This window comes from Acidovorax sp. MR-S7, assembly GCF_000400995.2.
Lineage (GTDB): Bacteria > Pseudomonadota > Gammaproteobacteria > Burkholderiales > Burkholderiaceae_C > MR-S7.
On the sequence record NZ_DF238901.1, the window covers coordinates 1 to 43,380 of the forward strand.

Sequence of the window (43,380 nt, forward strand, 5' to 3'; positions counted from 1 at the left end):
CATTGTGCTTACGGACAGGCCGGCTCGCGCCGGCGGTGGATTGTCCGTTTACACAAAATTCTGCACACCCTCCACTGACACGACGCCGAAGTCCCCGACGGCGTGGCGCGCCACCATGTCCAGCGGCGTGCGCTGCAGGGCTCTGCGCACGGCGTTGTCGACGGTCAGGCGCCCGAGCAAAAAGCGGTTGAACATGGGGTCCTCTATCTTTGGTCACAGCCGGTGGACACACTCGGCAGAAAGTCGTGCGTTGGTGCACGGTTATACTGAGGGTCTGGCGCCTTCACACGGCAGGGGTCACATGTTCGATCCATGTATCACCCACCACATCGAAGACCAAGGGCCTGGAAGCGATTCCAGGCCCTTTGTTCTTTTCCGGCCTTCCAGTGCTACGCGGCAGGCGCGATGCGTGCCTGGCGCCGGGCCTGCCACAGCAGCAGCGCCAGCACGGCGCCCACCAGCGGCAGCATGCCCGCGTTGATGCCCTCCCAGCCCACCGTGTGCAGGAGCTGGCCCGAGCCGAACGAGGCCACGGCCACGGTGCCGAAGACGAGGAAGTCGTTCAGCGCCTGCACCTTGGCGCGCTCGCTGGGGCGGTAGCACTCGGTGAGCATCGCCGTGGCGCCGATGAAGCCGAAGTTCCACCCCAGCCCCAGCAGCACCAGCGCGCCCCAGAAGTGCGTCAGCGCCAGTCCCATCAGCGCCATCAGGCCGGAGGCGGCGATCAGCGCCAGCCCCAGCCCGGTGATGGCCCGCTTGCCGTAGCGCGCGATCAGCCGGCCCGTGAAGAAGCTGGGCCCGAACATGGCCAGCACGTGCCACTGGATGCCCAGCGCCGCCTCGCCCACGCTGTGGCCGCAGCCCACCATGGCCATGGGCGCGGCCGTCATCAGGAACGACATCAGCCCGTAGCTCACCACGCCGGCGATGGCCGCCACGGCGAACTGCGGCGTGCGCGCGATCTCGCCCAGCGGCCGCGCGTCCCCGGCCACGGCCCGCGGCGGCGCGGGCGGCAGGCGCAGCGCCAGCAGCAGCGGCAGCGCCAGCAGCGCCAGGGCCGCCTGGCTGTAGAAGCTGCCCGCGAAGGGCGTGGCGGGTAGCGCGTCGCGCGTCCAGATGACCACCTGGGGCCCGATGACGGCGGCGACCAGCCCGCCCACCATGACGCGCGAGATGGCGCTGGCGTGGCGCGAGGGCTCGCCCACCGCGTCGGTGGCGGCGAAGCGATAGCTTTGCACGCAGGCGCCGTAGAAGCCCGCCAGCGCGGTGCCCAGGCAGAACAGCGCGAAGTCCGACTGCGCGATGCCCCAGGCGGCCACCAGCCCCGAGAGCATGCCCATCGCCGCCCCCAGCGCATAGGCCGTGCGCCGCCCCGCGCGGTGCATCAGCCAGGCCGCGGGCAGCGTGGACAGGGCCAGGCCCAGCTGGTAGAGGCTCACGGGCAGCGTGGACGCGGTGGGCGTGCTCGACAGCATCTGCCCCACCAGCCCGCCCAGCGAGATGATGATGGGCGGGGATGCGCCGCCCAGCGACTGGGCCGCGACGAGCAGGCCCAGGTTGCGGCGTTCGAGGGAGGAGGTCATGGCTGCGGCAGGAAGAATGGTTTGGCGGCAGTCTACCGGCGGCGCAGCACCAGCAGGTCGATGCGCGGCGGCACGCCCAGGCGCACCGCGAAGCCGGCCCACAGGCCCGCGCCGCTGCTGACGAACAGGCGCATGCCGTCCACCGCGTACTCGCCGCGCACGAAGCCGTTGTTGGCGGGTGCGACCAGCCAGCGGTCCATGCCCAGGATGTGGCCGCCGTGTGTGTGGCCCGAGAGCTGCAGCCCCACGCCATGGGCCGCGTTGTCGCGCGCGAAGCGGGGCTGGTGGGCCAGCAGCAGGTGGAAGTCGGCCCCGGCCTCCCGCGCCAGGCGGGCTACGGCGGCCACGTCGGGCGGCACGCCCTCGGGCACGCGCGGGTCGGCGTTGTTGTGCGAGGTGCGGCCGTAGACCGGGTCGCCGATGCCCGACAGCGCCAGCCGGGCGCCGCGCACCTCCAGCACCTGGGTCTGGTTGGCGAGCAGGCCCAGGCCCAGGCGGCGGAACTCGGCCATCCATGCGTCGTAGCCGCTGTAGTACTCGTGGTTGCCCGGCGCGGCCCAGACGCCCAGGGGCGCGCGCAGGCGCGCCAGCGGCGCCACGTGGGCCGCGCTGCTGCGCACGTCGCCATCGACCAGGTCGCCGGGCAGCACGACCAGGTCGGGCCGCGCGGCCAGGGTGCGCTCCACCACGGCCTGCACATAGCGTGTGTCGTTGATGGGGCTGGCATGGATGTCGGCCACCACCGCCACGCGCAGGCCGTCCAGTGCCGCAGGCAGCCCGGGCAGGGCGAGCGTGCGCTCCTGCACCTCGGGCGGCTGCAGCGCGGTCCACACGCCGCCGGCGCCCACGCCCAGGGCGAGCACCAGGGCGCCTGCGGTGAGCGCCGGCGCATGCAGACGCCGCGCCCACGCGCCGGCGCGGGCCGCGCGCGCGGCCAGCCAGGCCGCGTCGCGCACCAGGACGAACAGGGCCATCAGCAGCAGCGTGGCCAGCACCCAGCCGCCGGGCACCTGCAGGTAGGCCACCACGGGGTAGGGCAGCGCGCCGCTTTGCAGCACGCGCAGCAGCAGGGCGGGCGCGCAGCCCAGCAGGGCGGTGGCGGCGACGGCCAGCACGCGCGTGCGCCGAGGCAGCGGGCCGACGGGCCACCAGAGCCAGGCGGCGAACAGGGGAATGACCAGGGTGACGAGCGTGACCATGCGGGGCGCGGGAGCGAGGGCAAACGGGCGAGCATATCGCGCACACATCGCGCGCATATCGGGCGCACGTGGCCTCAGGTCTTGTCCCGAGAGACGCACGGCGCTGCTTGCGCTAGGGTGCCCGTGGCTATCTTCTCAACCCCTTTCCCCGCACCCATGAACCTTCACCACCAATTGCAGCAGCGCGCCCAGGAAGGGCGTCCCATCCGCATCGGCCTGATCGGCGCGGGCAAGTTCGGCGCCATGTACCTCGCGCAGGTGCCGCGCATGCCGGGCGTGCACCTCGTGGGCATTGCCGACCTGTCGCCCGACAACGCCCGCGCCAGCCTGGCGCGCGTGGGCTGGCAGCCCGGGCAGTCCGCGGCCCGCTCCGCGCAGGAGGCGCTGCAGGACGGCACCACCTGGATCACCGACGACTGGCAGGCCCTGGTGAGCCACCCGCAGATCGAGCTGATCGTGGAGTGCACGGGCAACCCCATGGCGGCCGTGGACCACATCCTGGGCGCTTTCGCGCACGGCAAGCACGTGGTCAACGTGACGGTGGAGGCCGACGCCTTCTGCGGCCCGCTGCTGGCGCGCAAGGCCGCGCAGGCGGGCGTGGTGTATTCGCTGGCCTACGGCGACCAGCCCGCCATGATCTGCGAGCTGGTGGACTGGGCGCGCACCTGCGGCTTTCCGGTGGTGGCGGCAGGGCGCGGGCACAAGTGGCTGCCGCACTTCTGCGAGTCCACGCCCGAAACCGTCTGGGGCCACTACGGATTGAGCCCCGAGCAGGCCGCGCGCGGCGGGCTCAACCCCAAGATGTTCAACAGCTTCCTCGACGGCTCCAAGCCCAGCATCGAGAGCACGGCCGTCTCCAACGCCACGGGCCTGGCCGTGCCCAGCGACGGCCTGCTGTACCCGCCTGCCAGCGTGGAGGACATTCCCTACGTCACCCGCCCCGTTTCCGAGGGCGGCGTGCTGGAGAAGAAGGGCATGGTGGAGGTCATCTCCTCGCTGGAGAAGGACGGCCGCAAGATCCCCTACGACATCCGCATGGGCGTGTGGGTGACGGTGGAGGCCGAGACCGACTACATCAAGCACTGCTTCGAGGAATACAACGCCCACACCGACCCCACGGGCCGCTATTTCACGCTGTACAAGCGCTGGCACCTGATCGGGCTGGAGGTGGGCATGTCGGTGGCCAGCGTGGCGCTGCGCGGCGAGCCCACGGGCGTGCCGCGCGCCTGGAACGCCGACGTGGTGGCCACCGCCAAGCGCGACCTGCGCCCCGGCGACCTGCTGGACGGCGAGGGCGGCTACACCGTCTGGGGCAAGCTGCTGCCGGCGGCCACTTCGCGGCGCATCCGCGGCCTGCCGCTGGGCATGGCGCACAACGTCAAGGTACTGCGCCCCGTGGCCAAGGGCCAGCCGCTGTCCTGGGACGACGTGGACAGCGACACCACCACCCACGCCTGGAAGGTGCGCCGCGAGATGGAGACGATGTTCGCCGGCTGACCCTGGAGCGCGCGGGCGCCATGAAAAGGCCTTGAACGCGCTCTTGGCGCGGGGCAGGGCGGGCCTGGGATAATTCCCGCCCCTATGCCCCTCACGATCTCCTTTCCCGAGTCCCTTCCCGTATCCGCCCGCCGCGACGAGATCATGGCGGCGATGCAAAAGCACCAGGTCATCATCGTGTGCGGCGAAACGGGCTCGGGCAAGACCACGCAGCTGCCAAAAATCGCCCTCGCGCTGGGGCGCGGCCGCTGCAACGCGCCGGAGGGCACGCGCGGGCGCCTGATAGGCCACACGCAGCCGCGCCGCATCGCCGCCAGCAGCGTCGCCAAGCGCATCGCCGAGGAGCTGAAGACGCCCCTGGGCGAGGTGGTGGGCTACAAGGTGCGCTTCCAGGACACGCTGCAAAAGGGCGCCTCGGTCAAGCTGATGACCGACGGCATCCTGCTGGCCGAGACGCAGACCGATCCGCTCCTGAAGGCCTACGACACGCTCATCATCGACGAGGCGCACGAGCGCAGCCTGAACATCGACTTCCTGCTGGGCTACCTCAAGCAGATCCTGCCCCAGCGGCCCGACCTGAAGGTGGTGGTGACCTCGGCCACCATCGACGCGGAGCGCTTCGCCAAGCACTTCGAGGGCAAGCAAGGGCCCGCGCCGGTCATCATGGTCTCGGGCCGCACCTACCCGGTGGAGATGCGCTACCACCCGTTCGAGGAAAAGAAGGACTACGACCTCAACGACGCCATCGCCGATGGTGTGGATGAACTCTGGCAGGGCGGGCGGGGCGGCGACATCCTGGTCTTCCTCCCCGGCGAACGCGAGATCCGCGAGGCGGCGGACCACCTGCGCAAGCACCTGCAGCATTCGCCCGTGTTGCGGAGCAGCGAGGTGCTGCCGCTGTTCTCGCGCCTGTCGCAGGCCGAGCAGGACCGCATCTTCGACGGCCACACCGGCCGGCGCATCGTGCTGGCCACCAACGTGGCCGAGACCTCGCTCACCGTGCCCGGCATCCGCTACGTGATCGACGCGGGCACGGCGCGCGTCAAGCGCTATTCCTTCCGCAGCAAGGTGGAGCAGCTGCTGGTCGAGCCCATCAGCCAGGCGGCCGCCAACCAGCGCGCCGGGCGCTGCGGGCGCGTGGCCAACGGCATCTGCATCCGTCTCTACGGCGAGGACGACTTCAACCAGCGCGACCGCTTCACCGACCCCGAGATCCTGCGCTCGTCGCTGGCTGGTGTCATCCTGCGCATGAAAGCGCTGGGCCTGGGCGACGTGGTGAACTTCCCCTTCCTGGAGGCGCCCTCGGGCCGCGCCATCGCCGACGGCTACCAGCTCCTGGCCGAGCTGGGCGCGGTGGACGAGCGTGGACGCCTGGAGCCCATGGGCCAGGAGCTGGCGCGCCTGCCGCTGGACCCGCGCGTGGGCCGCATGATCCTGGAAGCGCGCGCGCGCGGCGCGGTGGCCGAGGTGCTGGTCATCGCCTCGGCCCTGTCGGTGCAGGACGTGCGCGACCGGCCGCTGGAGGCCCAGCAGCAGGCCGACCAGCAGCACGCCAAGTTCGACGACGAGAAGAGCGAGTTCACCGGCTACCTGCGCCTGTGGAACTGGCTGCACGACGCGCGCGGCGGCAAGGCCGTGGCCATGAGCCGCAAGGAAATGGCGGCGCAGGGCGCCGCCCCGGCCCCGGCGCGCAACCAGGCCTTCCTGCCCGTGGCGCAGCGGCAGGCGCAGGCGCCCGCCGCTGATCTTGCGGAGACGCCGGCCCACAAGCTCAGCAACCGCCAGTGGGAGCAGCTGCTGCGCCAGAACTTCATCAACATCCGCCGCGTGCGCGAGTGGCGCGACATCCATTCGCAGCTGCTCACCGTGGTCAAGGAGCACCGCTGGCAGGTGAATGACAAGCCCGCGGGCTACGAAGCGGTGCACCTGTCCATGCTCTCGGGCCTGCTAGGCAACATCGGGTTCAAGGGCGAGGAGAGCGAGTCCTACCTGGGCGCGCACGGCATCCGCTTCCACCCGCACCCCGGCGCGCACCTGGGCAAGAAGCCCGGGCGCTGGATCGTCGCGGCCGAGCAGGTCGAGACCTCGCGCCTCTACGGCCGGGGCATCGCCGCCATCGAGCCGCAATGGCTGGAGGAAGTGGGCGGCCATCTGCTGAAGAAGCAGCTGCTCGACCCGCACTGGTCCAAGAAGCAGGCCGACGTGGTGGCCTACGAGCGCGCCACGCTCTACGGCCTGGTGGTCTACAACGGGCGCGGCGTGAGCTACGGCCGCATCGACCCGCACGAGGCGCGCCAGCTCTTCATCCGCCGCGCGCTGGTCGATGGCGAGTGGGACACGCACTGGCCCTTCCTCGCGGCCAACCACAAGCTGGTGCGCAAGGTGGAGGAGCTGGAGCACAAGAGCCGCCGCCAGGACGTGCTGGTGGACGATGAACTCATCTACGCCTTCTACGACCAGCACATCCCCGAGGGCATCTACAGCGGCACCACCTTCGACAAGTGGTTCCGCACCGCATCCAAGGCCGCGCCCAGCCTGCTGCAGCTGCAGGAGGGCGAGCTGATGCGCCACGAGGCGGCGGGCATCACCACCGAGAAATTCCCCAAGACCGTCAAGCTCGGCGGCGTGGACTGCTCGGCCGCCTACCTGCACAGCCCTGGCGACGCGCGCGACGGCATCACCGTCACGGTGCCGCTGTTCGTGCTCAACCAGGTGAGCGAGGAGCGCGCCGAATGGCTCGTGCCCGGCATGCTCAAGGACAAGATCCAGGCGCTCCTGAAAAGCCTGCCGCAGCGCCCGCGCAGCCGCTTCGTGCCGCTGCCCGAAAGCGCCGCGCGGCTGGCGGCGCTGTTCACCGAGGAAGGGCGCTGGGCGCAGGGCGGCCTGATCGACGCGCTGCTCAAGCAGGTGCGCGATGAAACCTCGCTCGACGTGAAGCGCGCTGACTTCAAGCTGGACATGCTCAGCCCGCACCTGTTCATGAACTTCCGCGTGACCGACGAGCACGGCCGCCAGCTTGGCCAGGGGCGCAACCTCGCCGCGCTCAAGGCGGAATGGGGCAGCAAGGCGCGCGGGGCGTTCCAGGCGCTTGCTTCGTTAAAGATAGCTGGTGGCGCTAACCAGAAGCCGGTTTCCGATGAAAAACCATCGAAAAACAAGGCAGGACAAGCGCAAGCAGCTATCAAAAATGAAAACGCTGCCCCGGCCGAGCCGCCGCGCAAGGCCGACGCCCGCTACACGCAATGGAGCTTCGGCGAGCTGCCCGAGCTGATGGAAATCAAGAAGGGCGGCCAGACGCTGGTCGGCTTTCCCGCGCTCATCGACCAGGGCGATGCCGTTGCCATCGAGGTGTTCGACGAGCCCGAGGTGGCGGCGGCCCGGCACCGCGCGGGCCTGCGCCGCCTGTTCGCGCTCACGATCCGGGACGCGCTCAAGTACCTCGAAAAGAACATCCCCGACCTGCAGAAGATGGCCGTGGCCTACATGCCGCTGGGCACGCAGGAGGAGCTGAGGCAGCAGATCATCGACGTCGCCATCGACCGCGCCTTCCTGCAGGAGCCGCTGCCCGCCGATGAGGCGCAGTTCAAGCAGCGCGTGCAGGACGGGCGCGGGCGCCTCACGCTCATCGCCAACGAGGTGGCGCGCATGGCGGCCGGCATCCTCGCCGAATACGCCGTGGCCGCCCGCAAGATCAAGGACACCAAAAACGCTCCGGAGGCGACGAAGGACGCGGGCGAGCAGCTGCAAAGGCTGGTGCCCAAGCATTTCATCGCCGTGGCCCCGTGGGCGCAGCTGCAGCACTACGCGCGCTACCTCAAGGCCATCACCACGCGCCTGGACAAGTACCGCGCAGACCCGGCGCGCGACGCCGCCAAATCGAAGGAGCTGCAGCCGCTGGAGCAGCGCTACTGGCGCCTGGTGGCGGAGCGCAAGGGCCAGGTGGACGCGCGCATGCAGGAATACCGCTGGATGCTGGAGGAGCTGCGCGTGAGCTTCTTCGCGCAGGAGCTGCGCACGCCGTATCCGGTGAGCAGCAAGCGGCTGGAGAAAGTCTGGCAGCAGTTGATGCTGTGACCTTTCTCAGGCACCCATCAGGGCCAGCAGCTCCTGCCGCGACACGTCGCGTGCCGCGCCGAACCCGGCGATGTGGCGCCCCGCCAGCGGGTCGATGGCGACGAAGCGGAAGTCGCCCAGTGTGGTCATGAACTCCGCCTCGGGAAAGCGCGCCAGGTAGGCGTCGCGTGCCGACGCCCAGGCCGGGCTGCCGGGTTCCAGCAGCCGCGCCTCGCCCTCGATGCCGACGCGCTCCAGCGCGTGCACCGGCTGGCCCGCCTCCTCGGGCGCGGCGATGAGCAGGGCCACCGCGGCGTGGGCCTGCATCTGCCGGGTGTGCGCCGCCCGGGCGCTCACGTGCAGCACGAAGCAGCCCTGCGCCGCGTCCATGGCGAAGGGCACGAAGGACGCTTGCGGCGCCGCCGTGCGCGCCGCATCCTGCAGCAGCGTGGCCAGCGCCGCCGTGCGGCGGCTGTGCACCAGGTGGCGCAGCGCCGCGGCCAGGCAAGGTTCGTGGGGCATGGCGATGGCTCCGTCAGGGCGCCGGCGCGGCCGCAGGGTCGAGGGAGGGCACCAGCCGCTCCAGCTCCGCGCAGACGTCGGCCATGCGGCCGGAGATCACGATGCGCGGGCTGCCGTCCTCCAACGTGCGGAGCATCACCCGCACGGGCCGGGCCGGGGGCGGTGCCTGGTGCAGCGCTTGGATGGCGGCGGGCGCGGGCCCTTCGCCCGGGCAGGGCTGCGGAACGAGGATGCGCGCCACGGCGGGCGCGGGCCGCGCCGATGGGGCGGGGCTGGCGGCTGCGGGGCGCGGAAAGATCCAGCGCGCGACAGCGCCCAGCGGGTGGGCGAGGGTGGCGAGTGCGGGGAGAGCGAATCCCATGTGAAGACTCCATCATGCGCATGGCATGCAAGGTGGAACACAGGCAGGATTGCCAACGGGAAACCACGCTCGCGCAGGGTTGGCATGTGGCAGCCCCGTGGGGCCTTCCACCTGCCAGACGCCCGCCACCTGCGCCAGCGCACGAAAGGGGTGGCGCTGCTACATCAGCATGGTGTTGCGGATCAGGCCCACGGCCAGGCCCTCGATCTCGAAGGGCTCGCCCGGATCGACCTGGATCACGGGGTAGTCGGGGTTCTCGGGCAGCAGCTCGATGTGTGTGCCGGTGCGGCGCAGGCGCTTGACGGTGACCTCGTCGCCCAGGCGCGCGACGATGATCTGCCCGTTGCGCGCCTCGCGCGTGGCCTGCACGGCGAGCAGGTCGCCGTCCATGATGCCCGCGTCGCGCATGGACATGCCGCGCACCTTGAGCAGGTAGTCGGGTTTGTGCTGGAACAGGCTGCCTTCCAGGGTGTAGGACTGGTCCACGTGCTCCTGCGCGAGAATCGGAGAGCCGGCGGCCACGCGCCCGATGAGCGGCAGCGTGAGCTGCGACAGGCCGGGAATGGGCAGGCTGAACTGGGCGCCGCGCGCCGCGTTGATGTGGCGCACGGTCTCGCCGCGCAGCCGGATGCCGCGCGAGGTGCCGCTGACCAGCTCGATCACGCCCTTGCGCGCGAGGGCCTGCAGGTGTTCCTCGGCCGCATTGGCGGACTTGAAGCCCAGCTCGGCCGCGATCTCGGCGCGCGTGGGCGGCGCGCCGGTGCGCGCGATGGCGGTCTGGATCAGGTCCAGGATCTGCTGTTGGCGGGCGGTGAGCTTGGGACTGTCGAGCATGGCGGGCTCCAGAGGTGGATAACTGTTTTTCGATCCAGTAACTGTATTTTTGAACAGTTTTTGAAAGGGTGCAAGTGGGTCAGGCAAGAAAAATCGTGGTGCTGGGCACCGGGGGCACGATAGCGGGCACGTCCGAGGTGGCCGGCGCTAACGTGGGCTACACGGCGGCGCAGATCGGCGTGGCCCAGCTTCTGGCCGCCTTGCCGGGACTGGAGCGCGCGGCGGGCGGCGCGGAGCTGGCGGCGGAACAGGTCGCGCAGATCGACAGCAAGGACATGACGCACGCCGTCTGGGCGCGCCTGGCGGCGCGCTGCGCCGCGCTGCTGGCGGATGCGTCGGTGGCGGGCATCGTCGTCACCCACGGGACGGACACGCTGGAGGAGACGGCTTGGCTGCTGCACAGCGTACTGCCCGCGGACAAGCCCGTGGTGCTGACCTGCGCCATGCGGCCCGCCACGGCTCTGGCGCCCGACGGGCCGCAGAACCTGCTGGATGCGGTGGCGCTGGCGGCCGAGCCGTCCGCGCGCGGCGTGCTGGTGGCGGCGGCGGGCGTGGTGCACGGCGCGCGCGAGGTGAGCAAGGTGCACCCGCTGCGGCTGGACGCGTTCGACTCCGGCGACACGGGGCCGCTGGGCTGGGTGGAAGCGGGGCGCGTGCGCTGGGCGCATGGCCGCGCGCCCGCGGCGCAGGCGCCTGCCCACGGCGCGCTGGCGCAGGCCCTGGAGGCACGGCCCTGGCCGCGCGTGGAGATCGTCCTGAGCCATGCGGGCGCCGACGGCGCGCTGGTGGACTGGCTGGTGCAGGGCGGCGCGGCGGGCATCGTGGTGGCCGCCACGGGCAACGGCACGCTGCACGCGGCGCTGGAGCAGGCGCTGGCGCGCGCCGCTGCGGCGGGCGTGCGGGTGCGTGTGGCCTCGCGCTGCCCGCAGGGGCGCATGCTGGCGCTGCAGGACGCCCGCTGGCAGGACGCGGACGGCCTGAGCCCCGTCAAGGCGCGCGTGTCCCTGCTGCTGGAACTGCTGGCTGCGACAATGCCCGGATGATCTCTTTCAGGACATTGCCCCGCCATGCTGCTTGACGCCTCCGAATCCCAACTCGTGCTCGTGGACTACCAGGAGCGCCTGATGCCCGCCATCTTCGAAGGCGCGGCCGTGCTGGACAACGCCCGCCGCCTGGCCCAGGTCGCCCGGCTGGTGGACGTGCCCGTCTGGGGCACGGAGCAAAACCCCTCGCGCCTGGGCCCGAACGACGCCGCGCTGCGCGCCCTGTGCGGCAAGACCCTGGCCAAGATGCATTTCAGCGCCACCGAGGAAGGGCTGGGCGAGTGGCTGCGCCCGCCGGCCAAGCCGCAAGGCGGCAATGCGCGCAGCCTGCCCAAGCACCTGCAGAAACCCGCGCAGCAGGCGCCCGAGCGCGCCAGCATCGTCATCGCGGGCTGCGAGGCGCACGTGTGCCTGCTGCAGACGGCGCTGCAGCTCATCGAGGACGAGTTCGACGTCTGGGTGGTCACCGACGCCTGCAGCTCCCGCACCGAACGCAACCGCGATGCCGCCTTCGACCGCCTGGCCGGCGCGGGCGCCGAGCTGGTCACCACCGAGATGGTGGCGTTCGAGTGGCTGCGCAGCTGCGAGCACCCGGCGTTCAAGGACATGCTGGGGCTGGTCAAGTAGGAGGGGGGCGCCATGGCGCGGCGCTCCCGGCTGTTTTCCCTGTCCGCGCTCACGCGGGCGTACCAGCGCAACCTCAAGGCGCTGGCGCGTGCCGCGCGGCCGGCCCGCCCGGCGGCACGGCGCAAGGCCGCCGTGGCGCCGCTGGCCGTGCCCGCCAAGCGCCCGGCGCGCGCCCCCGGCGACTGGCTGCCCGGCGTGGCGCCGGGGCCTGCCGGCGCGCGGCGCTACCACCTGCACATCCCGCCCGGCCTGGCGCTGCGGCCAGGCGAAAAGCTGCCGCTGCTGGTCATGCTGCACGGCTGCGGCCAGACGGGGCGCGACCTGGCGGCCGCCTCGCGCATGCACCGGCTGGCCGCGCGCGGGCGCTTCCTGGTGCTCTACCCGGAGCAGGAGCGGGTAGCCAACGCCCACGGCTGCTGGAACTGGTTCGAGCGCCGCAGCGGCAAGGCCGCGGCCGAGGCCGCCACGCTGCTGGCGGCCATCGACAAGGTGGCCCGCCGGCACCCCGTCGATCCGGCGCGCGTGGCCGTGGCGGGCCTGTCGGCCGGGGCCGGCATGGCCGCGCTCATGGCCGCGCTGTACCCGCAGCGCTTCTGCGCCGTGGCCGTGCATTCGGGCGCCGCGCCGGGCACGGCCGAGTCGGCGGCCACCGCACTTGCCGCCATGCAGGGGCGGCGCGCGGCGCGCCTGCCCGCGCCGCTCGTGCCGGGATGCCCCGCGCCGGCTTCCCCTGCACTGCCGCCGCTGCTTGTGCTGCATGGCGATGCGGACGGCGTGGTGTCGGTGCGCAACGCCGCCGCCACGGCGCAGCTCTGGGCCGAGGCGCTGGGCGCCCGCCCGGGGCCCGAGCGCGTGCAGCAGCGCGGCCAGCGCTACGCCATGCGGGTGACGGAATTCAAGGTCCGTGGCCGCGCCGTGGTGGTGCTGCGCGAGGTGCTGGGCCTGGGGCACGCCTGGAGCGGCGGGGCCGCGCACCGGCCCTACAGCGACCCGGCCGGGCCGGATGCCTCGGCGCTGATCTGGGCCTTCGCCGCGCGCCAGTTCGGCCGCAGCGAGGCATGAGTGAAATAGGGCTCCAGCGCTTGCCAGACAAGCGCGGGCAGCTATTGAAAATGTAGTCGAGCGGCGCGCAGGCAGGCCAGGGCCGGGGCCTGCCCTGTTTCACATATGTGAAAAAGCGGCCGGGTGCTGGACGCTGGCCGGGCGGGTGCAAAGAATACGCGCCCATCGACTGCCCGCCGCATCCCGCCCATGTCTCCTGCCCAGCGCCTGCACGAACTCATCGTGCGTCCCCCGCTTCTCGTCATGCCCGCCGCGTACGACGCGCTCTCCGCCCGGCTGGCGCAGGAGGCGGGCTTCGAGGCCCTGCAGGTGTCGGGCCTGTCGCTGTCGGCAGCGGACGGGCTGCCCGATTTCAGCATCCTGTCGATGCGCGAGATGGCCGGCCGCACGCGCCGCATCGCCGCCGCCGTGGACATTCCCGTGATGGGCGATGGCGACACGGGCTATGGCGGCGTGGTGAACGTGTGGCACACCGTGCGCGAATTCGAGGCGGCGGGCGCCGCCGGCATGAATCTGGAAGACCAGAGCTTTCCCAAGCGCTGCGGCCGCGTCGAGGGCAAGGAGCTCATCCCCTTGCGCGAGATGTGCGCCAAGCTCGACGCGGCGGCTTCGGCGCGGCGCGACCCGTATTTCGTGCTCAACGCGCGCACCGACGCGCTGGGTATCGAGGGCATCGATGCGGCCGTCGAGCGCGCCAACGCCTACCTGCGCGCGGGCGCCACCATGGTGTTCATCCAGGGCGTCTCGCGCGTGGACGAGGCCGAGCTGCTGGCGGCCGCGATCGACGGGCCGGTGGGCATGAACCTCATCGAGCAGCACCCGGGCTGCGCCGGGCTGACCTTCGAGCGCCTGCAGGCGGCGGGCGTGGCGCGCGTGAGCCTGTCGGCCTCGCTGATGCTGTCGGCCATCCACGGCATGCGCGAGGGGCTGCGGCGCATCCGCGAGTGGGGCGGCACGCGCGTGGACGCGCAGGTGTTCGCCCCGTTCGACGACCTGCACGCCCTCTGCGGCACGCCGCAGGCCCTGGCCATCGAGCGGCGCGCGCGCGCCTTCATGGATGCGGGCGGCTGAATTTCCCTGCCGGCCGCGCCGCGGCCACACCCATAGACCCGAAGGAGATTGGACCCATGCGCAACTTCCCGCGCCGCATCTTGCTACTGGCAGCCCTGGCATGGGCGCTGCCCGCCGCTGCCAGCGGCTTCCCGAGCAAGCCGCTCAAGATCATCGTGCCCTTCGCCGCGGGCGGCCCCACGGATTCCGTGGCGCGCGACGTGGCGGTGCGGCTCGGCGAGCACCTGGGCCAGAGCGTGGTGGTGGACAACATCGGCGGCGGCGCCGGCCTGCCGGCCATGCAGGCGCTGAGCCGCTCGGCGCCCGACGGGCACACCATGATCCTCGCCGGCGCGAGCCACGTGACGATCCAGACCCTGCTGACCAAGGCTGGCGCCGATGCCGCCGCCAGGCTCGCGCCGGTGTCGCTCGTGTCCACCAGCCCGCACGTGCTGTTCGTCAGCAGCCAGCTGCCGGTGAAGACCTTCCAGGAGTTCCTCGACTACGCCCGGGCGCGGCCGGGCCGGCTCAACTATGCGTCCGCGGGCGCGGGCGGCGTGTCGCACCTGGGCATGGAGGTGATCCTGGCGCAGGCGGGCATCCAGGCCACGCACGTGGCCTACCGGGGCATCTCGCAGGCCACGGTGGACCTGGCGGCCGGGCAGGTGCAGTTCATGCTGAGCAGCATGGCCTCGCTCAAGGGCCTGATGGAAAAGGGCGCGGTGCGTCCGATCGCACTGACCTCGGCCACGCAGGCGGCGGACAGCAGGCACCTGCCGCTGGTGTCGTCGCTGCTGCCGGGCGCGCAGTACACGACGTGGTACGCCATGTACGTGCCCGTGGGCACGCCCGCGCCCGTGGTGGCGCGCCTGCACCAGGCGCTGGCGGCCGTGCTGGCCGAGCCCGGGCTGAAGGCCAAGTTCCGCGAGATGGGCACGGACCTGCAGTCCAGCACGCCCGAGGAGCTGACCGAGCGCACCCGGGCGGAGATGGAGCTGTGGCGCAAGGCCATCGCCCAGGGCGGCATCAGCGTTGAATAAGATCGTCAGCACGTTCTAAGCCAGAATCGGCCCATGCCGGGCTTGATCGACAAGGGGCTGCTCACGCGCAGGGCGCCCACGCAGAGCGACAGGGGGATCACCAAATCCGCCATGCGCGTGTGCGAGGTCTTCGAGCTGTTCGCCCAGCGCCAGGCGCCGCTGCCGCTCAGGGAGGTGACGCGCAGCCTGGGCTACCCGGCGTCGAGCGCGTCGGCGCTGCTCAAGAGCCTGGTGGAGATGGGCTACCTCGAATACGACCTGCGTCAGCGCACCTACTTCCCCACGATCCGCATGTCCAGCATGGTGAGCTGGGTGGAGCGGGCGCGCTTCGGCACGGGCGGCATCCTGCTGGCGATGCAGCGCGTGCACGCGGCCACGCAGGAAACGGTGAACCTGGGCACCCAGAGCGACTTGTATGCGCAATACATCTGCCAGATCGCCTCGCAGTTGCACGTGCCGCACGAGCGCATCCGCCAGACGGTGCGCTCGCTCGACCGCTCGGGCACCGGCTGGCTCATCCTGAGCGCCTACGGCGACGAGGAGGTGGAGCACCTGCTGCGGCGCGTGCAGCACGCGCGGCGCGGGCGCAACCCGCCGGACGTGGCGGCCGTGCTCGCGCAGGTGCGCGCGATCCGGCGCGACGGCTACGTCTTCTCGCGGCACACGGTGGTGCAGGGCGCGGGCATGATCGGCATGCTGGTGCCGCAAGAGCCCGGCGCGCGGCCGCTGACCATCAGCGTGCATGCGCCCGTGGAGCGGCTGGAGCGCAAGAAGCGCGTCATCCTGGACGAACTGTCGGCGGTCATGAGCGCGGCCTGCGCGCTGGGGCTGCCGCAACTGGGCATGGGGTGAGGGTGGGGATTCAGCCGCTCAGCGCGCTGACCAGCACGTGCGGCTGCAGCGGCTTGTCCAAGTGCTGGTCGAAGCCCGCGAGCAGGGCGCGCTCGCGGTCCTGCGGGCGGGCGAAGGCGGTGAGGGCGACGGCGCGTATCGGCGGGCGGCCCTGCTGGCGCTCCAGCGCGCGGATGGCGGCGATGAGCTCGTAGCCGTCGCGCCCGGGCAGACCGATGTCGCTCACGAGCAATTGCGGCCACGCCGTGTCCAGCTGCGCCATCGCCGAATCGTAGTCGCCGGCCAGGCGCACATGGGCGCCCTCGTCGGCCAGCACCACGTTCAGCATCTCGCGCGTGTCGGCGTTGTCCTCCACCACCAGGATGTCCTTGCCCTGCAGCAGGCGCTGGCCATTGCCCGCATCGCCGCCGCCGGCGGGCGCGGGGGCTGCGCTTTCCTGGTGGGCCACGTTCATGCGCACCGTCATCGTCGCGCCCTGGTTGGCACCGGCGCTGGCGGCGGCGACGGTGCCGCCGTGCAGCTCCACCAGGTGCTTGACAATGGACATGCCCAGCCCCAGGCCGCCGTGCGCGCGGTTGCCGGGCGTGTCGCTCTGGGTGAAGCGCTCGAACATGTAGGGGAGGAATTCGGGTGCGATGCCGATGCCCTGGTCCTGCACCTCCAGCAGCAGCTCGTCGCCCCTGCGCGCCAGGCGCACCGTGACGGCGCCGCCGTGCTGCGAGAACTTGATGGCGTTGGTGACGAGGTTCCACACGATCTGCTGGAAGCGCGTCACGTCCAGCCAGGCCGCCTCGTCCACGCCGGCGGATTCGATGACCAGGGCGATGTTCTTGAGCTGCGCCTGGTCGCGCAGCGCGTCCAGCGAGGTCTGGGTCAGCTCCAGCGGCCGCGCCCATTCGCGGTGCAGCCGCAGCTTGCCGGAGGCGATGCGCGAGACGTCGAGGATGTCCGAGATGATCCGGCCCTGCGCCTTGGCGCCGCGCTCGATGGCGTCCAGCCCACGCGCCAGGCCGTCGGGCGTGGGCGCGGGCTTGGCGCGGCGCAGCATGTGCACCCAGCCGGTGATCAGGGTCAGCGGCGTGCGCAGCTCGTGCGAGAGCACGGCCACGAAGTCGTCCTTGGTGCGGCTTTGCCGCTCGGCCAGTACGCGCGCGGCCTGTTCGCGCTCCAGCAGCTCCTGGCGGCGGCGCTCGAAGTCGATGCGCTCGGTGAGGTCGCGCGCGATACCGATGCGCACGCCGGGCTCCTCGTGGTCGGAGAGGTTCCACGACAGCAGCATCTCGCCGCCGTCGGCGCGCAGCATGGGAAATTCGCCCTGCCAGGGCATGGTTTCCTGGCCCGGGCCGTGCTCGAACAGCCGCTGCGCGAAGGCCCGCCACGCGGGCGGCGCCAGCGCGGTGACGGACACGCCCACCAGCTCGTCGCGCCCGCGCTGGAACAGCGCCTGCGCGGCCGGGTTCACGTCGGCGAAGCGGCCCGCCGTGTCGATGAGCATCATGGCCACGGGCGCCTGGTCGTAGATGGCGCGAAAGCGCGTCTCGGAGCGGCGCAGCTCGTCCTCGGCCGTGCGCGCGCGGATCAGCGCCTGCAGCGTGGCCAGCAGCAGGGCGGGTTCGGCCGGATGGACCATGTAGGCGTCGGCCCCGGCGTTGAGGCCGGCCACGCGGTGCTCGTTCTGCACGTAGGCGGCCGACAGGTGCACGACGGGCGTGAGCGCGGTGCGCGCGTTGGCGCGCAGGCTGCGGCAGACCTCGAAGCCGTCCATGTCGGGCAGGTGCACGTCCAGCACCACCGCCGCGATGCCCGTGCCGGCCTGCGCGAGCGCCTGCGCGCCGGTTTCCGCCTCCACCACCGGGAAGCCGGCGGCGCGCAGCACGCGCGACGTGGCGTAGCGGGTGGCGGGGTTGTCATCGACCACCAGCACGGTGTGCTGGCTGCGGTCGATGGTGGGCGCGATCCATTGGGAATCAGGCATGGTTCATCCCTCGCTCTCGCTGTGCGGGGCGTCCGTGGTGAGGCGCGCGGGCACGATGACCGAGAACACGGAGCCCCGGCCCAGCTCGCTTTGCGCCTCCACCGACCCGCCCAGCAGGGTGGCGAGCTGGCGCGACAGCGCCAGGCCCAGGCCGGTGCCGCGCAGGCGCTTCTGAATGGGAGAGTCCACCTGCGAGAAGTCGTTGAACAGCCGGGGCAGGTACTCGGGCGCAATGCCCACGCCCGTGTCGGTGACGGAGAAGCGGATCATCCCCTGTCCCTCGGTGCGGGCCGAGACGCGCACCTCGCCGTGGGGCGTGAACTTGACGGCGTTGGAGATGTAGTTGCGCAGGATCTGCGAGAGCTTGCGGTCGTCGGTGTACAGGCGCGGGATGCCCTCGGGCTCCTCGAAAACGAGGTTGAGCGCGTGGTTGTTGAGGATGGGCTTGAACATGCCGCGCAGCGCGGCGAACAGGTCCATCATCTCGAACCATTCGGGCGAGATTTCCAGCCGGCCGGCCTCGATCTTGGCCAGGTCCAGCAGGTCGTTGACCATTTCGGAAAACTCCTCGCAGGTGCCGGCGATGAAGCGCACCTGGCGTTCCTGCTCGGGGGTGAGCGGGCCGTCCACGCGGTCCAGCAGCAGCCGCGTGATGCTCAGCGTGGCGCCGATGGGCGTGCGGAACTCGTGGCTCATGTACGACAGGAACCGGCTCTTGAGCTGGGTGGCGCGGCGCAGCTCCTCGGCCTGGGCGTCCAGCTCCGCATAGAGGGCCACCACGCCGCGGTTGGTTTCCTCGACCTCGGCGCGCAGCGCCTCCACTTCGAGCCGCAGGGCCTCGGCCTCGGCCCGGCTCGCGCGCAGTTGCGCCTGGGTGTCTTCAGTCAAAGGCTTCTCCCGGTTGCAGGACGAGCACGGTGGCATCGTCGCGTCCGCGGCCGTGCCGCCAGGCGATGGAGGCGGCCAGCAGGGCCGGGTCGCGCGGCAGCAGGGCGGCGAAGTCCTCGCTCCGCCAGCGCGTGGCCACGCCATCGGTGCAGACCACGGCCACGGCATGTGCCGGCAGCGGCTGTACGGAAGACTCGGCCTTGAGGCGCATCTGCAGGCCCGCCGTGCCGTGCGGCGTGGTCAGGGTGCTGTCGGCGGTGCCCGAGACCAGCCGCCCCAGGATGTTGCCCGCGCCTGTCCAGCACACGCTGTCGGGCGCGGTCAGATGGGCGGCGAACACGGCGGCCCCGCGCGTGGTGCGCAGCGCCGCGTGCAGCTGCGGCAGCAGGGCGTCGGGGCGGGCGAAGGGCTGCTCCAGGAATACGTCCACCGCCGCGCAGGCCGCCACGGCCGCCAGCGGCCCGTGGCCCAGCCCGTCGGCCACGAGCAGCGACAGGCGCCCCTCGTCCAGCGCGGCGGCCCAGCCGTCGCCGCACACCGTCTCGCCGGGAGCGCACAGGCTCACGGCGCCCAGCTGGGCGGCGGGCCGCCGGGGCGTGCGGGCAGGAGGCAGGCGCACCCGCGCCACGCAGACCGTGCCCTCGGGCGAGGAGGCCAGGTCGAAGTCGTCGGCCAGCCGGCGCAGCGCGCCCAGGCCCGTGCCGGGTGAGCCGGTCCCGGTAGAGTGGCCGTCCTGCATCGCGCGCGGCAGGTCGGCGATGCCCGGCCCCCTGTCCAGGGCCAGCACCTCCACTTCCTGCAGCCCGTCCTTGACGGCGATCCACAGCGCGCCGTCCACGGCGTGGCGCATCAGGTTGGTGCCCAGTTCGGTCACGACCAGGGACAGGCGGCCCGCGTCGGCCTCAAGCCAGCCCCAGGGCTCGATCGCCTTGGCGGCAAAGCGCCGGGCCTCGCCGACGCGGCTCGCGTCGGTGACGGGAAAGGCGTGGTGGCACCAGCCACGGATCACTTCCACTGGGTGATGCTCACGCGGGTGCCCTTGCCGGGGGCGGAATCGACCACGAAGTCGTGGACCAGCCGCTTGCTGCCCGGCAGGCCCAGGCCCATGCCCGCGCCGGAGGTCCAGCCGTCGGTCATGGCCAGCTTGAGGTCGGCGATGCCCGGCCCCTCGTCCTCGAAGTGCAGCGCCAGGCCTGCACGGCCGTCGCGCGCGAGCAGCTCCCAGCGCATGCGCCCGCCGCCGCCGTGGATCAGGGTGTTGCGCGACAGCTCGCTGGCGGCGGTGATCATCTTGGTCTGCTCCACCAGCGACAGCTTGATCTGCTGGCACAGCTGGCGCACGGTCTGGCGGGTAAGCACCACGTGCTGCTCGGTCGTGAGCGGCATCGTGCCGGTCGGATCAATGGCGGCCAAGGCGGCTCTCCTCCTGCGCGCGGCGCAGCAGGGCCATGCCGCGCTCCACGTCGAGCGCGGTGCGCACGCCGTCGAGCGACAGGCCCAGCTCCACCAGCGTGATCGCCACCGCCGGCTGCATGCCCACCACCACCGTGGCGGCCGACAGGATGCGCGCGATGCCCGAGATGCTGGTGAGCATGCGGCCCACGAAGGAGTCCACGATCTCCAGGGCCGAGATGTCGATCATCACGCCCGTGGCTCCGGTCTTGGCGATGCGGTCGGCCAGGTCCTCCTGCAGCGTGAGCGCGGTCTGGTCCTGCATGTCGAACTGGATGGTGACGAGCAGCGTGTCGCCCATGCGGAGGATGGGGATGCGGTCCATGGTGGCGCCCCGTTCAGTGCTGGCGGCTGAACTGCCAGCCGGTCTTCTGCAGTGCCAGCGCCAGCGCGTCGGCCAGCGTGGCCTTGGTGGCGATGCCCTGCAGGTCGATGCCCAGGTGCACGATGGTCTGCGCGATCTGCGGGCGGATGCCGCTGATGATGCAGTCCGCGCCCATGAGCCGCAGGGCCGTCACCGTCTTGAGCAGGTGCTGCGCCACCAGCGTGTCCACCGTGGGCACGCCGGTGATGTCGATGATAGCCAGCTCCGAGCCCGTCTCCACGATCTTCTGCAGCAGCGTCTCCATCACGATCTGCGTGCGGTGGCTGTCCAGCGTGCCGATGATGGGCAGGGCCAGGATTCCGTCCCAGAGCTTGACAACCGGGGTGGACAGCTCCAGCAGCTCCTCCTGCTGGCGCACGATGATGCTCTCGCGCGCGGCCTGGAAGGTGGAGACGGTGTACTGCGCCATGCTGTCCACCAGCCGCGTCAGCTCCCAGAACAGCGCCGGGAGCTGGACGCTGTCCAGCCTGGCGATGTGCGCCTGCAGCGCGGTGAGCAGCGGCTTCTTGAGCGCCAGCACGAAGACGCTGGTGTCCCCCGCGCTCTGGCCCTGGGCCGCGCGCGAGCGCGACAGGTCCGACAGCACGCCGTGCAGCTCGGACCACTGCGCGTCGGTGAATGCATTCGCGTCGGCGCCGGCGCGCAGCGCCTTGGCCAGGGCGGCCACGATCTGCGCCGCGTCCGCCGAGGCCGTCCGGATGGCCGTGGGATTGCCGGCCTTGGCTTCGGTCAGCCATTCCTGGATCACGGCGGCGGCGTCGTTCTCCAGTGTGCTTACAACAAGATCGGCGATTTGGGTCATGGTGGTGGATCCGGTAGGGGGGAGGGCGAAAAATCATTGTAGGAGAGAAGATCCACGCTGCCGGGCACGCGTCAGGTTGCCGCAAGCCCTTCATGAATAATTATGGATAGCGGACCTGCCACCCATGCCGCAGGCCGAGCCAGAACGCCCAGGAGACACCCCGCCATGAGCACGCAGTACGCCGATTTCCACCGCCGCTCCATCGAGGACCGCGACGGTTTCTGGGCCGAGCAGGCCCGCCTGATCGACTGGCAGGCCCCGCCCGCGCAGATCTGCGACTGGAGCAACCCGCCGTTCGCCAAGTGGTTCGTGGGCGGCACCACCAACCTGTGCCACAACGCCGTGGACCGCCACCTGGCCGCGCGCGCCGGGCAGAACGCGCTGGTGGCCATCTCCACCGAGACGAACACCGAGCGCGCCTACACCTATGGCGAACTGCACGCCGAGGTGCAGCGCATGGCGGCGGTGCTGCAGGCGCTGGGCGTGAAGCAGGGCGACCGCGTGCTGATCTACATGCCCATGATCGCCGAGGCGGCCTTCGCCATGCTGGCGTGCGTGCGCATCGGCGCGATCCACTCGGTGGTGTTCGGCGGGTTCGCCTCGTCGTCGCTCGCCTCGCGCATCGAGGATGCCGAACCCACGGTGATCGTGAGCGCCGACGCGGGTTCGCGCGGCGGAAAGGTGGTGCCCTACAAGCCGCTGCTGGACGAGGCGATCGAGCTGTCGGCCCACAAGCCCGCCGCCGTGCTGCTGGTGGACCGGGGCCTGGCCCCCGCCGCCATGCGCGCCGGGCGCGACCACGACTGGGCGGCCCTGCGCGCGCGGCACATGGATGCGCAGGTGCCCTGCGCCTGGGTGGAGTCCACCCACCCGAGCTACACGCTCTACACCAGCGGCACCACCGGCAAGCCCAAGGGCGTGCAGCGCGACACGGGCGGCTACACCGTGGCGCTGGCCTCCAGCATGCGCCACATCTTCCAGGCCGACGCGGGCGACACGTATTTCTGCACCAGCGACATCGGCTGGGTGGTGGGCCACAGCTACATCATCTACGCCCCGCTGATCGCGGGCATGACCACCATCCTCTACGAGGGCCTGCCGATCCGGCCCGACGCGGGCATCTGGTGGAGCATCGTCGAGAAGTACCAGGTCACGCACATGTTCTCGGCGCCCACGGCGGTGCGCGTGCTCAAGAAGCAGGACCCCGGGTACCTGAAGAAGCACGACCTCTCCAGCCTCAAGGCGCTGTGGCTGGCCGGCGAGCCGCTGGACGAGCCCACGGCCACGTGGATCAGCGGAGCCCTGGGCGTGCCCATCATCGACAACTACTGGCAGACCGAGACGGGCTGGCCCATCCTCACGCTGTGCAACGGGGTGGAGCAGCAGCCCTCGCGCTTCGGCAGCCCCGGCAAGGCCGTCTACGGCTACAACGTCAAGCTCATCGACGAGTCCACGGGCGAGGAGCTCACCGAGCCCGACCAGAAGGGCGTGGTCGCCATCGAGGGGCCGCTGCCTCCCGGCTGCCTGCAGACCGTTTGGCGCAACGACGAGCGCTTCGTGAACACCTACTGGAAGAGCATTCCCGGCCGGCTGATCTACAGCACCTTCGACTGGGGCATCCGCGACGAGGGCGGCTACTACTTCATCCTGGGCCGCACCGACGACGTGATCAACGTCGCGGGCCACCGCCTGGGCACGCGCGAGATCGAGGAGTGCATCTCCGGCCACCCGAACATCGCCGAGGTGGCGGTGGTGGGCGTGGCCGACCAGCTCAAGGGCCAGGTGGCCATGGCCTTCGCCGTGCCGCGCGATGCATCGGGCCTGGTGGACGATGCGGCGCGCCTGCAGTTCGAGGGCGAGGTGATGAAGCAGGTGGACGGCCAGCTCGGCGCCGTGGCCCGGCCGGCGCGCGTGCTGTTCGTCACCGCGTTGCCCAAGACGCGCAGCGGCAAGCTGCTGCGCCGCGCGCTGCAGGCCGTGGCCGAGCGGCGCGACCCGGGCGACCTGACCACCATGGAAGACCCGGCGGCGCTGCAGCAGATCAAGGAACTGGTCGGCTGATCTGCTGCCGTTTCAATAGCATCTTGCGCTTGCTGCACAAGCGCTGGGGGCTGTTTTCATGCATATTCCCGCCAGGCCCCGGGCGCGTGCCACGCGGCCGCCCAGGCGGCGAATTCCTCGGCCGGCATGGGCCGCGCGATGCAGTAGCCCTGCGCCAGCGTGCAGCCCATCTGCAGCAGCATCTGCCCCTGCTCCACGGTCTCCACCCCCTCGGCCACGATCTGGTAGCCGAAGGAGCGCGCCAGGCCGATCACCCCCTGCACGATGGCCCGGTCGCCGGGGTCGGTGGTCATGCCGGCCACGAAGCTGCGGTCGAGCTTGAGGTGGTCCATCGGCAGGCGGCGCAGGTAGGCCAGCGATGAATAGCCGGTGCCGAAGTCGTCGAACGAGATGCTCATGCCCAGCGCGCGCAGGCGCGTGAGCTCGTAGGCCACGTGGTCCATGTCGTAGAGCGCCGCGCTTTCGGTGAGCTCCATGTTCAGCAGGTAGGCCGGCACGCCGGGCCGCAGCGCCAGGCGCGAGGCCATCCAGTCGGCGAAGCCGCTGCGGCGCAGGTGCTCGGGCGTGATGTTGATGCTCACGGGCACGGCCAGGCCCTGGCCCATGAGCCCGGCCACGATGGCCAGCGCCGTGTCCACCACCCATTCGCCGAACAGGGCCTGCAGCTCCGCATGGCCTTCGATGAGGTGCAGGAACTGCGCCGGCGCGAGCACGCCGCGCTCGGGGTGGTGCCAGCGCGCCAGGGCCTCGGCGCCGACCACCGTGCCGCGCCGCATGTCCACCTTGGGCTGCAGGTACAGCCGCAGCTCGCCGCGCTCCAGCGCGGCGGCGAGCTGGGCGCTCTGCTCGCGCTGGGCCTGCAGGGCGCGCTCCTGCACGGCGTCGAAGGCGTGGAAGCGGTTGCGGCCGGCCTGCTTGGCGGCGTACATGGCCTGGTCGGCGTGGCGCAGCAGGGTGTCGGTGTCGGCGCCGTCCTCGGGGTAGACCGTGTAGCCGATGCTGGCCGTGATGAGCACGCGCTCGGCGTCCAGGGTGTAGGGCGCGGACACGCCGTCCATCACCATGCGCAGGTGCTGCTCGCATTCGGCGGGCGAGGCCAGGCCGGGCAGCAGGATCACGAACTCGTCCCCGCCCAGGCGGGCCACGCAGTCGCAGGAGCGCAGGGAGCGCTTGAGCCGCTCGGCCACGATCACCAGCAGCCGGTCGCCCGCCGCGTGGCCCAGCCGGTCGTTGACGGGCTTGAAGCCGTCCAGGTCGAGATAGGCCACGCCGAGCTGCTGGCCGCGCGGGTGGCACTGCTCCATGGCCTCGCGCAGGCGGCGCTCCAGCAGCACGCGGTTGGGCAGGCCGGTGAGCGCGTCGTAGTGGGCCATGCGCTCGAGCTGCTGCTCCTGCGTGCGCTCGCTGGTCACGTCGATGGACATGCCCACCATGCGCGCGGGCCGGCCGTTGGCATCGTGCGCCACGATCTTGCCCAGGCTGCGGATCCAGCGGTTGCCGCCCTGGGGCAGCAGGATGCGGCAGGTGACGTCGAAAGGCGCGGCCTGCTGCGCGATGTGGCGCTGCAGCGCCTGGGTGACGGCGTCGATGTCCTCGGGCGCGATGCCCGAGGTCCAGGGCACGGGCGGGGAAGCGCCATGCACGGGCTCGGGCAGGCCGTTCATGGCGCGCCAGCGCGCGTCGCCCGTGATCCCGCCGCCGTGCAGGTCCCAGTCCCACAGGCCCAGCGCCGCGGCGGCGATGGTGAGCGACAGCAGCTCCTCGCGCTCGCGCACGTGCTGCTCGGCCTGTTTGCGCTCGGTGATGTCGTGCAGCGCGAACAGCCAGCAGGCCTCGCCGTTCACGTCGACCGGGCTCATGGACTGCAGCACGGTGCGCTTCTCGCCGCTGCGCGTGGTCAGGTCCACCTCGTAGCTCACGAGCTGGCCCTGCCGCACGGCGGCTTCCAGCAGCTTGGCGCGCGCCTGGGCCTCGTAGATGCCCAGCCCCACGACGGTGTTGCCCAGCGCCTCGTCGCGCGTGAAGCCCAGGGCCTGCTCCCACGCGGGGTTGACGTCGAGGTAGACGCCGTCCTCGCGCCGGGAAAAGCCCAGCGGGTAGGGCATGACCTTGAAGATGAGCGCCAGCCGCTCCTCGGAGGAGCGCAGCCGCTCCAGGGCGCGGCGCCACTCGTCGATGTCCTGCAGGATGCCGCGGATGCGCACCACGCGGCCCGCCTCCACCACGGGCTCGCCGTGCACGCGCACCCAGATCGGGCGCCCGTCGGTGCGCAGGATCTCGATTTCGAGGTTCCACACCGCATGGTCCCGCAGGCAGCGGCGCATGGCGTCGCCCATGGCCTCGCGCCAGGCGGGCGTGACGAACTCGTGCAGGTAGTCGCGCGGCAGCGGGTGGCCGGGCGAGAGCCCGTGGATGTCGAAGCACACGTCCGACCAGTAGGTGATGCCCAGCCCCGGCATCTCCTCCCACACGCCCAGGCGCGCCATGCGGCCGGCCTGGCGCAGCAGGCTGTTGGCCGCCAGCAGCTCGTCGCGCACGCGCTGCTCCTGCGTCATGTCGTGGAAGACGAAGACCAGGCAGTCTTCCTCGGCGATGCGCGCGGTGCGGGCGGACATGAGGCCGGGAATGTCCTCGCCGCCGCGCTGCGCCGTCATCGGCAGGCCGCGCACCTCGCCCTGCTTGCGCAGGGCCTCCAGCAGGCGGTCGCGCTCGCCCGCATGCGGCCAGACGCCCAGCTCCAGCGAGGTGCGGCTCAGCGTCTCGGCGCGGGTGCGGCCGAGCAGGCGCTCGAAGGCGGGGTTGATGTCCAGGTAGGCGCCGTCGCTCAGGCGGGTGATGCCGGCGGCGTCGGGCAGCGTCTGGTACACGGTCGTGTACTTCGCCTCGGAGGCGCGCATGGCCTCGCGCATCTCGTAGTGCTCGGTGACGTCCAGGTCCATGCCCGCGAGCAGCAGCACGCGGCCCTGGGCATCGCGTTTCACGGCGCGCCCGCGGGAGATCAGCCAGCGCCAGCGGCCCTGCTCGTCGCGCAGGCGGAATTCCGCGTGATGCATCTCCTCGTGCCCGTCCAGCACGCGGCGCAGGTAGGGCCGCAGCCGGGCGCGGTCGTCGGGGTGGCAGCGCTCGTGCCAGCGGCGGCCGGCGTCCAGGTCGCTCACCGTGTAGGGGGGCGAGAGTTCGCTGTCGTCCGGGCAGCCTTCCATGCCGAAGGTGCGGTAGAAGCGCCCGTAATACGAGAACTGGCGCCGGCGGATGTCCCACTCCCAGCGCCCGCCGCCGGAGGCGCGGATGGCGCGCAGCAGGTCTTCCTCGCGCTGGCGCAGCGTGCGCAGCGACTGCGCGCGGCTGCGCAGCAGCTCGGCGCCGCCGCACAGCACGATGGTGCCCATCACGTAGCGCCAAGGCGTGGCGTGCAGCAGCATGTCGCCCAGCGAGGCCGCCAGGCCGGGGTCGGTGTTGACCCACGGCAGCAGCGCCGGAGGCAGCGTGAAGGCCAGGCCGGCCACCGCCGCCCACACCGCCAGGTGCCCGCGCTGGCGCGCGAGCCGCCAGGCCAGGCCCAGCGCCGTGGTGGCGCAGGCCAGGCCCAGGCCGGTGGCCCAGTCGGGCGTGTCCGCCAGCCACTGGCTGCCCAGCGAGGCGGCCGCAGCCAGCACCCCGGCGCAGGGGCCGAGCAGGAACGCCGCCGAAGCCACCAGCGTGGGATGCATGTGCCGCACGCCCTCGGCATAGGCGGGCAGGCCCTGCAGCGCAACCAGTACCGAGGCCAGGCCGCAGGCCAGGCCCATCGCACCGCGCTGCAGGCGCGTCGGCGCCAGCAGCACCTGCTGCGGCAGCGCGGCCAGGGCGGCGATCAGGGCCAGGTGCACCAGCCCGGTGACGAGCACCTCGTCCGTCATGCGGTGGTGTCCGGCGTGCCGGTTCGGCCTGTGGAGGGCGGGAAAAGCGCTACCGCCGGTGGCATGGAAGGCGACGGCACGGGGGCGGCGAAACTCGACATGTGTCAGAGTGTATTTCGCTCCGGGCGGGTCTCCGGTGGCGGCATACCCTGGGTGTTGGTTTGGCGCTCCGTGGTCAGCCGGCGCGGGGGCGTGGTCCCACCAAGCCGGTGGAGAGCATGGTGCCGCAGACGATCACCGCGCCGCAGCCCAGCATCCACGGCGTCACGGCCTCGCCCAGGAACACCGCGCCGTAGAACACCGCGAAGACCGGCGCCAGGAAGGTCACGGCCAGCGCCCGGCTCGGGCCCGCGCGGGCAATGAGGCGGAAGTACAGGATGTAGGCGATGCCCGTGCACAGCACGGCGATGGCGACGACGGCGGCCCAGGCGCGCGGCCCCGGCATCTGGGCGGGCCAGTACAGCAGCGTGGGCAGCGCCAGCCCGAGCGCCGCGCCGAGCTGGCTGCCCGTGGCCGTCGCCAGCGGCGGAATGCCCGTGAGGTAGCGCCGCGCGTAGCTGGCCGCCACGGCATAGCAGGTGGAGGCCAGCAGGCATGCGGCGATGGCCCAGCCGGCATGGCTGGTCTTGAAGCCTGTGCCCGCCGGCGCGCGCCAGGCCAGCAGCGCCACACCGACGAAGCCCAGCGCCAGCCCGAGCCAGCGCAGGCGATTGATGCGGTCGCCCAGCCACACCCAGGCCACCAGCGCGCCGAACAGCGGCACCGTGGCGTTGAGAATGGAGGTGAGCCCGGTGGCGATGTGCATCACGGCCCAGGCGAACAGCGCGAAGGGAATAGCCGAGTTGATCACCCCGGCCAGCAGCACCGGCCGCCAGTGGCGCCGCAGCGCGGGCCATTCGCCGCGCTGCAGCAGGATGGGCCAGAGGAACAGCGTGGCCAGGGTCACCCGCAGCCCGGCCATGGGCAACGGGCCGAACTCGGACGCGCCCAGGCGCATGAACAGGAACGAGGCGCCCCAGAGAGCGGCGAGCAGGACGAATTCGCCCACCCAGGGGGCAGGGCGGGCGCAGGTGGAAGCGGTCATATCAGTTTTTCGCTGTGCGTTGCGCGGCCTGCGGCGCAGGAAACTGGCGCGCGCCAGGCCAGGGCCGCCGTGCAAGGGCCTGAGCCGGCCGCACCGCCCCGCCGCGCTGGCTGCGTCCCCCTGCCCGCAGCGCGCAGCGCTGCGAGAGCGGGGGGAAGGCGCGAAGCGCCTCAGGGAGGTGTTTCACTTCAGCACGCCTTCCAGCTGCAGCAGCGCCGTCTTGCGCGGCAGGCCGCCGGCATAGCCGGTGAGCGCGCCGCCGCCGCCCAGCACCCGGTGGCAGGGCACGGCCACGCTGATGGGGTTGCGCCCCACGGCGGCCCCCACGGCGCGCACCGCGGCCGGGTTGCCGAGCTGGCGGGCCAGCGCGCCGTAGGTGGTGCTGCCGCCGCGCGGGATGGCCAGCAGCGCCTGCCAGACGGCTTGCTGGAAGGGCGTGCCGCCCGCCAGGCACAGCGGCAGGTCAAACCGGGTGCGCGTGCCCTGCAGGTACTCGCGCACCTGCTGCGCGGCGGCGCGCAGCACGGGGTGCGTGGCGTCTTCGGGCCAGGCATGGGCGCCGTCGAGCTGCGCCGGCAGGTGGCGCTGGCCGTCGAACCACAGCCCCACCAGGCCCTGGGCGCAGGCGGCCAGGCGGACGTCGCCCAGGACGGTGGGGGTGCGGGCTTGCACCGTATCGGGAGGGAAGTGCATGGTGGAACCTCTATTAGAAGCGAAATCGGCCGTTGGCGCAGGCGGGGCAAGCGCAAGCAGCTACGGATTGGATAGCGCGGCCCAGGCCCGGATCACGCCGTAGCTGCGCCATGGGCGCCAGGCCTGCGCCGCCTCCAGCGCGGCGCGCGCGGGCTGCGGCGCGCCGCGCACGCCCAGGGCCTTGTGCAGCGCCACGTCGCCGGCGGGAAAGGCGTCGGGCCAGCGCAGCGCGCGCATGGCGATGTACTGGGCCGTCCAGTCGCCGATGCCGGGGAGCTGGCGCAGCGCGGCCGTGGTGGCCTCCACGTCGCTGCCCGCGTGCAGCGCGATGCGGCCGTCCAGCACGGCCCGCGCCAGCGCCACGATGGCCGCCTGCCGCTGGCGCACGATGCCCAGTTGCCCCAGCGCATCGCCCTCGGCGGCGGCCAGGGTGGCGGGCGCAGGGAACAGCAGGCGCAGCCCGGGCCAGGGCGTGGCGATGGGCTCGCCGAAGCGCTCCAGCAGCCGCTGCACCAGCGTGCGCGCGGCGGCCACCGTGATCTGCTGGCCCAGCACGGCGCGCACGGCCAGCTCGAACCCGTCGAAGCAGCCCGGCACGCGCAGCCCGTCGCCCAGGGGGAAGGCCGGGTGCAGCACGGCGTTGATGGCGGCCGGGTCGGCATCCAGGTCCAGCAGGGCGCGCACACGGGCGATCACCTGGGGCAGGGTGGGCAGCAGGCTGTCGCTGGCGGTGAGCGCGACGCGGGGGCCGGGCTGATCTTTGCGGTCGAACCGGGCATCGATCCAGCCCGTGTACTGCACGTCGCCCACGGCCAGCCGCACCGTGCGGCGCAGGCCCTGCGGGTCCACGCTTTCCATGCCGTGGATCTGGCGCGTGGCCAGAAAGCCCAGCAGCGCCGCCGCGTCGTACGGCGGGCGCAGCCCCAGGTGCACGGGGCGGGCCGCGCCCGGGTGCGCGCCGCCCTCGCGGCGCAGCTGTGTGGGGTTGAGCCCGTAGTGCGTGCTGAAGGCCGCATTGAAGCGCCGCACGCTGGCGAAGCCGCTGGCCAGCGCCACCTGGGTGACGGGCAGGCGCGTGTCGGTCAGCAACTGCTTGGCCGCCAGCAGCCGGCGCGTCTGCAGGTATTGCAGCGGCGACACGCCCAGGGCCGCCTCGAAGATGCGGCGCAGGTGCCGGTCGCTCACGCCCAGGCGGTGGGCCAACTGCGCCACCAGGGCGCCGCCGCCGTCGGTGCTCCAGGCCTCGGGCGCATCCAGCAGGCGCAGTGCCTGGCGCACGAGGATGCCTGAGGCGTCCTGCACCGACCACGCCAGTGCTTGCGGCGCCAGCTCGGGCCGGCAGCGCAGGCAGGGCCGGAAGCCCGCGCTCTCGGCCTGCGCGGCGAGCGTGAAGAAGCGGCAGTTCTCGCGCCGCGGCGTGCGCACGGCGCAGACCGGGCGGCAGTAGATGCCGGTGGAGGTCACGCCCGTGAAGAAGCGCCCGTCGAACCGCGCGTCGCGCGCCTTCAGCGCGAGGTAGCGGGCGTCGTCATCGTCGGCAGGCAAGTGGGCGGGCATGGGGCGCATGATAGGTCGTGCCCGGGGCGGAGCTGGCCGTTTTCGGACATGCGCTTCCACCGTCGCCTTCAGACTTTGACCCTTGGCTTCGTGGCAGTGCACGCGGTTGGTGCATTCTCCCGCGATGGAAAAGACGCAGAAACAAAAGATGCTTGCCGGCGAGCTGTACGACGCTGGCGACGCCGAGATCCAAGCCGACCTGGTGTCGGCGTGTGCATGGATGGTCAAGTACAACGCGTCGCTTGGCGCGGCCGTGCAGGATCGCCTCAGCCTTCTTCGAGAGCGGCTGGCCCGCGTCGGCGACGGCGCGGTGGTTCGTCCGCCCTTCCATTGCGACTATGGCTTCAACATCAGCCTTGGCTCCGGGGTGTTCCTGAACTACAAATGCGTCATCCTCGACGTCGTCGGGGTCAGCATCGGGGACAAGACCCAGATAGGGCCAGGCGTTCAGATTCTCACGGCGGATCATCCGCGTGACTCGGCTTCGCGCGAGGCGGGGCTCGAGTTCGGTCGCCCGGTTCGCATCGGCCGGAACGTGTGGATTGGTGGCGGCGCGCTCATTCTTCCGGGGGTGACCATTGGAGATGACGCGGTGATTGGCGCTGGCAGCGTAGTCACCCGTGACGTCGGCGCCGGCCAAACTGTCGTCGGCAATCCGGCCAAGCCGCGGCCTGCGCGCCCGCAAGCATCGCGGGGCGGCCAAAGCCGGAACTAGCTCACTAACTCCATCCGATAAGCCAGCGCGATGAACAGCGACTGCGCCAGGCACAGCGTGCCCGTGAGCGAGCGGAAGCCGAAGGTGGCGCTGTCCTGCGCGATCAGCGTGACGCTGGCGCGTGTGGCCAGCGGCGAGAGCGGGCTGTCGGTCAGCGCGATCAGGCGCGCGCCGCGCGCGATGGCGGCATCGGCCAGCTCCAGCGTCTCGCGCGCATAGGGGTCGAACGACACGGCCACGATCACGTCGCCCGGCGCCATGGCGCGCAGCTCGCCCATCTGCATCGCGCCCAGGCCGTGCAGCCAGTGCACGGGCTTGGCCGTGTGCTGCAGCGCATAGGCCAGGTAGGCGCCCACGGGAAAGGCCCGCCGCGCGGCCGCGAGCCAGAGCGCGGGCGCGGCCGCGAGCAGATCCACCGCCGCGTCGATGGGCGCATCGGCCAGCCCGGCCTGCAGCGCCTGCAGGCTGGCGAGGCTGCCTTCGACCACCTCGTGCGCGATCTGCGCGCCGGGCAGCGGCCCCACGCCCGCGTCGATCAGGCTGCGGATGCGGTCCTGGTAGTCGCGCTGCGGCGCGAGCTGGCGCGCCGCCCCGGCGCGAAACAGCGTCTGGAGCTGCGTGTAGCCATGGAAGCCGAAGTGCTTGGCGAAGCGCACCACGGCCGAGGGCTGCACGCCGCAATCCTGCGCCACCTCCTGAATGCCCTGCAGCGCGATGTGCGCGCCGCTGTGCTCCACGTGGCGCGCGATGGCCTGCAGCTGGCGGCTGAGGCGGGGGTACTGGGCGCGCAGGTCGGCCAGGAAGGCATCCGCGCTGGCATAGGCGGCGTCCGTGGTTGGATGGTTTTTTCTGTTTTCCATTGAATTGGAAAAATATTTCTATTTAAGGCTATGATCGGCCCATTATCTGGCGCTGCCTCGCTTCCAAGACCATGCCCACCACGCTGAACTTTCCCCTGGGCCGCACGCACGACGTGGCCTGCCTCGGCCGCTTGGCCGTGGATCTCTACGCACAGCAGATCGGCTGCAGCCTGGAGGACGCGACGAGCTTCTCCAAATACCTGGGAGGCTCGTCGGCCAACATCGCCTTCGGCACCGCGCGCCTGGGCCTGCGCTCGGCCATGGTCTCGCGCGTGGGTGACGAGCAGAACGGCCGCTTCCTGCTGAACACGCTGAAGAATGAAGGCTGCGACGTGAGCCAGGTGCAGATCGACCCGCAGCGCCTCACCGGCATGGTGCTGCTGGGCATCAAGGACCAGGACACCTTCCCGCTGCTGTTCGCCCGCGAGAACTGCGCCGACATGGCGCTGGACGCCGCCGCGATCAGCGAAGACTTCATCGCCGGCTGCCGCAGCCTGCTCATCACCGGCACCCACCTGAGCACCCCCACGGTGCTGGCCGCCAGCCGCCGCGCGCTGGAACTGGCGGGCAGGCACGGCGCGGTGCGCGTGCTCGACATCGACTACCGCCCCGTGCTCTGGGGCCTGACGGGCAAGGGCGACGGCGAGACGCGCTACGTGGGCAGCGATGCGGTCAGCCGCCACCTGCAGGCGCAGTTGCCGCTCTTCGAGCTGATCATCGGCACCGAGGAGGAATGGCTGATCGTGGGCGGCGAGGGCGAGCTGATGGCCGCGCTGCGCCGTGCGCGCCAGCACACGCGGGCGGTGTTCGTTGTCAAGCGCGGCGCGCTGGGCTGCAGCGTCATCGAAGGCGACGTGCCCGCGCGCATCAACGACGCGCTCACCGTGCTGGGCGAGCGCATCGAGGTGCTCAACGTGCTCGGCGCGGGCGATGCCTTCGCGTCCGGCCTGCTCCATGGGCTGCTGACCGGCAAGGGCTGGGAGGAATCGGCGCGCATCGCCAACGCCTGCGGCGCCATCGTCGTCTCGCGCCACGGCTGCGCCCCCGCCATGCCCACGCAGGCCGAACTGGCGCACTGGTTCACCAGCGAGCGCCACGTGCGCCCGGACCAGGACGCCGACCTGGCCCACCTGCACCGCGTGAGCGTGCCGCGCCGCCAGTGGCCCGAGCTGTACGTGCTGGCCTACGACCACCGCTCGCAGTTCGAGGACATGGCGCGCGAGGCTGGCGCCGACGCGGCGCGCATCCCCGCGCTCAAGAAGCTCATCAATGGCGTGGTGGCCGACCTTGAAAGTTCCGACGCCAGCGTGCGCGGCAAGCTCGGCGTGCTGATCGACGGGCGCCTGGGCGAGGCCGCGCTGCACGACGCCACGGGGCGCGGCTGGTGGCTGGGCCGGCCCGTCGAGCGGCCGGGCTCGCGCCCCCTGCGCTTCGACGGCACGCATTCGCTGGCCTCGCAGCTCGCGCACTGGCCGCGCGAGCAGGTCGTGAAATGCCTGGTCTTCTACCACCCTGATGACCCCGAGGCGCTGCGCGCCGAGCAGGAGGAATGGCTGCAGCAGGTGTGGGAGGCCACGCGCGCCAGCGGCCATGAGCTGCTGCTCGAAGTGATCCCGCCGCGCGAGATGGCCGGCGACCACGGCGAAGCCACGGTGCGCGCGATCCGCCGCTTCTACGACCTCGGTTTCCGCCCCGAGTGGTGGAAGGTGGGCGTGATGGCCGCGCAGCACTGGCAGGCGCTCGACGCGCTGGTGGCCGAGCGCGACCCGTACTGCCGCGGCGCGGTGATCCTGGGCCTGTCGCAGCCGCTCGACCAGCTCGTGGCGGGCTTCGCCGAGGCGCGCGGCAGCCGCATCGTGCGCGGTTTCATGATCGGCCGCAGCGTCTGGGCCGAAGCGAGCCGTGAATGGCTCGCGGGGCGCATCGGCGATGCCGAGCTCCAGGCCCGCGTGGCGGCCAACTTCCGCCAGCTCATCGAGGGCTGGCGCGCCGCCCGGCAGACACAACCACAGAAGGAGACCGCATGACGATCAGCCCGCTCCTGGTCAAGGCCGCGCGCACCGGGCGCGTGGTGGCCGACATCACTCCCGCATCCGCCGGCTGGCGCCACGTGGGCTTCCGCGCGCTGCGCCTGGGGGCAGGGGAGGAGGAAGCATTCGACCTGCCCGCGAACCGCGAGCTGTGCATCACTCTCCTCACCGGCCAGGCCGACGTGCAGGTGGACGGCGCCCTGTACACCGCCCTGGGCGGCCGCGCCTCGGTGTTCGACGACGCCGCGCCCGCCGCCGTCTACGTGCCACCGGGGCGGCGCGTACGCATCGCGGCGCGCGGCGCGGCCGAGGTAGCCCTCTCTACCGCGCCCGCCGAAGGCCGACTGCCCCCGCGCGTGATCGAACCTGGCCAGATGAAGCGCAGCGTGCGCGGGCAGGGCAGCAACACGCGCTACGTGTGCGACATCCTGCCCGAGGGCGAACCGGCCGAAGGCCTGCTCGTCGTCGAGGTGGTCACGCCCGCGGGCCATTCGTCGAGCTATCCGCCGCACAAGCACGACACGGCGCGCGAAGGAGAGACGTCGCTGGAGGAAACCTACTACCACATGCTGCGGCCCGAGCAGGGCTTCGCCTTCCAGCGCGTCTACACCGACGACCGCAGCCTGGACGAATCCATGGCCGTGGAGCACCGCGACACCGTGCTGGTGCCGCGCGGCTACCACCCCTGCGTGGTGCCGCACGCCTACGACCTGTACTACCTCAACACCATGGCCGGCCCGCAGCGCCGCTGGGCGTTCTGGAACGACCCGCAGCACGCCTGGATGCTCGAAGCGCGCTGACCTCATTGCTACTTTATTAATAGCTGCCAGCGCTTGTCCATCAAGCGCTGGAGGCCAAAAACATCCCAAATCCACCTGAAGGAGACACAAAGCCATGAAACGCAAGACCTTTTGCCTGATCGCCGCCGCGCTGCTGGCCGGCAGCATGGGCGCGCACGCCCAGAGCCCTTACCCCAGCCAGCCCGTGAAGTGGATCGTGCCCTACGCGCCCGGTGGCACCACCGACGTGATCGCGCGCAACCTCGCCACCCGCATGGGGCAGGACATGGGCCAGCCCGTGATCGTGGACAACAAGCCCGGCGCGGCCAGCATCATCGGCGCCACCTTCATCGCCCGCTCGCAGCCCGACGGCTACACCGTGGGCACGGCCGATTCCGGCACGCTGGCGTTCAACCCGGCGATGTACGCCACGCTGACCTACGACGCGGCCAAGGACTTCACCTACATCGGCGGCCTGGGCAAGATGCCGCTGGTGCTGGCCGTGGCGCCGAACTTCCCGGCCAAGAACATGCAGGAGCTGCTGGCGCTGGTGAAGAAGTCGCCGGGCAGCATCTCCAGCGCGTCGTCCGGCCCCGGCTCGCCGCTGCACGTGGCGCTGGAGCTGTTCAAGCAACGCACGGGCACCGACATGATGCACGTGCCCTACAAGGGCTCGGCCCCCGCGCTGCAGGATCTGATGGCGGGCCAGGTGCAGACCATGTTCGTCGACCTGCCGCCGAGCCTGTCGATGATCAAGAGCGGCAAGATCCGCGTGCTGGCCGTCGCCACGCCGCAGCGCCTGTCCATCCTGCCCGACGTGCCGACGATGGCCGAGGCCGGCGTGCCCGGCTTCGAGGCCTATGCGTGGCAGGGCTTCGTGGGGCCGGCCAAGCTGCCCGAGGCGGTGGTGGGCAAGCTCAGCGCGCGCCTGGTGGCCGCGCTCAAGCACCCGGAAATGCGCGCCAGGCTGGAGGAGCTGGGCATCCAGCCGATGCCCATGACGCCCGCCGAGTTCACCGATTTCGTGCGGTCGGAGCAGAAGCTCTGGAGCGGCGTGATCAAGGCCGCGAACATCCGCCTGGACTGATCCGGCACACCGGCCCGGGCGGGGAGGGCGGCCTACAATGACCGGCTCCTTCCCACTCCCACCACAGGCAGGCCCGTGCAGCTCTCCCCCTCGATTTTCAAAGCCTACGACATCCGCGGCATCGTCCCGAGCACCCTGAACGAATCCGTGGCCCTGGGGCTCGGGCGCGCGTTCGGCACGGCCGCGCGGGCCGAAGGGCAGACCGTGGTGGCCGTGGGCCGCGACGGGCGCCTGTCGGGCCCGGGCCTCGCGGCCGCGCTGATCCAGGGGCTGGTGGACAGCGGCGTCGAGGTCATCGACATCGGCATGTGCACCACGCCCATGCTGTACTTCGCGGCGGCCACGCTGTGCCAGAGCGGCATCCAGATCACGGGCAGCCACAACCCCAAGGACTACAACGGCTTCAAGATGGTGCTGGCCGGCCGCGCCATCTACGGCGAGGAAATCCAGCGGCTGCGCCGCACGATGGAGGGGGAGTCCTGGCAGCTCGCGCCCGCAGGCAGCGTGCGCCAGGCCGACGTGCTGTCCTCCTACGTGCAGCGCATCGTGGGCGATGTGAAGCTCGCGCGGCCCATGAAGATCGTGGTGGACTGCGGCAACGGCGTGGCGGGCGCTTCGGCGCCGGGCATCTTCCGGGCGCTGGGCTGCGAGGTGATCGAGCTCTTTTCCGAGGTGGACGGCAACTTCCCCAACCACCACCCCGACCCCAGCAAGCCCGAGAACCTGCGCGACCTGATCGCCAAGCTGCAGAGCACCGACGCCGAGCTGGGCCTGGCCTTCGACGGCGACGGCGACCGCTTGGGGATCGTCACCAAGGACGGCCAGAACATCTTCCCCGACCGCCAGATGATGCTGTTCGCGCAGGACGTGCTCTCGCGCGTGCCGGGCGGCACCATCCTGTTCGACGTGAAGTGCACGCAGCGCCTCGCGCCCGCCATCCAGCAGGCGGGCGGCCAGCCCCTCATGTACAAGACGGGCCACTCGCTCATCAAGGCGCGCATGAAGGAGGTGAACTCGCCCCTGGGCGGCGAGATGAGCGGCCACATCTTCTTCAAGGAGCGCTGGTACGGCTTCGACGACGGCACCTACGCGGGCTGCCGCCTGCTGGAGATCCTGAGCCGCGGCAGCGACCCCAGCAGCGTGCTCAACGCGCTGCCCACGAGCCATTCCACCCCCGAACTCAACGTGCAGTGCGCCGAGGGCGAGCCGCACCAGCTCACGGCCGAGCTGCAGGCGCTGGCCGGCGAGGCCTTCGCCGCGCCCGCGCAGGTCAGCACCATCGACGGGCTGCGCGTGGACTGGCCCGACGGCTTCGGCCTGATCCGCGCGAGCAACACCACGCCCGTGCTGGTGCTGCGCTTCGAGGGCCACACCGACGCGGCGCTGCACCGCATCGAGGCCGCCATGCTCGCGCTGCTGGAGCGCGTGAAGCCCGGCGCCCAGGTGGGCAGCGCCGCGCATTGACGGCGGCGCCATGCAGCGCATCGCCCTGTGGCTCTACAGCCTGGTCACCTGGCTGGCCACGCCGCTGCTGCTGCGCAAGCTGCGCCGCCGTGCACGCACCGAATCCGGCTACGGCGTCGCGGTGGGCGAGCGCCTGGGGCGCTATCCGCGCTCCATGGACAGCGTGGTGCCGCTGGCCAGCCGCGACCCGGCCGAGCGCTTCGTCTGGATCCACGCCGTCTCGCTGGGCGAGACGCGCGCCGCGGCCATCCTGCTGAAGGAGCTGCGCGCGCTGCTGCCCGGCATGCGCCTGCTGCTCACGCACGGCACGGCCACGGGCCGCGCCGAGGGCGCCAAGCTGCTGCTGCCCGGCGACGTGCAGGTGTGGCAGCCATGGGACACGCCCCGCGCGGTGCGGCGCTTCCTGCGGCTGCTGCGCCCGTCCATCGGCATCCTCATGGAAACCGAGGTCTGGCCCAACCTCGCGGCGGGCTGCCGCGCGCAGGGCGTGCCGCTGGTGCTGGCCAATGCCCGGCTCAACGAGAAATCGCGTGCCGGGGCGCTGCGGCTGTCGTGGCTTTCGCGCCCGGCCTATGCGGGCCTGGCGGCCGTCTGGGCCCAGACCGAGGGCGACGCCCAGCGGCTGCGCGACGTGGGCGCGCGGGTGGACGGCGTGTTCGGCAACCTGAAGTTCGACGTGGTGCCGGACGCCGCGCAGCGCGCGCAGGGCCGTGCCTGGCGCGACGCCGACCCGCGCCCCGTGGTGCTGCTGGCCAGCAGCCGCGAGGGCGAGGAGGCGATGTGGCTGGAGGCCTTGAAGCAAAAATGGCCTCCAGCGCTTGCCGGGCAAGCGCAAGCAGCTATTGAATCAGGAGCGAACATGCCCGTGCAGTGGCTGCTCGTGCCGCGCCACCCGCAGCGCTTCGACGAGGTGCAGCGCCTGTGCGAAGACGCAGGCCTGCGCGTGTCGCGGCGCAGCCAGTGGGTGGGCGCGCCGGGCGAGGCCGATGTGTGGCTGGGCGACTCGCTGGGCGAAATGGCCCTCTACTATGGCCTGGCCCACGTGGCGGTCCTGGGCGGCAGCTTCGCGCCGCTGGGCGGGCAGAACCTCATCGAGGCCGCGGCGTGCGGCTGCCCCGTGGTCATGGGGCCGCACACCTTCAATTTCGCCGAGGCCGCGCGCCTGGCCGAGGAGGCCGGCGCGGCCCAGCGCGTGGCGGACATGGCCGGGGCGGTGGCTGCCGCCTGCGCCCTGGCGCAGGACCCGCAGCAGCGCGCGCGCCTGGCCGCGCTCTGCGAGACTTTCACCGAGAGCCACCGCGGCGCGGCCCTGTCCACCGCCATGGCCGTGGCCGGCCTGCTGCGCTCGGCCGACTGACGCAGCGCAAGGCCGCCGCGCGGCACATCGCCAAACCCCGGGCGATGGCAGAGAATCCGCACATCATGATGGACAAACACTACCTGACGCCCCTGTTCGCGCCCACCTCGATCATCGTGCTGGCTGGACGCGCGGACGCGCCCGAGACGCTCACGCCGCAAGCCCGCGCGCTGCACCAGGCGCTGCGCGCGCAGCGCTACACGGGCACGCTCACCTTCATGGACATCCAGACCAGCGGCACGCTGGCCGACCTAGCGCAGACCCGCGCGGACCTGGCGCTGATCGCCTTGCCCGCGCAGGACGTGGCCGCTGCGCTGGAGGTGGCCGGTCGCATCAACTGCCGCACGGCCGTGGTGCTCTCCAGCGGCATCGGCGCGGCGCAGGCCGAGCAGTGGCGCAAGATCGCGCGGCGCGAGGGCATGCACCTGCTGGGCCCCAACTCGCTGGGCATCCAGCGCCCTGCGCTGCAGCTCAACGCCAGCGCCACCGGGCCGCTGGCGCGCGAGGGGTCGCTGGCGCTGGTGTGCCAGTCGGGCGCGCTCACCGCCTCCATCCTCGACTGGGCCAGCAACAACGCCGTGGGCTTCTCCAGCGTGGTCTCGCTCGGGCCGCACACCGACCTGGGCTTAAGCGAGGCGCTGGACTTCCTGGCCAACGACCCGCGCACGCAGAGCATCGTGGTCTACATGGAGGGCATCCAGAACGCGCGCCGTTTCATGAGCGCACTGCGCTCGGCTGCGTTCGCCAAGCCGGTGGTGGTGCTCAAGGCCGGCCGCAAGCCGGCGGGCAACGAGGCGGCGCAGACGCACAGCAGCGCCATCGTGGGCAGCGACGACGTGTTCGACGCCGCCCTGCGCCGCGCGGGCGCCGTGCGCGTGCGCTCGTTCGTGGAGCTGTTCTCCGCCGCCAAGTGCCTGGCCTCGCGCTACCGCCCCGTGGGCAAGCGCCTGGGCCTGGTGACCAACGGCGGTGGCCCCGGCGTGCTCGCGGCCGACTGGGTGAACGAGATCGGTCTGGAGCTCGGGCGGCTGTCGCCCGAAGCGGCGCAGGCTCTGGCGCCGCAGCTGCCCGCGCTGGCTTCGCTCACGGACCTGATGGACCTGTCGGAGGAGGCCGGCCCCGAGCACTACCGCCTGGCGCTGGAGGCCGCGTTCCGCGACCGGCAGATCGACGGGGTGCTGGCCCTGTTCTCGCCCAAGGAGGGCGTGGACGCCTGCGCCGTGGCCGAGGCGCTGGCCCAGGCCAAGCGCCTGGCGACCAAGCCGCTGCTGTCGTGCTGGATGGGCGATGCCTCGGTGGTGCCCGCGCGCGAGATCCTGCGCACCGCGCAGATCCCCAACTTCCGCACGCCCGAGGCGGCGGTAGGCGCGTTCGGCAACATCGCCTCGTTCTACCAGAACCAGCAGCTGCTCCAGCAGACGCCGCCGCCGCTCACCGCCCTGGCCAAGCCCGACATCGAGGGCGCGCGCCTGGTGATCGAGAGCGTGCTGGCCGAGCGCCGCAACGTGCTTACCGAGATGGAATCCAAGACGCTGCTGGCGGCCTTCCACATCCCCGTGACCAAGACGCTGCTGGCACGCAGCGCCCACGAGGCGATGATGATCGGCACGCAGCTCGGCTTTCCGGTAGCGCTCAAGATCGATTCGCCCGACGTGGCCCACAAGTCCGACGTGGGCGGCGTGGCGCTCAACGTGCAGGGCGGCGCCGCGGCGCGCGACACGTATACCGACATGGTGCAGCGCGTGGCGCGCTTGCAGCCGGATGCGCGCATCAACGGCGTGACGGTGCAGAAGATGGCGCGCGCGCGGCGCGGGCGCGAGATCTGCATCGGCCTGGTGACGGACGAGCCCTTCGGCCCCGTCATCACCTTCGGCGCCGGCGGCACCATGATCGAGCTCATCAACGACCGCGCCATGGAGCTGCCGCCGCTCAACCAGTTCCTGGCGCGCCGCCTGATCGACCGCTCGCGCGTGGCCGAGACCCTGGGCGAATGGCGCGGCGCCGGCGCCGCACACCGCGAGGCGCTGGAGCAGGTGCTGCTGCGCGTGTCCGAAATGGTCTGCGCGTTGCCGCAGCTGCGCGAGATGGACATCAACCCCATCATCGTCGACGAGCTGAGCGCCGTGGCCGTGGATGCGCGCATCGTCATCAGCGACACCGCGCCGGGGGCCAGCGGCGGGCGGGGCGACGGGCCCGGCGGCCTGGGGCTGGCGCACTACGGGCACCTGGCCATCCTGCCGTACCCCGCGCGCTATGAGCAGATCTGGCCGCTGCGCGGCGGCGGCGAATACCTGGTGCGCCCCATCCGCCCCGACGACGCGCAGATGGTGCAGCGCCTGGTCAAGGAGCTCTCGCCCGAGAGCCGATACTTCCGCTTCGTCTCGCAGCTCGCGGAGCTGCCGCCTTCGATGCTGGCGCGCTTCACCCTCATCGACTACGACCGCGAGATGGCCCTGGTGGCCGTGCACCGCGAGCGCGTGGTTCATGACGATGGCGAGGTCAGCCACAAGGAGCGCATCGTCGGCGTCTCGCGCTACGTGACCAACCCCGACCATGCGAGCTGCGAATTCGCACTGCTCGTGGCCGACGACTTCGCCGGCCGCGGCCTGGGCTCGCGTCTCATGCTCAGCATCATGGACGTGGCGCGCGAGCGCGGCCTGGCCGAGATCCAGGGCCTGGTGCTGGCCAACAACCCCAACATGCTCAAGCTGATGCGGCGGCTGGGCTTCGAGGTGCGCGCGTTCGAGGAAGACCCGGAGTTCCGGCTGGTGGTGCACCAGCTCTGAGCGCTAGGTGTTCCGGGCGGCCTGCCCCAGCAGCAGTGCCGGGCGGGCATGGCGCCTGCCGTTCAGCAGCGCGCCCACGGCGGTGTAGCGCACCAGCAGGTGGTAGCTGGCCAGGCTGAGGAGCGAGGTGGCCGCGATGTTGATGCCGATCTTCGCCCCGGCGGGCCATTCCAGCCCGAACAGCAGCGCGCCGAAGCCGATGGTCATGGGCATGTGCACCAGGTAGACCCAGTAGGAGCTGTCGGCCAGGTAGCCCAGCCAGGCGCTGCGCCGGGGCACGTGCGCCAGGAAGCCGCCGATGAGCGCCAGGCTCCAGCACCAGGCTGTGGCGTTGTAGGCCAGGGCCACGCCCAGGCGCAGCGCCTCGGGCAGGCCTTGGGCACCGCGCGGCCGGGCCTCGAACAGCGCGCCCGTGGCGAAGAACAGCGCCAGGCCCGCCCCGGCGTACCAGGGCCAGCGCCGCACGTAGTGCGCCAGCAGCGCTTCGCGGTGCGCGTACAGGGCCAGCCCGAAGCCGTAGAACAGGCCGTTGTGCAGCCATTCGGTCCAGGGGGGCATGAAGGCGCCGTTGGGCTGCAGCAGTCCGTCGGGGTAGAGCATGCCGGCGCCCGCCAGCGGCAGGGTCAGCAGCGCCAGGCCCCAGGGCGTGCGGCCGAGCCGCGCCATGGCCCGGCCCAGCCAGTGCGGGACGGCGGGCGTGAGGCGCGCCAGCGCGGCGTGGGCCAGGGCCGTGGCCAGGCTGAGCCACAGCAGCATCCACAGAAACCACATGTGCATGGTGGAAAGCCCGGCGGGCGTGCTGGGCGCGGTCTGCATCAGCGCCGGGTCCAGGCCCCAGGTGCCGCGGGCCATGCGGTGCATGAAGGCCAGGGCCAGCACGCTGCAGAGCGCGAAGAGGGGCGGCCAGAACAGCGCGAACGGCAACGCCAGGCGCTGCAGGCGGTTGCGCACCATGGCGCGCGTGCCGCGCCGCTCGATCATCAGGGCCACGAAAAAGCCCGCCAGGATGAAGAACACTGGCATGCGGAAGGCGTGGATGAAGGCCAGCAGCAGGTCGGCCACCGGGGTGGTCCGGTTGTCGCGCCAGGGCAGGGGCGAGGGGCCGGCGAGGTGGATCACCGCCACGTGCAGCACGATGCCCAGCCACATCATGGCGGCGCGCAGGTTGTCCAGGGCATGCAGTCGCTCGGGGCTGCGCGGGGGAGGGGGCATGGTCGGCTTTGTCGGCATGGGGGCCGACTCTAGGGCCTCACGTTGCGTGAGGGTCAAGCGCTATTTGCGGTGGCTGCGGCAGGGCGGCGGCATGGCCGATGAAGGCTCGCACCGCCGGGCTCAACAAGGCGCTGGACTGCAGCAGGGGCTCAGTGGTCCATGCGTGCAGCAGCTTGGCGCGCAGGGCCGGGCGGTTGCCGCAGAGCCGGTCCATGAGGCGGCTCCAGTGCGCCACGGCCGCGTGCGTCGCGGGGCTGGCGAGGGCTTCGCCACGGGCCAGCAGAGCGGCCACTTCGTCCTCCAGCGCTTGCCAGTGCGCCAGCGGCACAAAACCGAACAGCCCCATTTCGGCGCGTGTGAAGTGCCGCTCCAGCGCCTGCATGCGCAGGGCGATGGCCTGCTCCACGAAGGCCATCATGGCGCGAGGGTGTGCAGAAATTTGTGTAAACGGACAATCCACCGCCGGCGCAAGCCGGCCTGTCCGTAAGCACAATGAACACCAAGAAACACGACGTACCCGAAGAACTGCTGTCTGGCCTGCTGGCTAACTACAAGAAGCCTGAAGACCTCA

Annotated in this window: 35 protein-coding genes; 16 read left to right on the plus strand and 19 right to left on the minus strand. The window is 71.6% G+C overall.

Annotated elements, in window-relative coordinates; translation table 11 throughout:
- Nucleotides 1-48 precede the first annotated feature (48 nt).
- From AVS7_RS24695 to AVS7_RS04990, 3 genes are all read right to left on the minus strand, one after another.
- Complete coding sequence (locus AVS7_RS24695; protein WP_020227321.1) at nt 49-195, minus strand: hypothetical protein; 147 nt, start codon at nt 193-195, stop codon at nt 49-51.
- Nucleotides 196-389: 194 nt separating this feature from the next.
- Nucleotides 390-1,583 (minus strand): MFS transporter, encoded by a 1,194-nt coding sequence (locus AVS7_RS04985; protein WP_020227322.1) that lies wholly within the window; start codon nt 1,581-1,583, stop codon nt 390-392.
- A gap of 32 nt (nt 1,584-1,615) precedes the next feature.
- Complete coding sequence (locus tag AVS7_RS04990) at nt 1,616-2,782, minus strand: metallophosphoesterase (protein WP_020227323.1); 1,167 nt, start codon at nt 2,780-2,782, stop codon at nt 1,616-1,618.
- A gap of 156 nt (nt 2,783-2,938) precedes the next feature.
- Between AVS7_RS04990 and AVS7_RS04995 the strand changes: the two genes are divergently transcribed.
- Together AVS7_RS04995 and hrpA are read left to right on the plus strand one after the other, a co-directional pair.
- On the plus strand, nt 2,939-4,279 hold the full coding sequence (locus AVS7_RS04995) for an NAD(P)H-dependent oxidoreductase (protein WP_034690031.1): 1,341 nt from the start codon (nt 2,939-2,941) through the stop codon (nt 4,277-4,279).
- A gap of 84 nt (nt 4,280-4,363) precedes the next feature.
- Entirely contained in the window at nt 4,364-8,353 is a 3,990-nt protein-coding gene (gene hrpA / locus AVS7_RS05000) for an ATP-dependent RNA helicase HrpA (protein WP_020227325.1), read from the plus strand.
- Between the two features lie 6 nt (nt 8,354-8,359).
- On the opposite strand, the gene AVS7_RS05005 is transcribed toward hrpA, so the two are convergent.
- The 3 genes from AVS7_RS05005 to lexA form a co-directional block, all read right to left on the minus strand.
- The gene (locus AVS7_RS05005) at nt 8,360-8,854 is read right to left on the minus strand and encodes a pyridoxamine 5'-phosphate oxidase family protein (protein ID WP_020227326.1); all 495 of its coding nucleotides are present in this window, start codon (nt 8,852-8,854) and stop codon (nt 8,360-8,362) included.
- A gap of 13 nt (nt 8,855-8,867) precedes the next feature.
- The gene (locus AVS7_RS05010) at nt 8,868-9,215 is read right to left on the minus strand and encodes a hypothetical protein (RefSeq protein WP_020227327.1); all 348 of its coding nucleotides are present in this window, start codon (nt 9,213-9,215) and stop codon (nt 8,868-8,870) included.
- Between the two features lie 159 nt (nt 9,216-9,374).
- Entirely contained in the window at nt 9,375-10,049 is a 675-nt protein-coding gene (gene lexA / locus AVS7_RS05015) for a transcriptional repressor LexA (RefSeq protein ID WP_024000973.1), read from the minus strand.
- 68 nt (nt 10,050-10,117) lie between these two features.
- Between lexA and AVS7_RS05020 the strand changes: the two genes are divergently transcribed.
- From AVS7_RS05020 to AVS7_RS05045, 6 genes are all read left to right on the plus strand, one after another.
- Entirely contained in the window at nt 10,118-11,092 is a 975-nt protein-coding gene (locus AVS7_RS05020; RefSeq protein ID WP_034690032.1) for an asparaginase, read from the plus strand.
- 24 nt (nt 11,093-11,116) lie between these two features.
- The gene (locus AVS7_RS05025) at nt 11,117-11,719 is read left to right on the plus strand and encodes an isochorismatase family protein (protein ID WP_020227329.1); all 603 of its coding nucleotides are present in this window, start codon (nt 11,117-11,119) and stop codon (nt 11,717-11,719) included.
- Between the two features lie 12 nt (nt 11,720-11,731).
- Nucleotides 11,732-12,781, plus strand: coding sequence for a PHB depolymerase family esterase (locus AVS7_RS05030; protein WP_020227330.1), 1,050 nt, complete (start codon nt 11,732-11,734; stop codon nt 12,779-12,781).
- Nucleotides 12,782-12,970: 189 nt separating this feature from the next.
- Complete coding sequence (locus AVS7_RS05035; RefSeq protein WP_020227331.1) at nt 12,971-13,852, plus strand: oxaloacetate decarboxylase; 882 nt, start codon at nt 12,971-12,973, stop codon at nt 13,850-13,852.
- A 56-nt stretch (nt 13,853-13,908) separates the two neighbouring features.
- The gene (locus AVS7_RS05040; RefSeq protein ID WP_020227332.1) at nt 13,909-14,871 is read left to right on the plus strand and encodes a tripartite tricarboxylate transporter substrate-binding protein; all 963 of its coding nucleotides are present in this window, start codon (nt 13,909-13,911) and stop codon (nt 14,869-14,871) included.
- Nucleotides 14,872-14,904: 33 nt separating this feature from the next.
- Entirely contained in the window at nt 14,905-15,723 is an 819-nt protein-coding gene (locus AVS7_RS05045) for an IclR family transcriptional regulator (protein ID WP_020227333.1), read from the plus strand.
- Nucleotides 15,724-15,733: 10 nt separating this feature from the next.
- Here the strand turns inward: AVS7_RS05045 and AVS7_RS05050 are convergent, their stop codons facing one another.
- From AVS7_RS05050 to AVS7_RS05075, 6 genes are read right to left on the minus strand one after another with little or no spacing between them, the layout of a single operon-like run.
- A complete protein-coding gene (locus tag AVS7_RS05050; RefSeq protein ID WP_020227334.1) occupies nt 15,734-17,698 on the minus strand; it encodes a response regulator in 1,965 nt (654 codons plus the stop codon).
- Nucleotides 17,699-17,701: 3 nt separating this feature from the next.
- Nucleotides 17,702-18,586 carry a sensor histidine kinase KdpD gene (locus AVS7_RS05055; RefSeq protein WP_020227335.1) on the minus strand — a complete coding sequence of 295 codons (885 nt, stop codon included), beginning with the start codon at nt 18,584-18,586 and terminating at the stop codon, nt 17,702-17,704.
- Nucleotides 18,579-19,601 (minus strand): ATP-binding protein, encoded by a 1,023-nt coding sequence (locus AVS7_RS05060; protein ID WP_020227336.1) that lies wholly within the window; start codon nt 19,599-19,601, stop codon nt 18,579-18,581. The genes AVS7_RS05055 and AVS7_RS05060 overlap by 8 nt, the downstream gene beginning before the upstream one ends.
- Entirely contained in the window at nt 19,592-19,972 is a 381-nt protein-coding gene (locus tag AVS7_RS05065) for an anti-sigma regulatory factor (protein ID WP_034690036.1), read from the minus strand. Before AVS7_RS05065 ends, AVS7_RS05060 begins: the two co-directional genes overlap by 10 nt.
- 13 nt (nt 19,973-19,985) lie before the next feature.
- Nucleotides 19,986-20,363, minus strand: coding sequence for an STAS domain-containing protein (locus tag AVS7_RS05070; RefSeq protein WP_020227338.1), 378 nt, complete (start codon nt 20,361-20,363; stop codon nt 19,986-19,988).
- Between the two features lie 13 nt (nt 20,364-20,376).
- The gene (locus AVS7_RS05075) at nt 20,377-21,225 is read right to left on the minus strand and encodes an STAS domain-containing protein (protein ID WP_020227339.1); all 849 of its coding nucleotides are present in this window, start codon (nt 21,223-21,225) and stop codon (nt 20,377-20,379) included.
- A gap of 165 nt (nt 21,226-21,390) precedes the next feature.
- Here AVS7_RS05075 and AVS7_RS05080 point away from each other — a divergent pair, with 165 nt between their 5' ends.
- Nucleotides 21,391-23,286, plus strand: coding sequence for a propionate--CoA ligase (locus AVS7_RS05080; RefSeq protein WP_020227340.1), 1,896 nt, complete (start codon nt 21,391-21,393; stop codon nt 23,284-23,286).
- A 56-nt stretch (nt 23,287-23,342) separates the two neighbouring features.
- Here the strand turns inward: AVS7_RS05080 and AVS7_RS05085 are convergent, their stop codons facing one another.
- The 4 genes from AVS7_RS05085 to AVS7_RS05100 all read right to left on the minus strand — a co-directional run bounded on the left by AVS7_RS05085 (nt 23,343) and on the right by AVS7_RS05100 (nt 30,519).
- Nucleotides 23,343-27,185: an EAL domain-containing protein gene (locus AVS7_RS05085; protein WP_020227341.1), complete on the minus strand. Its 3,843-nt coding sequence runs from the start codon at nt 27,183-27,185 to the stop codon at nt 23,343-23,345.
- A gap of 175 nt (nt 27,186-27,360) precedes the next feature.
- Nucleotides 27,361-28,269 (minus strand): DMT family transporter, encoded by a 909-nt coding sequence (locus AVS7_RS05090; RefSeq protein ID WP_020227342.1) that lies wholly within the window; start codon nt 28,267-28,269, stop codon nt 27,361-27,363.
- A gap of 183 nt (nt 28,270-28,452) precedes the next feature.
- Nucleotides 28,453-28,962 (minus strand): methylated-DNA--[protein]-cysteine S-methyltransferase, encoded by a 510-nt coding sequence (locus AVS7_RS05095; protein WP_020227343.1) that lies wholly within the window; start codon nt 28,960-28,962, stop codon nt 28,453-28,455.
- A gap of 60 nt (nt 28,963-29,022) precedes the next feature.
- Nucleotides 29,023-30,519: a DNA-3-methyladenine glycosylase 2 family protein gene (locus AVS7_RS05100; protein WP_020227344.1), complete on the minus strand. Its 1,497-nt coding sequence runs from the start codon at nt 30,517-30,519 to the stop codon at nt 29,023-29,025.
- A 124-nt stretch (nt 30,520-30,643) separates the two neighbouring features.
- Between AVS7_RS05100 and AVS7_RS05105 the strand changes: the two genes are divergently transcribed.
- Entirely contained in the window at nt 30,644-31,234 is a 591-nt protein-coding gene (locus AVS7_RS05105; protein ID WP_024000975.1) for a sugar O-acetyltransferase, read from the plus strand.
- Here AVS7_RS05105 and AVS7_RS05110 read toward each other — a convergent pair.
- A complete protein-coding gene (locus AVS7_RS05110; protein ID WP_020227346.1) occupies nt 31,231-32,094 on the minus strand; it encodes a MurR/RpiR family transcriptional regulator in 864 nt (287 codons plus the stop codon). The two genes, AVS7_RS05105 and AVS7_RS05110, sit on opposite strands and share 4 nt — an antisense overlap.
- Nucleotides 32,095-32,165: 71 nt before the next feature.
- Between AVS7_RS05110 and iolC the strand changes: the two genes are divergently transcribed.
- From iolC to AVS7_RS05140, 6 genes are all read left to right on the plus strand, one after another.
- Nucleotides 32,166-34,121, plus strand: a complete 1,956-nt coding sequence (gene iolC / locus AVS7_RS05115; RefSeq protein ID WP_020227347.1) for a 5-dehydro-2-deoxygluconokinase — start codon at nt 32,166-32,168, stop codon at nt 34,119-34,121.
- A complete protein-coding gene (gene iolB, locus AVS7_RS05120; protein ID WP_020227348.1) occupies nt 34,118-34,924 on the plus strand; it encodes a 5-deoxy-glucuronate isomerase in 807 nt (268 codons plus the stop codon). The genes iolC and iolB overlap by 4 nt, the downstream gene beginning before the upstream one ends.
- 94 nt (nt 34,925-35,018) lie before the next feature.
- Complete coding sequence (locus AVS7_RS05125) at nt 35,019-35,990, plus strand: tripartite tricarboxylate transporter substrate binding protein (RefSeq protein WP_020227349.1); 972 nt, start codon at nt 35,019-35,021, stop codon at nt 35,988-35,990.
- A 75-nt stretch (nt 35,991-36,065) separates the two neighbouring features.
- Nucleotides 36,066-37,454, plus strand: a complete 1,389-nt coding sequence (locus tag AVS7_RS05130; RefSeq protein ID WP_020227350.1) for a phosphomannomutase/phosphoglucomutase — start codon at nt 36,066-36,068, stop codon at nt 37,452-37,454.
- A gap of 10 nt (nt 37,455-37,464) precedes the next feature.
- The gene (locus tag AVS7_RS05135) at nt 37,465-38,811 is read left to right on the plus strand and encodes a 3-deoxy-D-manno-octulosonic acid transferase (protein ID WP_020227351.1); all 1,347 of its coding nucleotides are present in this window, start codon (nt 37,465-37,467) and stop codon (nt 38,809-38,811) included.
- Between the two features lie 65 nt (nt 38,812-38,876).
- Entirely contained in the window at nt 38,877-41,597 is a 2,721-nt protein-coding gene (locus tag AVS7_RS05140) for a bifunctional acetate--CoA ligase family protein/GNAT family N-acetyltransferase (protein ID WP_024000977.1), read from the plus strand.
- Nucleotides 41,598-41,600: 3 nt separating this feature from the next.
- Here AVS7_RS05140 and AVS7_RS05145 read toward each other — a convergent pair whose 3' ends face one another.
- Together AVS7_RS05145 and AVS7_RS05150 are read right to left on the minus strand one after the other, a co-directional pair.
- Nucleotides 41,601-42,809, minus strand: coding sequence for an acyltransferase family protein (locus AVS7_RS05145; protein ID WP_020227353.1), 1,209 nt, complete (start codon nt 42,807-42,809; stop codon nt 41,601-41,603).
- A 37-nt stretch (nt 42,810-42,846) separates the two neighbouring features.
- Nucleotides 42,847-43,227, minus strand: a complete 381-nt coding sequence (locus AVS7_RS05150; RefSeq protein WP_020227354.1) for a hypothetical protein — start codon at nt 43,225-43,227, stop codon at nt 42,847-42,849.
- Nucleotides 43,228-43,380: the final 153 nt, after the last annotated feature.

Coding starts and splice junctions, on each gene's coding strand:
- AVS7_RS05075 (WP_020227339.1), bottom strand. CDS start 21,225: ATGACCCAAATCGCCGATCTTGTTGTAAGCACACTGGAGAACGACGCC.
- AVS7_RS04990 (WP_020227323.1), bottom strand. CDS start 2,782: ATGGTCACGCTCGTCACCCTGGTCATTCCCCTGTTCGCCGCCTGGCTC.
- AVS7_RS05100 (WP_020227344.1), bottom strand. CDS start 30,519: ATGCCCGCCCACTTGCCTGCCGACGATGACGACGCCCGCTACCTCGCG.
- AVS7_RS05070 (WP_020227338.1), bottom strand. CDS start 20,363: ATGGACCGCATCCCCATCCTCCGCATGGGCGACACGCTGCTCGTCACC.
- AVS7_RS05095 (WP_020227343.1), bottom strand. CDS start 28,962: ATGCACTTCCCTCCCGATACGGTGCAAGCCCGCACCCCCACCGTCCTG.
- AVS7_RS05040 (WP_020227332.1), top strand. CDS start 13,909: ATGCGCAACTTCCCGCGCCGCATCTTGCTACTGGCAGCCCTGGCATGG.
- AVS7_RS05140 (WP_024000977.1), top strand. CDS start 38,877: ATGATGGACAAACACTACCTGACGCCCCTGTTCGCGCCCACCTCGATC.
- AVS7_RS04995 (WP_034690031.1), top strand. CDS start 2,939: ATGAACCTTCACCACCAATTGCAGCAGCGCGCCCAGGAAGGGCGTCCC.
- AVS7_RS05145 (WP_020227353.1), bottom strand. CDS start 42,809: ATGCCCCCTCCCCCGCGCAGCCCCGAGCGACTGCATGCCCTGGACAAC.
- AVS7_RS05085 (WP_020227341.1), bottom strand. CDS start 27,185: ATGACGGACGAGGTGCTCGTCACCGGGCTGGTGCACCTGGCCCTGATC.
- lexA (WP_024000973.1), bottom strand. CDS start 10,049: ATGCTCGACAGTCCCAAGCTCACCGCCCGCCAACAGCAGATCCTGGAC.
- AVS7_RS05005 (WP_020227326.1), bottom strand. CDS start 8,854: ATGCCCCACGAACCTTGCCTGGCCGCGGCGCTGCGCCACCTGGTGCAC.
- AVS7_RS05025 (WP_020227329.1), top strand. CDS start 11,117: ATGCTGCTTGACGCCTCCGAATCCCAACTCGTGCTCGTGGACTACCAG.
- AVS7_RS05125 (WP_020227349.1), top strand. CDS start 35,019: ATGAAACGCAAGACCTTTTGCCTGATCGCCGCCGCGCTGCTGGCCGGC.
- AVS7_RS05035 (WP_020227331.1), top strand. CDS start 12,971: ATGTCTCCTGCCCAGCGCCTGCACGAACTCATCGTGCGTCCCCCGCTT.
- AVS7_RS05090 (WP_020227342.1), bottom strand. CDS start 28,269: ATGACCGCTTCCACCTGCGCCCGCCCTGCCCCCTGGGTGGGCGAATTC.
- AVS7_RS05150 (WP_020227354.1), bottom strand. CDS start 43,227: ATGATGGCCTTCGTGGAGCAGGCCATCGCCCTGCGCATGCAGGCGCTG.
- AVS7_RS05045 (WP_020227333.1), top strand. CDS start 14,905: ATGCCGGGCTTGATCGACAAGGGGCTGCTCACGCGCAGGGCGCCCACG.
- iolC (WP_020227347.1), top strand. CDS start 32,166: ATGCCCACCACGCTGAACTTTCCCCTGGGCCGCACGCACGACGTGGCC.
- AVS7_RS05105 (WP_024000975.1), top strand. CDS start 30,644: ATGGAAAAGACGCAGAAACAAAAGATGCTTGCCGGCGAGCTGTACGAC.
- AVS7_RS05030 (WP_020227330.1), top strand. CDS start 11,732: ATGGCGCGGCGCTCCCGGCTGTTTTCCCTGTCCGCGCTCACGCGGGCG.
- AVS7_RS05080 (WP_020227340.1), top strand. CDS start 21,391: ATGAGCACGCAGTACGCCGATTTCCACCGCCGCTCCATCGAGGACCGC.
- AVS7_RS24695 (WP_020227321.1), bottom strand. CDS start 195: ATGTTCAACCGCTTTTTGCTCGGGCGCCTGACCGTCGACAACGCCGTG.
- AVS7_RS05050 (WP_020227334.1), bottom strand. CDS start 17,698: ATGCCTGATTCCCAATGGATCGCGCCCACCATCGACCGCAGCCAGCAC.
- AVS7_RS05065 (WP_034690036.1), bottom strand. CDS start 19,972: ATGCCGCTCACGACCGAGCAGCACGTGGTGCTTACCCGCCAGACCGTG.
- AVS7_RS05110 (WP_020227346.1), bottom strand. CDS start 32,094: ATGGAAAACAGAAAAAACCATCCAACCACGGACGCCGCCTATGCCAGC.
- AVS7_RS05010 (WP_020227327.1), bottom strand. CDS start 9,215: ATGGGATTCGCTCTCCCCGCACTCGCCACCCTCGCCCACCCGCTGGGC.
- hrpA (WP_020227325.1), top strand. CDS start 4,364: ATGCCCCTCACGATCTCCTTTCCCGAGTCCCTTCCCGTATCCGCCCGC.
- AVS7_RS05135 (WP_020227351.1), top strand. CDS start 37,465: ATGCAGCGCATCGCCCTGTGGCTCTACAGCCTGGTCACCTGGCTGGCC.
- iolB (WP_020227348.1), top strand. CDS start 34,118: ATGACGATCAGCCCGCTCCTGGTCAAGGCCGCGCGCACCGGGCGCGTG.
- AVS7_RS04985 (WP_020227322.1), bottom strand. CDS start 1,583: ATGACCTCCTCCCTCGAACGCCGCAACCTGGGCCTGCTCGTCGCGGCC.